Source organism: Nitrospirae bacterium YQR-1, from assembly GCA_039908095.1.
Classification (GTDB): Bacteria; Nitrospirota; Thermodesulfovibrionia; order Thermodesulfovibrionales; family Magnetobacteriaceae; genus Magnetomonas.
The window spans coordinates 1-50,305 of record JAMOBJ010000026.1; the positions used below are offsets into that span (position 1 = coordinate 1).

The 50,305-nt window shown below is 40.0% G+C and carries 33 protein-coding genes and 1 pseudogene; 18 read left to right on the forward strand and 16 right to left on the reverse strand.

Annotation, left to right across the window (positions count from 1 at the left end; all coding sequences use genetic code 11):
* Nucleotides 1–83: 83 nt before the first annotated feature.
* A complete protein-coding gene (locus tag H7844_11805) occupies nucleotides 84–1,853 on the reverse strand; it encodes a trypsin-like serine protease (GenBank protein MEO5357967.1) in 1,770 nt (589 codons plus the stop codon).
* 103 nt (nucleotides 1,854–1,956) lie between these two features.
* On the opposite strand from H7844_11805, the gene H7844_11810 reads away from it, so the two are divergent.
* Both H7844_11810 and asnB read left to right on the forward strand, forming a co-directional pair.
* Nucleotides 1,957–2,142 carry a hypothetical protein gene (locus H7844_11810; protein ID MEO5357968.1) on the forward strand — a complete coding sequence of 62 codons (186 nt, stop codon included), beginning with the start codon at nucleotides 1,957–1,959 and terminating at the stop codon, nucleotides 2,140–2,142.
* 272 nt (nucleotides 2,143–2,414) lie between these two features.
* Nucleotides 2,415–4,322: an asparagine synthase (glutamine-hydrolyzing) gene (asnB, locus tag H7844_11815; protein MEO5357969.1), complete on the forward strand. Its 1,908-nt coding sequence runs from the start codon at nucleotides 2,415–2,417 to the stop codon at nucleotides 4,320–4,322.
* Nucleotides 4,323–4,344: 22 nt separating this feature from the next.
* On the opposite strand, the gene H7844_11820 is transcribed toward asnB, so the two are convergent.
* On the reverse strand, nucleotides 4,345–5,523 hold the full coding sequence (locus H7844_11820) for a CHASE2 domain-containing protein (protein ID MEO5357970.1): 1,179 nt from the start codon (nucleotides 5,521–5,523) through the stop codon (nucleotides 4,345–4,347).
* A 168-nt stretch (nucleotides 5,524–5,691) separates the two neighbouring features.
* Between H7844_11820 and H7844_11825 the strand changes: the two genes are divergently transcribed.
* The 13 genes from H7844_11825 to H7844_11885 all read left to right on the forward strand — a co-directional run bounded on the left by H7844_11825 (nucleotide 5,692) and on the right by H7844_11885 (nucleotide 23,210).
* Nucleotides 5,692–7,341: a site-specific DNA-methyltransferase gene (locus H7844_11825; GenBank protein MEO5357971.1), complete on the forward strand. Its 1,650-nt coding sequence runs from the start codon at nucleotides 5,692–5,694 to the stop codon at nucleotides 7,339–7,341.
* A gap of 15 nt (nucleotides 7,342–7,356) precedes the next feature.
* Nucleotides 7,357–7,962, forward strand: coding sequence for a site-specific DNA-methyltransferase (locus tag H7844_11830; GenBank protein MEO5357972.1), 606 nt, complete (start codon nucleotides 7,357–7,359; stop codon nucleotides 7,960–7,962).
* Nucleotides 7,959–10,106 carry a bi-domain-containing oxidoreductase gene (locus tag H7844_11835; GenBank protein MEO5357973.1) on the forward strand — a complete coding sequence of 716 codons (2,148 nt, stop codon included), beginning with the start codon at nucleotides 7,959–7,961 and terminating at the stop codon, nucleotides 10,104–10,106. Before H7844_11830 ends, H7844_11835 begins: the two co-directional genes overlap by 4 nt.
* A gap of 206 nt (nucleotides 10,107–10,312) precedes the next feature.
* Complete coding sequence (locus tag H7844_11840) at nucleotides 10,313–12,805, forward strand: DUF3536 domain-containing protein (protein MEO5357974.1); 2,493 nt, start codon at nucleotides 10,313–10,315, stop codon at nucleotides 12,803–12,805.
* 122 nt (nucleotides 12,806–12,927) lie between these two features.
* The gene (locus H7844_11845; GenBank protein MEO5357975.1) at nucleotides 12,928–13,335 is read left to right on the forward strand and encodes a response regulator; all 408 of its coding nucleotides are present in this window, start codon (nucleotides 12,928–12,930) and stop codon (nucleotides 13,333–13,335) included.
* Between the two features lie 105 nt (nucleotides 13,336–13,440).
* Nucleotides 13,441–15,273: an SAM-dependent methyltransferase gene (locus H7844_11850; protein MEO5357976.1), complete on the forward strand. Its 1,833-nt coding sequence runs from the start codon at nucleotides 13,441–13,443 to the stop codon at nucleotides 15,271–15,273.
* Nucleotides 15,274–15,280: 7 nt separating this feature from the next.
* Nucleotides 15,281–15,772, forward strand: coding sequence for a restriction endonuclease subunit S (locus H7844_11855; GenBank protein ID MEO5357977.1), 492 nt, complete (start codon nucleotides 15,281–15,283; stop codon nucleotides 15,770–15,772).
* 149 nt (nucleotides 15,773–15,921) lie between these two features.
* Entirely contained in the window at nucleotides 15,922–16,455 is a 534-nt protein-coding gene (locus tag H7844_11860; protein ID MEO5357978.1) for a chemotaxis protein CheW, read from the forward strand.
* Nucleotide 16,456: 1 nt separating this feature from the next.
* Nucleotides 16,457–16,882, forward strand: a complete 426-nt coding sequence (locus tag H7844_11865) for a hypothetical protein (GenBank protein ID MEO5357979.1) — start codon at nucleotides 16,457–16,459, stop codon at nucleotides 16,880–16,882.
* A gap of 2 nt (nucleotides 16,883–16,884) precedes the next feature.
* A complete protein-coding gene (locus H7844_11870) occupies nucleotides 16,885–18,486 on the forward strand; it encodes a methyl-accepting chemotaxis protein (GenBank protein ID MEO5357980.1) in 1,602 nt (533 codons plus the stop codon).
* A 3-nt stretch (nucleotides 18,487–18,489) separates the two neighbouring features.
* Nucleotides 18,490–19,503, forward strand: coding sequence for a chemotaxis-specific protein-glutamate methyltransferase CheB (cheB, locus tag H7844_11875; GenBank protein MEO5357981.1), 1,014 nt, complete (start codon nucleotides 18,490–18,492; stop codon nucleotides 19,501–19,503).
* Between the two features lie 17 nt (nucleotides 19,504–19,520).
* Nucleotides 19,521–21,029, forward strand: coding sequence for a tetratricopeptide repeat protein (locus tag H7844_11880; protein ID MEO5357982.1), 1,509 nt, complete (start codon nucleotides 19,521–19,523; stop codon nucleotides 21,027–21,029).
* A gap of 3 nt (nucleotides 21,030–21,032) precedes the next feature.
* Nucleotides 21,033–23,210 carry a hybrid sensor histidine kinase/response regulator gene (locus H7844_11885; GenBank protein ID MEO5357983.1) on the forward strand — a complete coding sequence of 726 codons (2,178 nt, stop codon included), beginning with the start codon at nucleotides 21,033–21,035 and terminating at the stop codon, nucleotides 23,208–23,210.
* A 166-nt stretch (nucleotides 23,211–23,376) separates the two neighbouring features.
* On the opposite strand, the gene H7844_11890 is transcribed toward H7844_11885, so the two are convergent.
* From H7844_11890 to H7844_11955, 14 genes and pseudogenes are all read right to left on the reverse strand, one after another.
* A complete protein-coding gene (locus H7844_11890) occupies nucleotides 23,377–24,453 on the reverse strand; it encodes a hypothetical protein (protein ID MEO5357984.1) in 1,077 nt (358 codons plus the stop codon).
* Nucleotides 24,454–24,532: 79 nt separating this feature from the next.
* The gene (locus tag H7844_11895) at nucleotides 24,533–24,805 is read right to left on the reverse strand and encodes a hypothetical protein (protein ID MEO5357985.1); all 273 of its coding nucleotides are present in this window, start codon (nucleotides 24,803–24,805) and stop codon (nucleotides 24,533–24,535) included.
* A gap of 226 nt (nucleotides 24,806–25,031) precedes the next feature.
* On the reverse strand, nucleotides 25,032–25,169 hold the full coding sequence (locus H7844_11900; GenBank protein MEO5357986.1) for a hypothetical protein: 138 nt from the start codon (nucleotides 25,167–25,169) through the stop codon (nucleotides 25,032–25,034).
* Nucleotides 25,170–25,238: 69 nt separating this feature from the next.
* Nucleotides 25,239–27,926 (reverse strand): annotated as a pseudogene (locus H7844_11905) (putative virulence factor).
* Between the two features lie 23 nt (nucleotides 27,927–27,949).
* A complete protein-coding gene (locus H7844_11910; protein MEO5357987.1) occupies nucleotides 27,950–28,954 on the reverse strand; it encodes a hypothetical protein in 1,005 nt (334 codons plus the stop codon).
* Nucleotides 28,955–28,969: 15 nt separating this feature from the next.
* Nucleotides 28,970–31,837: a virulence factor SrfB gene (locus H7844_11915; GenBank protein MEO5357988.1), complete on the reverse strand. Its 2,868-nt coding sequence runs from the start codon at nucleotides 31,835–31,837 to the stop codon at nucleotides 28,970–28,972.
* 59 nt (nucleotides 31,838–31,896) lie between these two features.
* Nucleotides 31,897–33,330, reverse strand: a complete 1,434-nt coding sequence (locus H7844_11920; protein ID MEO5357989.1) for a hypothetical protein — start codon at nucleotides 33,328–33,330, stop codon at nucleotides 31,897–31,899.
* A 25-nt stretch (nucleotides 33,331–33,355) separates the two neighbouring features.
* Nucleotides 33,356–35,899 carry a S8 family serine peptidase gene (locus H7844_11925; protein ID MEO5357990.1) on the reverse strand — a complete coding sequence of 848 codons (2,544 nt, stop codon included), beginning with the start codon at nucleotides 35,897–35,899 and terminating at the stop codon, nucleotides 33,356–33,358.
* A 12-nt stretch (nucleotides 35,900–35,911) separates the two neighbouring features.
* Entirely contained in the window at nucleotides 35,912–36,742 is an 831-nt protein-coding gene (locus tag H7844_11930) for a hypothetical protein (GenBank protein MEO5357991.1), read from the reverse strand.
* Nucleotides 36,743–36,774: 32 nt separating this feature from the next.
* Entirely contained in the window at nucleotides 36,775–39,990 is a 3,216-nt protein-coding gene (locus H7844_11935; protein MEO5357992.1) for a tetratricopeptide repeat protein, read from the reverse strand.
* Nucleotides 39,991–40,050: 60 nt separating this feature from the next.
* Entirely contained in the window at nucleotides 40,051–40,899 is an 849-nt protein-coding gene (locus tag H7844_11940) for a hypothetical protein (protein ID MEO5357993.1), read from the reverse strand.
* An 11-nt stretch (nucleotides 40,900–40,910) separates the two neighbouring features.
* A complete protein-coding gene (locus tag H7844_11945) occupies nucleotides 40,911–41,555 on the reverse strand; it encodes a DUF4384 domain-containing protein (protein ID MEO5357994.1) in 645 nt (214 codons plus the stop codon).
* A gap of 61 nt (nucleotides 41,556–41,616) precedes the next feature.
* Nucleotides 41,617–42,318, reverse strand: coding sequence for a hypothetical protein (locus tag H7844_11950; protein MEO5357995.1), 702 nt, complete (start codon nucleotides 42,316–42,318; stop codon nucleotides 41,617–41,619).
* A gap of 645 nt (nucleotides 42,319–42,963) precedes the next feature.
* Complete coding sequence (locus tag H7844_11955; protein MEO5357996.1) at nucleotides 42,964–46,122, reverse strand: hypothetical protein; 3,159 nt, start codon at nucleotides 46,120–46,122, stop codon at nucleotides 42,964–42,966.
* Nucleotides 46,123–46,351: 229 nt separating this feature from the next.
* Here H7844_11955 and H7844_11960 point away from each other — a divergent pair, with 229 nt between their 5' ends.
* The 3 genes from H7844_11960 (at nucleotide 46,352) to serS (ending at nucleotide 50,232) form a co-directional block, all read left to right on the forward strand.
* Nucleotides 46,352–46,765 carry a response regulator gene (locus tag H7844_11960; protein MEO5357997.1) on the forward strand — a complete coding sequence of 138 codons (414 nt, stop codon included), beginning with the start codon at nucleotides 46,352–46,354 and terminating at the stop codon, nucleotides 46,763–46,765.
* A gap of 124 nt (nucleotides 46,766–46,889) precedes the next feature.
* Complete coding sequence (locus tag H7844_11965) at nucleotides 46,890–48,935, forward strand: response regulator (protein MEO5357998.1); 2,046 nt, start codon at nucleotides 46,890–46,892, stop codon at nucleotides 48,933–48,935.
* A 28-nt stretch (nucleotides 48,936–48,963) separates the two neighbouring features.
* Nucleotides 48,964–50,232 (forward strand): serine--tRNA ligase, encoded by a 1,269-nt coding sequence (serS, locus tag H7844_11970; protein ID MEO5357999.1) that lies wholly within the window; start codon nucleotides 48,964–48,966, stop codon nucleotides 50,230–50,232.
* The last annotated feature ends 73 nt before the right edge of the window (nucleotides 50,233–50,305 follow it).

Genomic DNA, 50,305 nt, shown 5'->3' on the forward strand with positions numbered 1-50,305 from the left:
TTGACGTACGAGCATAGTACGCCTGTGTCGCTTTCTCCTTGCCGCCTCGTTACTCTTTTGACTGCTACTTGGTATTATATCTTTTAATTTGGATACAGAGTAATACTCGAACCTGTTTTCCGTAAGCCTGAATTTCCAAATATTCCAGCACCTCCGGTTACAGCATAGACAAAACTGTCGGAGTCAATTATCTTATCTGCTGAGTTGTACAGGTCTATCATGAAAGTGTGCTGACCACTGGTAGTATCAGAAGGTATGTTTAGGGAGCCGGTTAAAGACTTAGTCTGTCCGGAACTTAGTGTGTCTGTGGCCTTAAACGGTGCCCCCTCGTATTCGCCATAAGAATCCAGAATGTAAGATACGGCGGTAATGCTTTGTGATGATGTGGTGTTATTTTTAATTGATACATAAAATGGACCTATTGTGCCCCCCCTTGAAGCCGTGATAGTTGTAGGAGCGGTTAGTGTTTGAGTTATGTTATCAGTTGCAGTTGCAGTTGTGTCAAGATAAGTGGAAAGACCGTTTACATAAGAGTTTGAAAATTTGCCGTAATAATCAAGTTTGAAAAAATCTTTGCACTCGTAGATATCCCCTGCATAGAGCTGCCCAAGTATCTGGCCGGTTGATTTCAACATAAGAGGTGAGCCGGATGAGCCGGACTCTGTAACACCGGAAAACCACAACACAGTCCAGAAATCATCTCTGTAAGAATAGTAGCCGGAATAATCCACTCCCTCGGATATTCTTTCGTAACTGGATTGAGGATAATGAATGCCTATGACGTTTTCAGCTATGTCGTTAGTTGTCCAACCGATATAGTATGTTCCGGAGGGCGGGTTACTCCAAAGCTCAAGGAGTGTAAAATCCGAACCACCATTTTCGTATGATTTACCGGTAATAAAGGTAGAACCGTGTACTTGCGTGGCAGCAGCAAGGTTAGGAATAGTGCCGTTACATGATGTAGTGCGATAACCAAAAAAAGCTGTCAAAGTGTTGGCAACCGTATTAGTGGATATGCAGTGGTTTGCCGTAAGAAACCAGTTTCTCAAGGTAGTAGTGCTGTCTGCTACTAAAGAGCCTGTACAGGCATACCCGGCACCATCCTCTTCAAAATAAATCATAGCGACACTGTTTTTATAGTTGGCGGCTGTGGCAGTTGAACAATTAACATCCACATTACATGAAAGAGCATCATCTTTAACAGGTTGATTTGAACTTCCGTCTGCACTTAACGGGCTTACCACGCCATAGCTGATTTTATCAATAACAAGGTCAGCGGGTGTTGAAGAACCTTTATCAAGCATCTCTATAAACAGATACTCACCGGCAACAACCGGTCCCCAAAACCCTTCAGATTCATTTCTGAAATCCTTTTCAACCGGTCCCTGAGCTGTAGGCTGTCCTTGTACCCCATAAACATACAGTTTTACATCAGAAGGAATTTTTTTGAAATGAGGTCTGACAAAAACCGCCTCCTTGGCATATATCGCCACACGTCTTGATGTAAGGCCGTCTTTCGTTTGCGTTACCCTAAACTTTGTGCTAAACATGCCATCCCCGGCTCCGGGAACTGAAACGTGAACCGATACCTGACGTTTCTTTTCACATTTTTTAGATTTTAACCTGCTGATTTTCTCATACGGCGGGAACACTTCTATTATTTCAGACTCAGACACGGTATTAGTAAAACTAAGTGTGGATATGTATGGATCAGCGGCTTTAGTAACAGTGTCTAAGCGCTTTACCGGCAGCACACTTCTGCCCTGCCCAAAAGCGGCTGTGGAAATAGATATTATTAATGAAACGGCAAACCCTACCCTGCTTATTATGCTTAACCACCCTTTTCTTTCCATTATCATGCCCTCCTTAACTTAAACTCATTCCCGCTCCTATATTTTAACATAGCCCGATGCCAACTTTGTTTTTATATATAACAAAAAAATCTTAGTTTTTCTAATGCGTTTGCCCTGGGATTATTACGGTAAAGAGATATTTTTTAGAGAGAATTTTGGTAAACTAAAAGATATTCTGAAGGATATTAAAGGTAAGTTTATGTTTTCAATAAATGATGTGCCGGAGATTCGGCAGTTATATAAGGACTTCATAATCCATGAGGAGCAAACAACATATACAACACCATGAGCGAATAAAAGGAAAAGGGTAACGGAACTGCTGATAATGAACTACGAGCCAAAGCAATAACCACGAACATTGACACCGTGTGTGCTGCAGGTCATTTAGTCAATAAAATGACCTGTAGCAGTTTTATGAAATTTGTAGTGGTTTTATGCAATTACCGTAGTGACTTTGGCGCAATTTACTTAAGAAAATTAACCATAGATGAACGCAGATAAAAAAAACCTTAAAAAACAATTACTTGTCTGGAGTTTCTTAGCAGAAACCACTATAACCACATGTGCGGGATAGCGGGTTTTTACGGAGATTTTAACCGCAGACTTTTAGATGAAATGTCTGAAGCCATCTCTCATCGCGGCCCTGACGGCTCCGGTGATTACTACAATAAGCGAAACGGCCTTGGCCTCTCTCACAGAAGGCTTTCCATTATAGACTTGTCGGAATCCGGCAGTCAGCCAATGTTTGACGCATCACAAAAAGCGGTTATCACATATAACGGTGAACTCTACAACTACAAGGAGCTGCGGCGGGAGCTTATACAGGAAGGGTTTACCTTTAAGAGCACCTCAGATACCGAGGTTGTTCTTAACATGTACATGTGCTATGGACTTGATATGCTAAAGAGGTTAAACGGAATTTTTGCTTTTGCCATTTGGGATATAAGCAAGAAAATTCTTTTTCTTGCACGGGATCACCTTGGAGTCAAACCCCTTTACTATGCGGCCTCATCAAAGGGTTTTTTATTTGCAAGTGAGCTGAAGGCGCTCACCAGATATGATGGCCTGGATAAAACCCTTAATTTATACGGAGTTCACTATTATCTGTCATTTTTGTGGTCACCATCGCCTAAAACGATGTTAAAAAGTGTAAGTAAGTTGCCCCCGGGCAACGCAATGGTTGTAAAAGATGGCCGGATAGAAACAATGTGGCAGTTCTATGAGCTGCCTTATAATGCGCCTGTTGATAAAATCTCCGTGAATCAGGCAATTGAGAAAGTGTATGATTCAATATCGGCGGCGGTTGAAAGACAAATGGTCTCAGACGTTGAGGTGGGAGCGTTTCTCTCAGGTGGCCTTGATTCAAGTGCAGTGGTCTCGTTTGCTAAAAAACATACTGGCAAACTCAAATGTTTTACAATTGGCTTTAAAGATGCCTCTATGCTTGATGAGGGGTTTTCAGATGATCTTCCATATGCTAAAAAAGCAGCGGAGCATCTGGGAGTTGAGCTTCACACTGTTTATGCAACCCCTGAGATAGCAAATGATTTAACCAAAATGATATACCATCTCGATGAGCCACAGGCCGATATGGCAGCCCTTAATGTGTTGGCGATTTCAAAACTAGCAAGGGACTCCGGCATCAAGGTGCTGCTTTCAGGGGCCGGTGGCGACGACATTTTTACCGGTTACAACAGGCACCTTGCACTCCTTCTGGATACTTTTGCTTTCAACATTCCAAGATGGGGCAGGGGGATAGTGGAAAAATTCTCAGAGGTTATCCCAGACTCTAATCCCGCAGGCAGACGGATTTCAAGGTTTTTGAGATACTTTGGCAAAGACATTAATGAGCGTATTGCCGGGTACTTTTATTGGCCTGAGCCTAAAATGCAGTTTAAACTTTACAGCTCTGAGACGGTTGACGCTCTTAAGGATGCTCATATGTTAAATCCACTATTAGAAGCCGTTACCAAATTACCGGATACTCTTGATCCAATAAATAAGATGCTTTATCTGGACTCAAAGTACTTCTTGTCAGACCACAATCTTAACTATACGGATAAGATGGCAATGGCTGCAGGGGTAGAGGTGCGGGTGCCGCTTATTGATACTGATGTTGTCTCCACAGCTTTTAGTCTTCCTGTAAAGTATAAGCAAAATGGCAGGGTGGGTAAGTGGATTTTTAAGAAAGCAATGGAGCGAGACTTGCCAAAGGAGATAATTTATCGTCCCAAGACCGGATTTGGCGTGCCCCTCAGGAGGTGGTTAAAAAAGGAACTGCGCCTGCTTGTTGATGATGTTCTTAGCCGTGAATCTGTGCAAAAAAGGGGGATTTTTAATCCAAGTGCTGTGGAATTGCTGATTTCTATGGACAGAGCTAATAAACTAGACGGCGCTTACACTATTTTTTCCTTGCTGTGTATTGAACTCTGGTGTAGAATATTCATTGATAAGGCCGAATACTTTTAGTTTTTTCAACATAGCGTTCAGTTTATGTTGAAACCTCTGAAACCACGTCTAATATGTTTATATAAACGATAACCATTAAATGGGCAAGGAGGATGGCAAATAAGAAAGGCGCAAAATACATGTATAGCAAGTAATTATAAAACAACATGTCGGTTACAAGCTTTATCACTATGATGGAAAAAATGGTTACCCCAAAAGCCGGTAATCTCTTTAAAGTCAGCGTTATTAAGGAAATTACGAAAGCCGTTAAAAATGTAAGCACTTTCTGATATTTTTGCTCTATCGGGGTTATGAAATTTCCGTTAAGCAGCATGTCTATGACGTGGGCGTGATTGTAAATACCATGCATTTTTTTTGAGATTGGAGTTGAATGTATATCGCCTAAGGGGTGTGCAGTTGCTGCTATTAGCACTATTTTATCTTTAAAAACTGCCGGCTCCACGTCCTTTACCTTCCAAAAGGGTATCGAGGGGAATTTCCTGTCTGTATAGTTAATAAGTGTATAATAATAGAAAATACTTTTGTAAAAAGAAGGGATAGCTATGTTGCCAAGCTTACAGTATCTTATACCAGGTGAAGAAAAATCGAATTCATGGTCTCCATACGGATTATAAGCCTTGCCTCCAAGATATCTGCTTACCACCTCTATAGGAAACGGCAGGTAGTATTTATCGTTATTAATATCATAATCTACATCAGTAGCAATATCTTCATTATTATAAGAAACATATCCTGTTTTTATATTTGCAAAGGTAACATTGTCGTTGTTTTCATACAGTTTTTCTTTTGTTTCATGGTTAATCTGATTTAACAGAAACATGCCAAATTCATCTTTTTCATAGGCAAGTACGACGTTAGACTTTGCATTTTCAAGTATCTTAATAAGTTTTATATCGTCTTTTAGGTCTCTAATCTTATAGAAAAAAATATCTATACCCAGTACTTTTGGTTTTCCTTCAAGAATCCTTGAAATAACCTCGCCATATAAAGAACGTTTATACGGTAAAAACCCGTGTCGCTCAACAGTTTCGTCATCTATCTCGACAATTAGTATCGGAGTAGAGCTCTTACTTATAGTTGGAAACCGCCTGCCATAAAGGTAATCATCTATAATTGGAAGCTTTTCTCTGATTATAAATGAAATATCAGTTACAAAATATACTATTAGGAAAGATAGCAGAAAAGAATATATATATCTCAAAAAAATTATCATAATCTATTATTATATTACAATAATCTCCTTTTATGAAATCAGTTTTGACACAGTTCAGTTAACAGACCCTGTAGAAGTGTACATTTACCGTGCTGAGGTAATTTGCGGATTGAAAACATTGATGGAAATACGCTAAAATACAGTACCGGAGAGATTGTGAACAGGGCAACAGCTATTAGCGAGATAAGAACAAATACAGAAGATAGCGAATTATTAACTATTAAAGAAGCCAGCGGGTGGGCGACGGAGCATTTAGGTAAAACAGTAACGACCTCAAATATTTCTTACCTTATCCAATATGGACGGATAAAGAAACTTGGGAGTAATGGCTTAACTCAGATTTCCAAGCAAGAATTAGAACGCTACTACAGCTCATATAACGGCAAAAGGGAGCTTTCATGGAAAAATCAACTCGGTGAAGATTTAAACTGGGCTTTATCTTTCGATCAATACAAAGAAGCCGAAACGACAAAACACGTTCACCGTCTGCATCCTTATAAGGGTAAATTTATTCCTCAACTCGTAGAGTATTTTCTTGACAGCCACACAGACCACTTCAAAAAAGAAGTCTATTTCAAAAAGGGCGACATCATTTTGGACCCTTTTGCAGGAAGCGGAACAACCATGGTACAAGCCGGCGAACTTGGGATGCACTCCATAGGAATAGACATTTCTGCATTCAATGCGTTAATCGGTAACGTCAAAGTATTAAAATATGATCTTATTGACCTTCAAAACGAAATTGACAGAATTACCAAGGCATTAAAAGGGTATCTTTCCAACTCACGCACAATTGAGTTTGAAGAAAAACTTTTACAATCACTTTATAAATTTAACAATAAGTATTTTCCTGTGCCAGACTACAAATACCAGTTAAAGCGTGGAGAAATCAATGAAGACATGTATGGTTCTGAGAAGGAAAAAGATTTTTTGCCAACTTTCAATAAACTTGTGGCGGATTACAATATAAAGTTAGGACAAGATAAAGCTGACACATTCCTCAATAAGTGGTATTGTCAGCATATACTGGATGAGGTCGCTTTTGTAATGGGCGAAATCGAAAAAATAACAAATGAAGATACAAAAAATATCATAAGCGTCATATTGAGCAGAACTATTCGTTCCTGCCGGGCAACTACCCATGCAGACCTTGCCACTTTGTACGAACCTGTTACATCAACATATTATTGTGCCAAACATGGGAAGATTTGCAAGCCTATATTGTCGATTATAAAATGGTGGAAAACATACACAAAAGATACCGTTAAACGTCTGTTACAGTTTAACGAATTGAGGACACAGACTTTTCATGTTTGTTTGACCGGAGACAGCAAAACATTAGATATTTTTAAAGAGCTTCGGAGAGTAAATTCTGCTTTTGCCGATTTAGCGGATAAACAAAAAATTAAAGGGATTTTTTCCAGTCCACCATATGTAGGACTAATCAATTACCATGAACAACATGCTTACGCTTATGATTTATTTGGGTTTGAGAGAAAAGATGATTTAGAAATAGGCCCGCTTTATAAAGGGCAGAGTAGCGAAGCAAAGAAAAATTATATTATTGGTATCACAGATGTTCTAAATAATTGTAAGAGGTTTTTAGCAGAAGATTACGACATTTTCCTTGTTGCAAATGATAAGCACAATATATATCCTGTTATTGCTGAAAGAACCGGAATGCGTATTGTAAACCAATATAAACGCCCTGTATTAAACCGGACAGAGAAAGATAAAGGTGCTTATTCAGAAGTCATTTTCCACTTAAAAGGTTGCCGACGAGTTTTAGGATTCTCTTTGAGGTAAGGGCACATATCAATATTGAAGAAATCATTAGATTGTTGCTATAATCCCATAGCTGTGGAAATAGATATTAATAAAAAAAAAATATTAGATATTAATTATAAGCGAATCTGCCAATGTAAACCTACTAATATTAACTGTCTTACAGCTAAAGAATGGCTTAAAAACCAACTTGGCGTGTGGCAATTCACCTATGAAAAGAGAGATGTAAGAAATAAGAGCACACACCCTGCCACATTCCCAATATCGCTTGCTAAAAAAGTCATTGAACTATTTACGCATGAGGGTGAATTAGTTGTTGATCCTTTTGTAGGAAGTGGGACTACACTTGTTGCTGCTATGGACGCTAACAGAAACGCAGTGGGAGTTGACTTGCAATCAAGCTATATAGAGCTTTGCAAAACCCGTCTTTCTAATGAGCATCTTCATAATATGTCAAAGCAGATTCCCATCCAGGACGATGCAAGGAATATCTGTGAATATTTTAAAGAAGAAACCATTTCTCTTATATGGACGTCACCACCCTATGCTAATCTTTTAAATCGCCAAAGGAAAAATAAATCAAGACGAGACAGGAAGAACGAACAACTCGATAAAACTGACCCAGTGTTAACAAAAAAATGAAACAACTAATTCAGGATTTAAGAAACGGAGTTGTCTCTCTGGCTGACTCTCCCATCCCACAGGCCGGCAGGGAGTCTCTTGTTACAGAGACATCGCTAAGTTTAATTTCAACCGGCACGGAGCGAATGCTTTTAGAGTTTGGCAGGGGCTCGATTATTGAAAAAGTAAAAAGCCAGCCTGAAAAGGTTAATCAGGTTATCCGCAAGATAAAGACTGACGGGCTATTGCCGGCACTGGATGCTGTCAGAGCCAAAATGGATGAAGGTATCCTGCCCGGATACTCAAATGTCGGGGAGGTCTATAGCATTGGCCGAAATGTTGAGGGATTTTACCGGGGCGACAGGGTGGTTTCAAACGGCGGCCACGCTGAGTTTGTCTGCGTGCCGAAAAATCTTTGCGCCAAAATTCCTGATAGCGTTTCAGACGAATCAGCGGTGTTTACCGTAGTTGGGGCAATTGCTCTTCAGGGGATACGCCTTCTTAGCCCGACTATTGGTGAGAGTGTTTGCGTAATCGGACTTGGTTTGGTTGGACAGTTGACGCTACAACTGCTTGTTGCCTCAGGCTGCCGTGTTTTTGGAATTGATATAAACGAGGATAAAGTGAAACTTGCCGAGAGTTTTGGAGCGACAGGGTTTACACTCAGAGACAAGGAATCACCGGTAGAGACGGCTTTGGCCTTTAGCCGCGGCATGGGTGTGGACGGGGTAATAGTGGCAGCTTCGACAAAGAGCACTGAACCCATTGACTACGCAGCAGAGATGAGTAAAAAGCGCGGAAAAATCATTTTGACTGGAGTTACAGGGTTAGAGCTTAAACGAAGGCCGTTTTACGATAAGGAGCTGACCTTTCAGGTATCGTGTTCATATGGGCCCGGACGATATGACAGAGGATATGAGGAACTTGGTAATGATTACCCCTTTGGATACGTAAGGTGGACTGTTAAGAGAAATTTCGAGGCAGTATTAGATATGATGGCCGCTGGCAAAATAAACGTCAAACCGTTGATAAGCCATTGTTTTCCTTTTATGGATGCAGTTTCCGCCTATGACCTTCTTATGTCTGAAAGTCCGCTAGGCATAGTTTTGCAATACGATAAAACTACTGCAAAAAGGGATTTTAGTGTTGAGCTTACCGGTAACCCGGTAATTGGTAAATCTGAAAAGCCGGTAATAGGTTATATTGGAGTTGGGAATTTTGCCAAACAGGTGCTGCTTCCAAACCTGAAAAACTCAGGAGCAACCCTTAAAACCATTGCAAGCGCCGGTAGCGGCAGTGTATCCACAGTAGGTAGAAAATTTGGTTTTGCTGTCGCCACATCGGAATATTCCCGGGTTTTTGAGGACACCGATATAAACACGGTCTTTATATCCACCCGCCACGGCAGTCATGCAGAGCTCGTTACAAAGGCATTAAGAGGTGGTAAAAATGTTTTTGTAGAAAAACCCCTTGCATTAAATAAAAATGAGCTGCTGGACGTCATTGACGCCCACTCTAATTCAAACGGGATTTTACTTGTGGGGTTTAACAGGAGATTTTCCATCTTCAGCAAGAAACTCAAGGAGTCGTTACGCTTCAGAGTTGACCCCCTGTGTATCAACATAATGGTAAATGCCGGAGCGATAGATTCCGGCCATTGGGTACATGATAGTGAAAGTGGTGGTGGAAGAATAATCGGAGAGGCCTGCCATTTTATAGATTTAATGCGATATTTTACCGGCTCTGCAATCTCTGAAGTTTACTCCGTAAGCACACACGGCCACAGCGGCGTCGATCAGGATAAAATGAGCATAAGTATAAGATTTGCCGACGGCTCAATCGGCACAATTAATTATTTTTCAAACGGCAACAGAAACTATCCTAAAGAACGCATTGAGGTATTCTTTGAAGGCCGGGTTTTAGTCATTGATAATTTCAAATCCCTGATTTGCTACGGCGGCGGCACTAACCACAAGCAATTCGGTCAGGATAAAGGCCACAGCAGGGAAGTCACGGAATTCCTGCGGGCAATAGAAACAGGCGGCATATCCCCAATTCCCTTCAATGAACTTATTGAAACCACCCTTGCGTCTTTTGCCGCAGTCGAGTCCTCTATAACCGGTATTCCTGTGGTAATAGATGACTTCAGCAAATCACCGAGATGAATATAAAGTAATACCAATTTGCAGTTATACCAAGTTGCAGTCAGAAGTAAACGCAGGCGGCTGGAAACAAGCGACGCATAGTAATAATTAAGTTGTCATAAATATTGCTTTTTTAGCTACCACTTGAGAATTAACCTGCATGGGTTCTATAATAGGTGTTAACATGAAATAAGGAAAAAGCAAATAAAACATAGAAGAGGCATGAGATGGAAAAATATGTTTGTATTCATGGGCACTTTTATCAGCCGCCGCGGGAAAACCCCTGGCTTGGGGAGGTTGAGTTTCAGGACTCCGCCTATCCATACCACGACTGGAACGAGCGTATCACGGCGGAGTGTTACGCCCCAAACACCGCCTCACGGATGCTTGACACCAACAGGAAAATCACCGATATCGTTAATAACTACTCACGGATAAGTTTTAATTTCGGCCCGACCCTCCTGTCATGGATGCAAAGACACCGCCCCGACGTCTATGAGGCCATCCTTGAGGCCGACAGATTAAGCCTCCTGAGATTTTCCGGCCACGGCTCCGCTCTTGCCCAGTGCTACAACCATATGATTATGCCTCTTGCCAACGAAAGAGATAAAATCACACAGGTCGTGTGGGCAATTGAAGATTTCAAGTACCACTTTAACCGGATGCCGGAGGGTATGTGGCTGCCTGAGACCGCAGTGGATCTCGAAACTCTTGAAATTCTCGTTGCTTATGGCATAAAGTTTACAATCCTTGCCCCACGACAAGCCTCAATGATCAAAAAAATTATTTCTGATGAGCCCCTACAGCGTGATGAGGGCTGTCAGGGTGGTGAAGATTCACCGGGGGAATACGATCCGTGGACTGATGTCAGCCACGGCAGAATTGACCCATCCACCGTCTATCTGTGTAACCTGCCGTCAGGCAATACGATAAATCTGTTTTTTTACGACGGCCCCATATCCTCAGACATTGCCTTTTCAGGACTGCTTAACAGCGGTGAAAATTTTGTAGAGCGTCTCATGGGCGCCATCACTGATGAAAGAAAACACCCGCAGCTTATCCACATAGCCACCGACGGTGAAACCTACGGCCACCACCACAGACATGGTGAAATGGCCCTTACCTACTGCCTACATCTATTTGAGCAGGGACAGTACCACGGGGAGGACGTCGTAAAGCTCACCAACTACGGACAATTTATGGAAATCCACCAGCCCATCTATGAAGTTAAAATATATGACAACTCCTCATGGAGCTGTATCCACGGGGTAGGAAGGTGGAAAGAGCACTGCGGCTGTAACTCCGGTATGCAACAGGGCTGGAACCAGCACTGGAGAGCGCCACTGAGACAAGCCCTCGATAACGTCAGAGACAGGCTTGCCGTGGTATTTCAGACAGAGGGTGAAAAGTACTTGAAAGATCCGTGGCAGGCAAGAGACGCTTACGTTGAGTGCCTGTTGGAAAACAACCGGGAGAGACTCGGCAGTTTTATAGACCGTCATGCAATCAGAGATTTAACGGATGAGGAGTGCCGTCTTGTACTTAAACTTATGGAAATGCAAAAAAATGCCTTGTATATGTTTACCAGTTGCGGATGGTTTTTTGATGAAATCTCAGGAATAGAAACCGTGCAGTGCATGGCATATGCCTCACTTGCCATCCAGTACGCCTCAGGGTTTATTGATGGTAACAGCCTTGAGGGTGAGTTTATTAATAAATTAAAGGAAGCCCAAAGCAACGTCTATGGCGCAGGGGAGTACGCATACGAAATGTTTGTTAAACCGCAGATGGTTGATCTGCAAAGGGCAGGCGCACACTTTGCCATCTCTTCAATATTTGAACACTACCCGCCAAAAGTTAAAATTTATAACTATCAGGTGGAAACCCTGTTTTATGATGAAAAACGCTCCGGCAGACTAAGGATTGCCGCCGGCACCCTGAAAATACTATACGAGACCACATGGGATGAGCGGATGTTTCAGTTTTTCGTCTTTCGTGGCGAACACGGTGTGAACTGCTCCCTTGCCGACTATTCAACACATGCCGAGTTCCTGGAAGTTAAAAAAGAAGTGTTTGACTCCTTTGAGAAAGGACGCATTCCATATTCGGTCAGGATTATGCACGAACGGTTTGGAGAGAGCCACTATTCACTGTGGCACTTGTTTAAGGATGAGCAGAGAAAAGTCCTCGATGAAATTCTCTACCGCTCGTATGAAAAAATTGACAGCCTCTACAGGCAGATTTGTGAAAGTAACATTTCTCTTATGAATTTTCACAAGGGGTTGGACATTCCGCTGCCGGAGTCCCTATCCATAGCCCTTGTGTATGTACTGAAGAGAGACCTCGAAAGTGTCCTTGCGGAGAGGTTTCTTGATATAGAAAAACTCAAGGATGCCGTCTCTGAGGTTAAAAGATGGGATGTACACATAGACAAGGAACGGCTTAACCTCTATGCCACCAAACACATCAACTACCTGATGGAGGCTCTTACTACCCAATGGGAATACGCCGATTTGTATGAAAAGATAGCAGGTGTTCTGGAGTCGCTGAGTTCTATAGAAATTGAGCCGGATTTGTGGAGCGCCCAGAACTCATACTTTACCATAGGCAGAGAACACATGGAGAGCATGAGAGAACGGGCGGCATTTGGAGATAAGACGGCTGATAACTGGTTGTCAAACTACAAAAGCTTAGGGTATCACCTCTCTGTAGTGATTTAACATAGGCATATGTTTAGATATAACAGACTGCTTACTTTGCTATGAAGTGTGCATTTTATCAAAAACAGGGAATTATTAAGAAGCGGAACTTATGAACCGATAGAACATAAGAGGAGTATGTTTTGCGAATATTGATAGCAGAAGATGATTTTGTAAGCCGCTCAATGTTACACCGTTTTTTAGAGGATTACGGTGATGTTGACGTTGCTGTTAATGGAGCGGAAGCAGTTAAATTTTTCGTGCTTGCCATGGATGAGAATAACCCCTACGATGTCATCTTCCTTGATGTTATAATGCCTGAAATGGATGGTTTGGAAGCGTTAGGAAAGATTCGGATTAAGGAAAAATCTATGGGAATTGCATCAGACAAAGAAGTCAAAATTATTATGATTACATCATTGGATTTTCTTGCAGGAATACTCGATGCCTACCGCAAGCGTGTTGTAAGGTGCAACGATTATATAACAAAACCTGTTGATCTTCAAGAACTCTCTGAAATACTGGGAAAATACGGATTTTCTAAAGAATAGGTGAAGGCTGCATATTTCAGATAGCAAAATATTAGAGATAGCCTTGACTTTGACTATAAATTCTAAATATAGCATTATTATTTACATTATCCTTGCCGGATTAATATGAATGAACGGAAAACAGAAGAATTAGTTGAAGGACGACTAAGAAAACACGGCTATTATATTTCACATGCTGAAATTGTCGTTGAAAAGCAGCAGAGTGATTCTCCAACAGTTCAAAAACTACTTCGGAATGCTTCAAAGCGAGGACATGGTACGGGCAAACCGGAGTTTATTATACGAGCATCACAGTATTCAGATTTTATTATTATTATAGAATGCAAAGCCGATCCAAAAAAACATATCAGTAAGACTTTAGATAAATATGGCGAATATGCTGTTGATGGTGTTTTGCAGTATGCATCGTATTTATCTAAAGAATTTGATGTCTTAGCTATTGCAGTAAGTGGAGAATCTGAATCTCAATTTATTATTTCTCATTATTTTCATCTAAGAGGAGAACAAAAAGCAATTATTTATGAAGAGGCTACTGATATCGTTTCTTTAGAGGATTATTTTAATGCGTTTATTCACAGTGAGGCAAAAGAAAGACAGGACTATCAATCTTTGCTTGATTATAGCAGACAACTAAACAATATTCTTCAAGCAAAGAAAGTAACAGAGGCTAACAGAGGTTTTTTAATTAGTGGAATTTTAATTGCTCTCCAAAATAGAGCGTTCCAGGAAAGCTATCGGAAGCACAATACATCCAAGCAATTAGCACGAAACTTAACGGATGCTATAACAGGACAATTTGAAATGCCAGATATACACGAGGATAGAAGGGTCTTGCTGTCTCAAGCATTTTCTTTTATTAAGCATTCTCCAGCGTTAATCGATGATAAAGAATTTTTTATCGAACTCATTGCCGGCATTAATGAAAATATCAACTCTTTTTTGCATACACATAAATATTATGACACTATTGGAGAGTTTTATATAGAATTCTTACGTTACGCAAATAATGATAAAGGATTAGGAATTGTCTTGACACCTCGTCATATTGCAGAACTGTTTGCTAATATTGCAGACATAAGCCCACAGAGTGTTGTTTTTGATAATTGTTGCGGAACTGCCGGCTTGCTTATCGCTGCTATGAAGCATATGATTGAAATTGCCGGTCCAGATAAAAAAATTAAAAATCATATTAAAAAATATCAGCTCTATGGCATAGAATATCAACCTCCAATATACGCCCTTGCTGTTTCAAATATGATATTACATGGAGATGGAAAAACTAATATATTTCAGGGAGATTGTTTTAAAGATGATGCTATAAAAATCATGAGTCAAAAGAAACCTACAGTAGGTTTGTTAAATCCTCCATACAAAAATAAATCAGTAAAAACCGACAGAGAAGAACTTGAATATGTTTTAAATAATTTAAACTGTTTACAGCAAGATGGAAAATGTGTTGCTATTGTCCCTATTACGTGTGCAACAGCTCCATCAGGTGACATAGCGGAATGGAAAAAGAAAATATTAAAAAATCATACTTTAGAGGCTGTTATGTCAATGCCGATAGAATTGTTTCACAATTCAAAAACAACAGTTGTTACTTGTATTATGGTGTTTACTGCCGGTCGTCCACATCCAAAGGGTAAGAAAACCTGGTTTGGTTATTGGCGAAACGATGGATTTGTTAAAACAAAACATCGTGGTAGAATAGATGTAAATAGTTCTTGGAATGGAATAATGAATGAATGGTTAAACGCTTTTCGCAATAGAGAAATTATTAAGGGCATGAGTGTAATGGAAGAGGTTAGTTATAGTGACGAATGGTGTGCTGAAGCTTATTTAGAAACAGATTATAATTTACTAAGCATAGATATGTTAAAGAATTCCGTTAAAAAACTTATGCTCACAAAAATAATGTTAAATCAGGATAGGAATTAATATGAACATGAAAACTGAATTAACAGAATTAAATATTTTATTTAGAGTTCAACATGGAAATAAATTTGATTATAATAAAATGGAATTATGTAATTTGAAAGATGGAGGTATATTATTTATTGGCCGTTCCGGTGAAAATAATGGAATTGTAGGTTTTGTGGAAAAAGATGACAATATAGAGCCATATGATGCTGGATTAATAACAGTAGCATTAGGAGGATCTACTCTATCATCTTTTGTACAACCATATCCTTTTTATACAGCACAAAATATTGATGTTTTAGTTCCCATTGTTGAAATGTCTCTCGATATAAAATTATATTATTGCATATGTATTATGCAAAATCGCTTTAGATATAGCACTTTTGGTAGAGAAGCTAATAGAACTCTTAAGAATATTTTAGTTCCAAAATTGGAATCTGTACCACAATGGGTCAATGGTATTACTAAAATCGCTGCAGAGGAATTAAGGCAAAATTTATTAGAATGGAGCATATAAAGCCATCTAATTATATTTTCCATTACTGTTTTTACTATACAATTATCTACCTCCTAAAAAAATTCAAACTGAGACACTACCTAGTTTTCTGTTAATTTGAAGAAACCATCATGTTATTGCTATAATGCCTAACCTACAGAAAAACAATTATGGAAGAATCAGAAACGACATCAAAAAGTGAGGCACTTCTTAGCGAGGCAAAAAAGCTAAGAGAGCGTAAGCAGGTAGTTGATGTTGATGAGAAAACGGTAAAGCTCGTCATTTTTACACTTGAGGGTGAGCTGTTTGCATTTTATGGTGACTTCGTAAAGGAGATACTCCCGCCTGTAAAAATCTTCTTTGTTCCGGGCTGCCCGGACTTTATCGCAGGGGTGATAAACATACGAGGTGATATCGAATCGGTTTTGGACATCAGAGGGTTCCTTGGGCTTACTCCCAGAAGTTACGGCGTTGATGTAATGCTTGAGAAAGCAAATCGCATTGCCATAGGTGACTGTGACGGGTTTAGAAGTGGAATTATCGTTGATTCCGTTATTGATGTGTTGGATGTTGCCGAGCACTCGATAAAACCCTCATCAGCGGCAATCTCCAGCACAATAAAGGACTTTGCCATTGGAGAAACCCTCTGTGGTAATAAAAACGTAATCGTCTTAGATTTTAAAAAAATTCACGGTAACCTCTGAAATGCTCTCAAACGGTTCAGACAATCCGCCAAACTTGACGGAGAGTGATTTTGTAATATTCAGTTCCATCTCCGGCGGTAAGTTTGCCGCCCTTACAGAGGATGTACTTGAGATGCTTTCACTGGAGGCCGGCATCATAGAGCCGGAGGCGATCATATATTTCGATGAAATACTTGGATTAACAGAATCGCAGACTGCCTCAAAGGCATTTGTTGTAAAGACAACAGGAGGTAACAGGGTTTTAGCCGTGAAGGATTTTCTTGAAATTGAAACCATAAGGGCGGATTCTATAAGTCCGCTACCGGCTATTTTAGAAAAACACATAAGATTTAAATCCATATGGGCAGTGGCATTTAAAGCAGATGAGCCGCTGCTGTTGATAGATTTAAAAAAATTGATTTCAGAGATTAAGGAGGTTAGTAACTAATTATGACAATTAAAAAACTCTTATATCTTCTTACTACCTTAAATGTGGTAGTGTTTATAGCTATTGCCTTACAATTTTTTACTCATAGTGCGGATACGAGAGACAGGATTGACAGGTTAATAAATAAAGACCAGGCATTACTCCTGCTCTATAACGATATGTACGCTAACGGCCTTCAGACAGAGCAGGCAACAAGGAACATGATTTTAAACACTGCCGATGACAAGGCAAGGAGTAACTACAAAAAAGCTATGGAAATTTTCTCTGAAGCCCATAAAGATGCAATGGCTTTGGCAGACGGTCAGATGAAAAAAACCCTTGAAGAGATTAAATCTCTGTGGGAAGACAATGAGCGCCTCAGACAGGAGTGTATAAGTCTAGCGGCTCAGAAGAACCTCTCTGGTGCTACAGAGTGCATTGTAGGCAAGGAAACCCCAAAATGGCGTGAAGTCAGACAACGGCTTCTTGACTTAATCGCTACACAAAGAAGCAAGTTTTCAAAGGTGACAGAGGATACTGAGGTTTTCATGTCTAAAACGAGAAGAAATATTCTGTTGGTTATGTTTCTCTCCTTTGTTGTAACATCTGTTTTTACATATTATGTCGGAAGGAATATAAACCGCCCGTTACAAAGCATAATGAAGACCCTCAAAGGTTCTGAGAGCAACCTTGCACTGAGGATCCCAATTGACGGCAGCAACGAAATTTACGAACTGGCCGGAATTTTAAACACCAATATAGATAATCTGAACGAAATCATAAGCACTATTTCCACCGTGGTAAAAAATGTCTCATATTCAGTAAACGAGATATATGAAGCAGTGGAAAAGCAGGCCGCAATAACTACGGAGCAGACTGCCTCCATATCTGAGATAACCTCCACGATGGAGGAGCTCTCGGCATCGAGTACTCAGATAGCTGAGCACTCACAGTCAGTGGCTGAGATAGCGGCAAGCACACTTAGCGATTCACAAGTAGGGTCCGATATTATGGGTAAAACCTCAAAAAACATTGAGGAGGTAAGTGCTGATAACAAACGGGGATTAAGTGAGGTGCTGGACCTTGGGAAAAAATCTAAAGATATAACCAGAGTTATGGAAATAATAAATAATATTGCAGACAACACCAAGTTGATAGCCTTTAATGCCGCTTTGGAGGCCTCCGGCGCAGGTGAGGCCGGTAAACGCTTCGGCGTTGTAGCAGTGGAAATCCGCCGTCTTGCCGATAGTGTTATGGACTCCACGGCGGATATTGAATCAAAAATAACTGAAATCCAGAACTCTGTTAGCCGTTTGGTTATAGCGTCGGAGAAAAGCTCAAGAGCGATTGCAGACGGCCTCAGCTCCTCAGAGGAAACAACAAAGACACTTGCCGAAATTCTTGAGGGGGCTCATGCCACAAGCGACGCCGCAAGGGAAATTTCACTCTCCACTATGCAGCAACGTACCGCTGTGCAGCAGGTTGTTATAGCTCTGCGGGAGATAGAGGAAGGGGCTAAACAGTCTGCCGGCGCTATTAATCACGTTCATGATATTGCTAAAAATCTGTCTGCTTTGTCCGGTAATTTACAGGATATTGTTAAAAAATTTATCCTGAAGGCATAGGGTTTGCTCTCAGGTAATAAAATCAAAGTTCTTATCGTTGACGACAGCTCCTTTGTAAGGAGTTGCATCAGGGATATTCTTTCTGACGACCTGGAGATAGAAGTAATAGCAGAGGCGTCAAACGGCAAGCAGGCTGCTGAGATGGCAGGGGCACTGTCCCCCGACATTATAACAATTGATGTGGAGATGCCTGTCTTGGATGGTGTGCAAGCTATCAGTCAAATTATGGCTGAAAACCCTGTTCCTATACTGGTACTTACCTCACAGACATCTGCTGAGACCGCTTTCCGGTGCATATCAAGAGGTGCCCTTGAGGTAATTACCAAGTCTGATATTACATCAGCACCAGGCTCACTGATTAAGAAAATAAAGACCCTTTCAAGGGTTAAAGTCATAAGCCACATAAGGGGAATAAATAAAACTCCGGCGCAGCCTGTTGCCACCAAAAACAATACTCTTAATAAAATAATAGCTGTCGCCTCCTCTACCGGAGGCCCTAAGGCGCTCTCTGTAATTTTATCCGGGCTGCCGCACAATTTCAATTGCCCTGTCGTCATAGCCCAGCATATGTCTGAGGGCTTCATAGGCGGGCTTATTTCATGGCTTGACTCCATTGTCCAAATGGATATAAAAATTGCTGAAAATAATGAGGTTCTAAAGCCGGAGTATGTGTACTTCTGTCCATCTGAGTACAACATGGAAATAACAGATTTCGGTGTTGTCAAATTAGTTAAAAGAAAACCTGATGAGATATATCATCCATCGTGTGACAAACTGCTTATCTCAGCCGCTCATGTCTATGGGCCGGGTGTTATGGGAGTCATATTAACAGGGATGGGAGATGACGGAGTAGCGGGGATTAAAACTATAAAGGAAAGAGGAGGTATAACGGTAGCCCAGGATAGTGAGACTTCTGTGGTTTATGGAATGAACGGTGAGGCTGTTAAGTTGGGGGTTGTAGATAAGGTACTCCCTGTAACGGAAATATGCAAAGAGATGATGCGGTTCTCAAGATAAAATTACTATAGACTATTATGATGACAACGGAAGACATTGATATACAGAGTTTTCAGAAACTCATACGCCATAGATGTGGTCTAAGCTTTAACGGTACTAGGCTTACGGCTCTGAGAGAAAACATAAATTCTCAGGTAAAAAATCTGGGACTGTTATCGCTTGAGGACTACTACAGCCTTATAACACAGAGTCAGGCTGAATTTGAGCGGCTTTTGAATCTTATTACCATAAATGAAACCTATTTTATGCGGGAATCTGCACACTACAAGGCGCTGACATCAAGGATTCTACCGGAACTCATGGCCGTCAAACCTGCGGGTATAAAGATAAGACTTTTTAGTGCCGGTTGCTCAACCGGTGAGGAGCTGTACTCTATGATAATTGCCGTCTTAGAGTGCTTTGGAACAAAAGCATCGGAGGCCTTTTATTTTGCCGGTGCAGATATAGACAGAGCTGCAATTGAGAAAGCCCGTAGAGCTGTTTATAATAAGATTTCATTCAGGAATTTTCCTGAACCGTTAAAAAGAAAGTACTTCACACATATAGATGAAGATCATTTCAAAGTAAACGAACAGATAACAAGACTCGCACATTTTGAAACCTATAACCTCCTTGATACACCCCTTACAAAGGAGCTTACATCTATGGATGTGATTTTTTATAGAAACGTTTCAATATACTTTGACAAGGAGATCCAAAAAAGGGTTTTTGATAATCTTGCAATGTCGCTTAATGAGGGCGGCTATATTTTTGTCAGCTCCGTTGAGACCTTCGGCCATAATCTTGGCACATTAAGCTTAATCGAAATGGACGGACTTTTTGTGTTTAAAAAGTTATCCGGTACTTTTGACGGCAACATGCTTCATAGTGTTTCACTGATGCTGCGGCCGGTAAAACAGGAATCTTTGCTGAGAAAAAAACAGATTCCCTCTAAAAACACAGGGACAAACAAAAGAAAACCTTCCGCTGAAATTGCTGAAACAGTTCAACACTCCCCTGATACGCTTTTGGAGGAGGCGGGTGATTTAATAAAAGAAAAGAAGTATAAAGAGGCCATAAAAACCCTTGAACTGTTAATAAAAGAGCAGCCGAATTTTAACAGGGCCTCTGTGTTAAAAGGTGTAGCACTTTTTAACCTCAGGCGTATGGATGAGGCCCGGGATGTTTTTCAAAAAACGCTGGATACAGAGAGGTGGTCTGTGGAGTGTTATCTTTTCCTGGGTATGATAGCCCAACATGAAGGACACACTGAAGAGGCACGCCGGCGCTTTAAAGAGGCCGTGTATGCTAACCCCTCAGCATGGATTGCCCACTACTACCTTGCACAACTTTACCATCATGAGGGGCAGCTTCAACCGGCGCAAAGAGAATATCGGGCAGTTACAAGAATCCTAACGGATGAGTTACACCATGGACAAACCGCCAAAAACTTAGGCACAGAGTTATTTACTATTTCCTTTAGAACTGATGATATCTTGCACCTTTGCAGACATAATTTGGAAAAGATTAACAGGTCACTGAAATAAACCATGGCATTTGATAAAACTAAATTTATAAAAATATTTGTAGATGAGGCAAAGGAGCACTTAGCAAAGGCAAGCGAGGGTATTGCAATTTTAGAAAAAGACCCAACAGATGTTGAAAACCTCAATGCCATCTTTCGCATTGCACACACAATAAAGGGCTCAGCACGTATGGTTAAACTTGTACCGATAGCTGATGTAGCCCATAAGCTGGAGGACGTTCTTGAGGCCCTGAGAAGCAATAGGATAGAGGTAACAAGGCAGGTAATATCAGCTCTTTATGCGGGAGTGGATGTGATGTCGGAGCTTGTGGAAAGCGCCGGTCTTGGGGCTGATATAAGCGGCGCAGGCACCTGTGTCTGCCGTGTGCTTGAACAACTGACGGGTATGACTGAGGAGCCGGGAGACTTACAAGAAAAGCCTGAAATAAAGCAGCAGGGGCCGACACCTCAGTTGCCTGTAAAACCCATTGCTGAGATTAAAACCATAGAGACTCTGCGTATAAATGCCGATAAACTCGATACGCTTATAAAACTTATGGGGGAAATTGTAACCCAGCAGATACGGCTAAAGGAAAGAGTATCCGAGGTAAAAGAAGTGGTGCGTTTAAGTAAAAAGCATATCATCAAGCTGGATGCCATGGCCGAGAATTTTCCTGAGCATAAAGGTTTATTCCACAACGCTTCACAAATATACTCCAGACTTAAAAATCTTGCAGCCGGCCTCATTAACGACGGAAACGTACAGGAGCTTCTCAACGAAAGCCTTCAGGAGGTCGCACTCACAATGCGCATGGTGCCGCTTTCCACTGTGTTTGACTCCTTTGGTAAAACCATCAGGGATATGTCCAGAGCTCTCGGAAAAGATGTAAACTTCAAGGTTGAGGGTGGGCAGACCGAGCTGGATAAAAAATTAGTGGAAAAAATAGCCGACCCCCTTATTCATATGATAAGAAACTCCCTGGACCACGGTATCGAGGAGAGCCCTGTACGTAAAGCCGCCGGCAAACCGGAGGTTGGCACGATAGCCCTGAGGGCTTACTATGATTCAGGCAATGTGGTGATAGAGGTAGCGGATGACGGGGCAGGGATAGCGATAGAAAAGCTTAAAAACAAGGCGTTGCAGCGCCGTCTTTTTGATAAAAGCACGCTTAATGCCATGAGTGAAACGCAGGTGTTTGATTTAATTTTCTACCCGGGGCTAAGTACTGCAGCTATAATAACGGACGTCTCCGGCAGAGGGGTGGGCATGGACGTGGTTAAGAAAAACATCGTGGATGAGTTAAAAGGTACAATCTCAGTGGAGAGCAAACCAGGACAGGGAACGAGGTTTATAATAAGAGTTCCTATGACGCTTGCTATAATGGGTTTGATATTGGTGGAGACCTCCGGCATGGTGTTTGCATTGCCTAAGTCCTCTGTGGCGGAGATAGTGAAGGTGCCGGAGGCGGAGCTTGTTAATGTGGTGCACAGTAAAGCCCTGAGGCTCAGGGAGCAATTAATACCGGTTGAACGTCTTAGCGGAATTCTACATCTGCCTGATAGTGATAACAATGGTAAAAAAACAGAGACCCTCATACTGATTGTTTCAATTGCTGATGAGAAGTTCGGCCTTGTCATTGATTCTATAGTGGATGAGGAAAACATGGTGATTAAACCACTTCCGGGGCATATGAGAAATCTGTCTCTGGTTTCAGGGGTGACAGTCTCCGGTAAAAACGAAATAATCAGCCTGTTAAATGTCTCCGGCATTATAAAAGCAGCCCGTGAAGCGGCAGGACGCACTAAAGCCGTCAAATTAGTCCACAAAGATAAAACCACGATTAAAATACTCGTTGTTGATGATTCCATAAACACAAGAGAGATAGAGAAGAGTATTCTTGAGTCTTACGGTTATGAGGTGGATATGGCGGAAGACGGCATTGAGGCTCTTGAAAAAACGGCGCAAAACAAATATGATGTTGTAATTACTGATGTGGAGATGCCACATCTTGATGGTTTTGCCTTAACTCAGAGGCTCAGACAAGATGACAGATACGTGCACACTCCTGTAATAATTGTAACGTCAAGGGAAAAGGAAGAGGACAAACGCCGTGGGATTGCAGCCGGAGCCGATGCTTATATCATCAAGGGTACATTTGAGCAGACAAATCTGCTAAATACAATCAGAAGTCTTGTTGGGTAAATATATAGAATAGTGGGTTAGTTTGAAATTAGAGCCGCGAGTTATACTGAGTTGCAGTCAATCGTCTAACTTCGTTAGCTTCGCCAAAAGCTCTAAAGTACGCCTGCGTCGCTTTCTCCTTGCCGCCTGCGTTTGCTTTTGACTGAAACTCGGTATAATTCGACAGCTAAACGTTAGGGCTTCCGAAATAATTTTTCCAATTCAAAGCATCGGGTAAAAATGAATAGAGATATGCATATAATAAATGTGGGTTTGCACTTGATTTTCCTTTATTTAAGGTTATACATACGGCTTCAAACATCTGCATTTTTGTCATGAATTCTCTAATGAGCGCTTGTTTTTTGTTTTCAATAACTTTTTTAATTACTCCATACTCATTTGTCGTTATCAATAAATCCATAGCTGCTATAAAGCATTGATTTTGCTTAACGTTTGGGTTTTCTATAAATTTTTCAATGTAGATTAATCCATCTTTTTCGATAAACATTTTAAAGGCTGCAATATTTCTTATTATCTCACTATAATCCATACCGTCTGTAACAAATGGGTCTGTTAGTGATTTTATTTTTTCTCTTTCATGGTTATGGTCAACCGGTATTTCAGGTATGAGCTTATAGCACTCAAATAATATTTCATCATATCCCAAACCCTTTAGCATTAATGATATACCACGTTTAATAATATCAAGCTTCTTTCTATATTTATTAACTTCATTAAGTTGCAACTTTTTTGAAAACATTTTTATGTCGTATTCCTTTATGTCATCCATTGAAAATTCTAATAATTTAGAGCAATATTCATCAGCCATCTTATCCAAAATTATATTGAGTGTTGGCTGGCCGTTTACCCTGACATGATGGCATACTGTCACCCAATAGTTAATGATTTCTTTAAACGAGCTTTTAAATAAATTGATTACCGGAAAATCATCGTTTATATCTTTTGCCTCTTCATCTATATTCCTATAATTCTGGTTAAGTGATAAGCTATCACAATCCGGTACTATTATTTTCCCTTGCATGGCAAGCATTTGTATTGATTTCAAAACTTTTCTTTTAATTTTCCAGACTCTTGTTTTATCTGTTTCATTTTCACTATTTTTATATGAAGCCATCAATTCTCTTACTTTGTTGAATCGTACTTTGTTTAGGTTTTTTAATATTATACTCTGAATCTCCTCGGATTCATAAAAAATAACCTGAGAAATTTCAATGTTTGTAAATCTTGGCTTATCGTTTTCCAAAATAGTACGAATTGTCCATGTGTCAAAATACTTAAAGCAATTAAACCCATGTTTTTTTAATGTTTCAAACATTTTTGATTTATTTTTTAACAGTTACATCCAACCGCATTCTGCTGCTGTTAGCACAAACATTACTCAATACCATTGAGCCGTTGTGATAAACATTGACGCACATTGGAGAGCCCCCCGACATTGATATTGAGTAATTACCAGAGCTATCCGCATATGTGTCCTTAAATCCGCTGTGTTCAAAGGCTAATCTGCAGCTGCCACACTTGCTTCCATCCCTGTAAGTTATTTTTCCATAAAAGTCAACCGCCCATGCTTGCATTGCTGATAATACAATAATCATTGCCGTCAAAAACAGTTAGTTTTTTCATCATTCGATCTCCATTTTAAGTATTAAGCAAGCGCAAAGCGCTTTAATCATTGTACTGAACTTTCCTACAAAGGTAATTTTAAGTCATTTTACATGGATTATCGTTACATATCTGTTACAGATTTTCTGAAAGTTTAATGCTATGGTTTATAATTAGAGAGATAATAGCAGTTGAGATAAAACTATGGCGTAGTTTGGTTTATTTTATTTCGTTATAACGCTGCCTGATGACAATGTAACCGGAAAGAAATATCATAAACCCTCCGGTAAGTGTTGCCATATTTATAGGATATGAGAGAAGAACGATACTGTAAAGAACCGATGATACAGGTTCCATGTAACTCAATATTGCGGCCTTTGATGCTTCTGTTTTTCCGAGTCCTCCCCTAAAGCAATTTTGACGCCGTCATTGCAAAATCTTGTTAATATCCTCTAATATTACTCCGAGCTTTCTGTTTGTTTCCTCATTTGGCAGTGGGCCGCCGTTTTTAAATTCAGCGTTGGACTTAAAACATGCCTGGAGCCCCTTAATCCATTGCATAAGAAAAGCATTACCGGGAAAGGCAATGTCCAGCTTAATATCCTGTAACTTCGGAGAGGTTATTTCATATTCTGTAAAGATCGGCTTCTCGGTGCCGTCTGGAAATTTCATAGACGGTCTATCATTGACTGCTACTGTGTCCCAGCCCAAAGTGTTTATAAAGCTGTTAATAGTATGAGTTGAGACGGTTGCTTTGATGTCATAAGTGTTTTCGTGTTTTAAAGCAGCAACAGGTTTGATTCTCTCGGCTATCATATCTGTTAATTTAACCCGGCGTGCACTGCTTAGTAGTTCATTGTACATGAGTTGTAAAATTTCCTTGCTAATCCCTGTATTTTTTGTAAATGTGCCTGAAAGCATAGTGTCTCCAACTTCAGATTCCCACCTCTGCACTACTGTCTCCGCCAGCAGGCAATATTGCGGCTTTGGACCCTCCGTAGTGCAAACAACATTATCCTCCCCCAATATATCGCCGAAGGCATCACTCCATTGGTCTGAAATCTGCTGCAACTCATGATTGCCGGTATTTGAGTAATCAGATACAGCTCTGTCCTTGTCAAACAAGGGGTTCTCTGTGTCATAACAAACTTTCCAGGCAAAATCCTCTTCCATCTGTATTTGCTGGATCAAGTATCCAAAAATGTTCTTTCTTTTCATGCTTTCAATTAGTGCCTTTACAACCATTTTGCTGTGTTTGTCGGCTTCTTCTAATGCCTTCTGTATGTCGCCGCTTTTGTAATGTTGATTTAGCAGACTTAAAACCTCTGTTTTTAAAGATATTAGCTGGTATTTTATCTGGTTTAATTTGATTGAAGGGTCGGCTTTGGGCTGTAGATACTTAATCATGTACTCCAGGCCGGATTTGCAAAGCTCTGTTGCCTCTTTCCAACTTTCCACAGGGCTGTGAAAATGTTTTTTTACATATTCATTTTCCAGATATGCCCTTTCCATAGCTTTCATTCTTTCTATATGCTTTGGAAGTAAGCTGACTTCTTTATTGTCTCTCTTTTCATATATTGATTCAAATCCAGGGTCTCTTAACTAGAAGCAATTTTTAAAGGGACCGTTTGCATCCCACTGTACAGTCCACTTATTTGTTACCGGGGCATCCATTTCATTGCTGAAATTAGAGAAAAGGCGTCCGTTAAACTTAGATGCATGTGTGTCATCGTTCTCACCGGGTTTATATTCTAAGTCCTTATTAAATTTAGTAAAAACCACAAAAAGAGAAGGCGTCTTTCCGGTGCGCTTCTCCGGTGTCTCACCATGAGTGTTTTTTATCCACTTTGCCATTAACTCAGGCAGGGTTTTTACCTCAGGAGGACCGTCGGGAATTGTTAGAAGCAGTGCATTTATGCCATATGTAAAGTTATAACTGTCAAATAAGTAGGCTATTTTGCCACGTAAAAAAACCAGCAGGTCAGTGCGGGGGTCATTGCCGATTGTGTCTGATTCGATTTTCAGTCTTGAGCGGGCGCCGGGAAAATCCAAAACGTCCGCCGTTTCAAGAAACTTACGATCACTGTGTTCAGCCGTTGCTTTAGGTAAAACCAGTGTTATCTCAGCCACTAATGCCGTCAGAGTGCTTCTTGACAAGTCCGCATTGACGCCGTTATCTCCTGTTATTGTTACCGGAGATAAGTGTTCGTCTTTTAAAAGTCCATCTATCAGTTGGACATCTATAATAGTGTTTGGGACCTGCACACCATCTTTGTTTTTTACCTCCCTGGGGATTAGGGCATTTACATCACATGTTGCATTGCAGGCAAAATTAAGCTGTTTCAGGCCGCTTGCAAGCTTATTATATATTATAGTAAAAACAGGGATTTTACCCCATAGTATCTCAAACACTCTGTACCTTTCCTCACTCTTAAGCCGCGGCACTATGTATGCAATTTCATCCCAAAACCCTGTTCTTTTTAAATCGTTTATGATGCCCTCGCTTGGGAACTCATCCTCCAGATACTCTTTTAAATCATAGATGTCATCCTCATCGAGTGAATCTGCCACAGCCTGCCCTGTTTTCTGTCTCAGTTCTTTAAACAGTTCCTGCATCTGCTCTATGTCCAGCATGTTCTTTCTCTTAAGATCATTAAAGTATCCGTTGGCTATTATTTTTACAATATCTGTTTGTGTTAATAATTTCAAAAAAAATCTCCCAGGCGCCATCTCTGCATTTTCCACAATTGTAAATCTTGTTACAAGACCGGTTGATTCCCTGCCGCCGGATGGATTCATTTCTGTGATGAAGTTGAGATTTCTTTCTCCACCTTTGACGGATATTTCCAGTGTGTCACTCTCAGGCAGCCTGACCAGATTTGAAACCAGATAAGACTTCCCGGCCTGGCTTGCTCCAAAGACTGCTATACATGGTCGCGTGCTTGAGGCTCTCATTAAACGCTTTGCCTGTCTTCCATAACTTTTCAACGTATGGAGCGTTGCTAACTGTCCTTCTTCTTTTTTAAGATGATTACCTGCCCAGTCAATAGCATTAGATATTGCCCCTTGTAGTTTTTCAATATCTCTGTATAAGCTGTTATCGTCTTTTGACATATTAAAAATCTCCTTTATAAAATCTACTCTGTAGTTATTTGTGCTAATAAAACTGTTTGTCTTGTGTCTTTTCTGAGAACTAAAAAAGATTTTCCTTCTTTTACCGTTTTGCCGCCCAGCCCTCTGACATCATGAATTTTGGGGTCAACATGTAAAGAGTCCTCTGGTGAAATAAAATCATAATTTTCAAAATATGAAGATAACACACGTCCGATTGCATTCATTATGTTTTTTCTCTCTGTAAAATACATCCCTGAGACTTCATGCAGAAAACTTATACTCCAATGATAAACATTCTCCATTAATTCTTTTTCCGACCCGGCCCCTTTACTGATTATGTCCTGAAACTCCCTTATGCACTTACATAACCTGATTATAAATACTGTTGCCGCTGGATTGTTTGACTCCGACAGCTCAGCCGTTAGTTGCAGCAAATACTCTCCGATTTTGTTTCCGTGCATGCTTATTTGCACAAAATCCCTCAGCGGTACCATTGAATTCAACTGTTTTTGGAGCTTATACTTAAAAACTGCAAGTTCATCGTATTTTTCGTTCAGTGTTTTTTTCCCTTGTTGCTCTGTGATTAACATTTCCTCAAGTTTTTGCCGCTGTGTCACGGAGTTTTTGTATTGTGCTTTTAGCCGGATATAGTTATTTTTTAAATTTTTTTCCGCAGCATCAATGTCATCATATGTGAAATATGTCTTGATCATTTTACTCATCCACTGCTTTACAGTGGCTTTGGTATTTTCTTCGTCAAGGTCTAAGACCGGATTATTTAAAATACCCTTAAAGGGCTGCTCTCCAAATATTTCTAAATTTGCATTGATAATATTTTCTATTGATAAATAAATATCTGTACCCTGTGAGCCGGAATCGCCGGTCTCTGTGTTGTCCTCTGTTTCAATTGTATTTTCTTTTATCGGATCAACGGAGTCTAAGCTCTTAGATAATATAACAGCGGGTTTGACGTCAATACCATCTCTATTAATTTTTCTTTTCAATATTATTTTATCGTTGTCTTCCATGCCGGTATCCTTCCGTTAAAACCTGGAGAGTACAAACGTACCGGTATCAAGCCAGTAGCCGTGTTCGTTGGTTAAAGTTTGCGGCTTTATCGTTATGAAATCACCGGCTACGGTATTACCGTCTTTATCCTCTATTTTCTTTGGATGCGAATATATATCCTCTCTGTCGTTTGGTCTCCTTCCTATTGTTATCTTTAAAGGTAATCTGTTTCTAACATTTCTTGCCATTTCCTGAGTTGTGTAATCTACCTTATAGACAGGCGTTGTTATCCAACTGTCGGAGTTTATTTGTTTCATTCCTAAGAACACCTGTGAGTCAAACTGCAATTCCGCCTCTGTGTCCTCGTCATCTTTAAACAGCAGATTAACTAACGAACCCTTATTGACGTCATATGTGCCTATAAACTGTGCCGTGGAGTTGATCTTTTCTTTGAGGGAATCTGTGTCTAAGCGGAAACCGTCCAGTCTGTTTAGAGAGCCTGACATCAGCGCAATTGAAGCACCAACTGTAACACAAGTTTTAGGGTCGTTTATCACTCCACTTATGTCGGAAAATGGGTACCATTTACCGACCCTGTAATTTCCCATTTGAATTACTCTGTCGGGGGTTACAGGCAAATACTCAAGGATAATCTCTTTTATTACCGGAAGCACAGTCGGCCTGCCTGCAAGGAGTAAAAAATCGCATTTAAACTGAGAAATAACTGAACAAAGGCTGCCTAACATCGCCTGAACTGTTTGGCGGGTGACAAAGTTAATTTCATCACTGTTAAGTGTCCATATTATGTTTTCAAGTTTGAATCCCAAATTGCCGTTTTTTTCAAATGCGTTATTTACGTACTTTATAACGTCTTGATGGGGCATAGGGTAATTTATGAAAAAGGAATCGAAAGTCCGAGTCTCTGAACTCTTCCGCCTGCAGGTATGCTCAATCATTTCATGAGCTATCGGTACTGCCACCTGGTTTGCAAATGCTTTACGCTTTAACCTGTCATCAATCGTCTGCCCCCCAAAGTCCTCACCAAACAGTATATTCATTACATCCGCAGTCTTAGGGCAACCTTGTTGTTCTGCATAGTTTTTTATTGCAGGTAAAACAACTTTTTCTATAATCTTACGGACAATCTCATCTCCGGCAAAGTTAAATCCTTCCCAAAATAAGGGCTCCGGTTTTATCACAGTTGAGGGTGCAGCTGAGTTCATTTGATATGAGCATATCATGACATCTGTAGTGCCGCCGCCTATGTCTATACTTGCTATGGTTACTGACTTTTCATCTTTTATTGAAGAATCCTTACGCTGTCTCCCTCTCAGATCAAAATATAGTTTGGATTCTTTTAAGAATTTCTCACAAATCTCACCATATAAAAACACTAATTGAACACAAGTTGCTTCATCGTAGCCCCATTCTCTTTTCTGCTGTCTCGTGTGGGTATCGTCGGGGTCAGGGATTATAACTGTATCGTCGTCTATCATAGTGTTTCCAAGGTGAATCTTAAGAACCTCAAGAGCATCTTTAGCATAGTTTCTGAAATTTTTTTTGTCTTTATCCATCATGGCTGTCGGTGCCGTTAAAACAATACGCTTGAGCTTTCTCGGTATCTCTTCATTTCCAAGGTGTTTGCGAAAATTGTAACTGTTTATCTGTGATATGGCATGAAGAAAAAGCTCTGTCAGGACAAAAGTCATCATAGAGGCTCTTGAGTACTGTGCCATGCTCAGGCCGTAATTGTTCTTTTTCAGCTCACCGTCTGAGTTAAAAGCCTCCGTTATGCCCCCTCCGATATAATCGTCATCCTCTATGGTGGGCATATTGAATTTCCACGGGGTTTCTCGTTTTTCTTTATCCCACAGGTATCTTTTGGGGCTTGACATTCCGGTGTTTTTTCCTGCTCCAGGGTTTATATTAGCGTGGCGCAGAGCTTCATTGCCTACCCTTATGATAGAGGGCCACTCAAAAGCATCCATCCTGTTTGATAGTTTGGATATAGAGGTTAGTCCAAACTCGGCTGGGATAAACTCAAGATGCATTTCAAACGGGTCGGAATACACCCTGTCGGGAATAGATAAATCCCTGATTTCAAGCCGCCTGCTGTCGGTAAACGATACCGGCTTGCCACGCTCGGTTTGTATGAGTATGCCGCATGATCTTGAGTTTCCTAAATCCAAGACAAGGTCAACCTCCAGAAATGTACCGGCTCCGTACATAATGGCTTTAGGAAGTATATCCAACGATTTCAGAAATCTTAAGAAAACAAGGTACAGCACCATGTGTGACAGCTGGGATGTTTTATTTTTAAAACCTATATTATCTTTCTTTTTATTGAAATAATACAGCAGCCACTCATCAACCCATTGGTAATTTAAAAATGCCAAATGCAATTTCTGATCGTTAGGCACTTCAAAGATACTCCGGGACTCTATATCGGTTAACTCCGGGCACAAATAATCGTCTCCGGTATTTTTATCTATCACTTTAGTATCAAACGCTAATACAAAGTTATAACCAACCTCACCCTCTTTGCCGCTTGAAGTTGAAAACCAAATTCTTGTCCAATTTGTAGGCCCTGCCTGGGAGTCCCCGCCTTGAATATTGCTTCTGTAATATGGAAGGGGAATCCACCGGCCTTCAAAACACTTTAAAGCCTGAGAAGCCTTGACTGTTTCTACCAGGTCTTCCCGGATACTCTCTCCCGTATCAGGATTTTTGTAGCCTCTGCCACTGTCATTAATCTCCGGAAAAACAAGATAGCAAAGATTCCCATCAATGATTTCCGCATATTCCATTGTGGTTCTTAAGTGAGGAGAGTTTTCAGCCAGAGTTGTTTTAAGATCAATAAACTGTATTCCTGAATTGCCTGTTAGTGTTATTATATTTTGCACTTTTACCTCTGCTTTGTTTTATATTATATTGTTAAATCACACTAAAACGTGTGCTATTTCTACCTTTGCACCTCAAATTCCGTGATTGTTACGTTATCTTTTTCTTTAATCAAATTATCTGTGAAATTTTCCCTTTTATTCCCTTTTATTACTGTTACTGTAAAGTCAGTACCTTCCCCGGGGTTTGCCTGCCTGTATTTTTGTACAAAAACTTGATACTTTCCTGGAGGTACATTTTCCGAATCCCAGAAGATATTCTCCTGTGGATTTGTACAAGACGATGTATTACTGCTACTAGGCATGCTGTCATGATCAAGAGTTCCTGTTACACCCTGACATGTACTATTTTTCTGACTAAAGTATATTTCCTGGCCGCATGGGTCTATGACGTGAAGGTCAAGATCATCGCAAGTTTTCCACTCAAGGTGAATCTGAATTATACCGGTTTTCCCATAGGAACCACCCCGGTCAAGGCGTTTTAAGCCCATTTCCACATCGCTGCAACAGTTGATGTATTGCCGCCTCTCCTCATATTCGTTTGCTACCGCTACAACGGAAACTTCCGTACCCTTAGGCATGTTCTTAAGCAGAGCTTCACCTGTTTGATTAGTGGTTACATTGTCTATCTTGTTTTTATAGCCAACAGTTACAACTGCCCCGTGGATGGCTTCTCTTGTGTCGTTATCAACAACCTTTACTTTAAATGACAACAACACCTCCGCTGTGGGTGTTGGCTCGGATGCTTTAACCGGAGGTTTAGGCGTTTTTGTCATTATCGGTTTATGGTTCAGAAGTTTCAGACCTAATAGTAGAATTAATAAAACCGCAGCAAACAGTACAACATAAGGCCATATCTTCCTTCTTTTCGGCGGTTGATTTTCAGAGGTAAACACAGGAGGGACGCTCTCCTCATACACGGGAGGTTCAGGTTCTGTGGCGGCGGTAGCTTCTTTTTCTTCACTTAGCGGTTCTTTATTCACATCAGCGGCAGCGTTAACCCCCTCAAGTATTTTTATAAGTTTAAATTCACCTTTTTTTGTATCCGATAACTTAAATCCCCAGCAAACCAGACATACGGCATTGTTCTTATCAACATAGATATACTCCGGGCCCGGCACTTCTAATGCTAAGGGCAAAAACTCACCCATTTGCCTGAGATTGGCATCCTCGCTTGACTTTAACATATCCGCCAAGGAAAGAATTTTTTCAACATGCTGTGCTAATTGTCTCCTGGCCGTATCCTGTTCTTCTTCAGTAAGTGAGGTTAACGGCACAGCATGTTTTATAGTTTTTGATATCCAAATGGCATCTATCTCACCTTTGAGCGCCTCGCTTGAAACTACCGGCTCGGTAAGAAGCTCGGAGGCTTCAGCGCCGATATACTGATTTATGATTCCCTTAAACTGGCCGTGGAAATGATACACCCCGTGTCCGGCACGCATTAATGGGCGAAGCTTCGCTATCTTTGCCGAATAAACAATATCTGTTACCATCTTATTTAAATTCCACAGATTTCAATCAGTTTTCCCTGTAAAGTGAGAATGAAAATGGTTTATCACCAGCATTTTTAGCTTCACATTGTGCCGACTGGTTGTCTGTTGATTGGCAAATAACATTAACCGGTACATAGAACCTGTTACCTCTGTCACAACGTGCATTTTCAGATTGACTGATTAATAAGTTATTCCCTTCAAAAGAAAGAGAAACGTTGGCAGCACATTTTGTGCCATTCTCTTCTGTTAAATTCAGAGTGCCTGATCCAGTATGTGAAAAGTAATAACGAAGGGCAACGGGTTCTTTGGTAATGGAGCTAATTATGTCGTTACTTGCCCGCCAGTGTCCTTCTGCAAATTTAAAATCGTTTGTCGGAGTTTTTGGGATTATAAGTGTATCATCTTTGACCTTACCCTGTCTGCTGCAGTTATCAAGCTGTTCCCTTAGTTCAGCTATTTCCTTTTTCAACTTTTCTGTTTCCACCCGGCAGTTATCATTAGAGGCCGGCTGTTGGGCTTCTTTTAGTGCAGCGTCCAACTGTATCAGAGGTCCCACGTATTCAGGGTCCGCGGAGTTGCTTAAAGGTTTACCGGTTTTTATCAGAATCTCTCTGATTTGTGCTGTTGTGAGATTTTTATTAACAGACTTTATCAGGGCTACTGCGCCGGCAACTATTGGAGAGGCCATGCTGGTACCGCTCAAAGCGTCATACTTGTTATCTAAAACACTGTTGTAGATTTTAACCCCCGGGGCGCTTATACTGTTTAAATCACCAAAATTACTGAAAGGGGCTTTTACATCGCTTTGGTCTGATGCAGTTACAACTATTGCATCCGGCGACTGCTTTCCAGTATCTACTTTAATTGGCATATTGTCGTTACCTGCGGCGGTAACAATGACAACTCCCTTTTCTGCGGCATACTTATAGATATAATTCATTATATCCATCTCGCCCTGATATGAGGATGTTTGTGAGATTTTAACTGCTGTCTCAATTTTTTGCGCAACTGTGCCGCCCTTAAGAGCATCATCAACAATAGAGCCAAGAGAAATATTTATGACACTTACACCTTTCTTTATGGCATGGTATATGCCGTACTTGATGGCTACAGAACTGATGAGCCCGTTAGACTGAGCAATATTTATGGGCATAAGTTTACAGTTTGGGCAAATGCCGCTTACCCCTGCGCCATTGTCGGCCAGGGCACCTGCAATGCCGCTGACATGAGTACCGTGTGTTTCCGGTTCATTCTTTGCGTTTCGTATCACAGGTATCTCATTGCTTCCTGTGATAAAATCTATGGGATTTGTGATTTTGTCATGAAATTCCGTATGTTTCAAATCAAAACCGGCATCTATGATGGCAATAACAATACCCTGGCTGCCTTTGGTTATATCCCAGGCCTCATATGCTTTGATATCTGCAAATTCCCATGATTTTTCCTGTCCTTCCTTAAAGCCCGGATCATTGGGTTGATATTTGAAGCCCGTTACATAATCATACGTAACGCTTTTTACATCAGGAGATTCCTCCAGCCTTTTTTTCCAGACCTCTCTCTCATCTTGCAGCACCTCCGCCTGAAGTAAATTAAAATCAGGCAACTTTCCTATAAAACGGAAGTTTTTTGCAGGGTATTTTTTCAAGAATTTCTTTGAAAATTCCTCCGGCATAACTCCATCCTTTAACATGACTGTCAACCTGTTGGTTACAATCTTTCTTTTAAACGGATCATTTGCGTCAATTCCCACTTTTGAAGGGTCAGCCGGACGCATTCCAAATTTTATTTCCGGCATACGCAGGAAAAACCACCAGATCAGAAACAAAATCAGAAGCAGCATCAATACTAAACCGCCCCAGAGCAGGTATTTGCGAATTTTTGACTCCTGATATAAAGGCGGCGGCGGCAGCAGAGACGGCTGAGGCTGGGGAGCATAATCAGTTTCTTTATAGCCGGTATTGCTTTCTTTTTCAAAAGCCGGTTTATCATGTGCTGTGGAATCATCGGTGGTTTTCTCGGCGCTTTGCTGCTGCACAGTTTTCTCAAGTTTTAGCGCTGACTCTGAATGAGCCTCCTGCAGGGTTTTAAACAGCTTGAAATCCCTCCTTTGCGGCTCATCGGATTTAAACCCCCAACACACTAAGCATATTTTGCCATTTTCACCTACATACACGTAATCCAGCCCGGGAATCTCCATTGCATGTGGCAATAAATCACCGAGCTTTTTTAAATCATCTCTTTCACTTTCCTTTAAAACATCAGAAAGGTTGTTTAGATTCTCTGTAAGGTTATATAAAACTAGCTTAGCCTCATCCTGCCGCTCTGTTGAAAGAGAGCTTAGTGGTACCGCTTTTTGTATATAATCGGAAAACCACATGGCGTCAACGTCACCCCGCAGTGCCTCTCTGGAGATAACCGGCTCAGTGAAAAGTCCTGCAAGGTCGCTGCCTAAGTATTCCGACAGAACTTCTTTTATCTGAGCATAGTATGAATATACCGGTTGGCCGTATAACAAAACCGGTCTCAGATTTTTAAGTTTTAAGATCAATATCCTTGTTTTTGTTTCCATAGTAGTTTCCCCTTACCTGCCATTGTGCACAGGCGACTTATATTTATCTATCAAGTCTTGGATAGCTTGCTCTTTCTTGCTTAGCCGGCTTGTTGTTGTAGCAGGCGGCGATGGTGACGGAGCCGGCGATGGAGCTTGCGTTGGCACAGGGGTCATAGTCGGCGACGGTGTTAATGTTGGTGAGGGCGATGGAGCGGCTGATGCCGCCGGCGTTGGAGATGGAGCCACAGTCGGCGTTGGTGATGGCACTGGAGTATTCGACCTGAATTTAAAAAAATATACCGCAACGGATATGGCAAGTGTCGCCAAAACCACTGCTGCAATAATTATTATCTTTGTGCTGGAAGGCTTACTCCGGTCAACCGGAGGAATAGGCATCCCGTGCCCAACTTGTTGAGTTTGCTCAACCGGTGGTTTTACCTCAGTCGCTTGTTCTTTGGGCGGCTCAGGCTGTGGCGGTGATTGTGGCTTAGAGGGCTCTTCAACAGGGCTTACCACGGGGGCTGCCATATCATACCACATTTTCTGAAACTGCCATCCCTCAGAAGTTAACCATTTGCCGTCCGGTCTCTCTATTGAGTACTTACCTGCCATTGGAACTTTAGCAGCACCAGCGCCCCCTTTGGAAAGAACAGGCTTTAGTCCTTTAAACCTGCCGAGATATGTGGTTTCCTTATCGCCGGTTTTGATATGGACTGTTAAATCATGAAAATTATTGATTGCTATTTTTGTAACCAGCTCGTTATCTAAGGCAAACATTAAGGGTTGGCCGTCTTCCTGAACCAGCTCAACTATTACCCGTTGGGTTTTACCGCTTTCCTGTGTCCATTTAATTTCTTTCATGTTTCTTATCTTCCTGTTCTGTTATTTCTCTGTTATCTGCCAAATACCGCGCCAACCGCCCAATAGTACGGATGTTTCTCTAATTTAGGTGTCTTAGTATCCTCAAGGTACTTTAATTGTGCCAGCCTGTAAGCCTCGGCAGGCGTCTCCTTGGTGAGATTCTGGAAAAATTCGTTCATTATGTACTGAGTAGGTTTATCTTCAGCAGCCCAAAATGTTCCTAAAGTGTATTTGAAATTTCTCCTCATAAACGTATCAACAAGGCTTATCTGATCAACTCCGGGGCTCCAACCGGCCTTCTCCAACTCCCTGCCAACCTCTTTAGAATTCATAAAACTCTGGATCATTTCCTCATTAGTACCTGGCGGTACAGTTACTGCAGTATGACAAGCCGACAGAACAGCAATTTTTGCATTTGAAAAAACTGACTCCGGCAGCGCTAATATTTCCTGAAGGGTTAATAAACCATTACCGCCGGCTTTTTTCTTTGCGTCATAACTCATAAGCAAAAAGCCGTTTAAAGGACTTTTGGATGTAAGTTCTTTATTAAAAAATGTATATAAATTCTTAAACATAGGATCTTTATTTTTTTCATAAATATAATTAAGAGATACAACTTTTGCATATGGAACACCATGAGTTGCAAAATAAAAAATATCATATCTTTCTTTTGAGACAGATTGTATCCATGCTTGTTTTGTTGCATCATCCTTAAGAAATGTTGTTGGGTTAAGATGTAGTTCTTTCCCATTTTTCACTAGGAAATCCACCTCCTTTTCAGCACCTCCGAGACTAGCAAGCATTAAATCCAGTTCAGTATTATGTGGATTACCAATGGCAAGAATCTTAAGAAAAGATGCAAGTATTGGAGCGCTTTTTCTAGATTCTTTTGCCTTACTTAGAAAAGACAATCTGATATATGAAACACTTTTATTTTTAATTAGAGATACTGGTTCTCCGTTTTTATCAAAACCTGAAACAAGAGCAGAAAATGGAACATAAGAAAGGATTTTGTTTGGCACTATTATTAACTTTTTCTTTGAGGCAATATCCAGCTCAACAGGCTTTACTAAAATATCGTACAAAAAACTTAATGTCTTGTTAAATTCATTGTAATCTTTAATGTTAACTATATATTTCTTGCCACTGAATAAGTATATCTTTTTTGTGATCTCAGTCTGTATCTTATCAGTAAGTTCTTTAGTGCCGATTTTAGAAGATACAGAAGAAATTTTCTCTTTAGTGACACAGACAATATTGAGAGAGTCGTTTAGTGGAAAGTACTCAATCAGAGCCTCATCGGGGTCTAAGGCGGCCTGTATTTCATTTAAGTCAAGTTTGGCGGCGGTATCAAACAGCACGGCGTCGTCTTTGTACTTACTTTTCCATTCGTTTAACTGTTGTGTGAATTTAACATCTGCAGCTTGCTTCTGCTGAGCTACCTGTTTTTTCTCATTTTCAATATTTTGATCTTTTTCAGCTTTTTCCTGAGGTGATTTAGTTTCCTGTTTTTTAGCGTCATCAAGCTGTCTTTGGCGGTTGTCGAGTTTATCCCGCTGAGCGATAGTTTTATTCATATCCTCATGCAATTTGCTTTTATTTGGATCCTCGTAGTGAATATTAGCGGAGTTCATGGCATTTTTCATGACTTCATTTTTATATATTTCAGCATACTCCAGTTGACGCTGAAGATATTCCTGTTTTTTTGTTTTTTCGTATAGCGCTGCGGCAATTTCTATGGCCTCGTTAAAAAGATCTGCCTTGTCTTTCATATAACTGCCAAGCAATGTTGAATCGCCGCCCTGAATTTTCATAACAATGGCTATGGCTTCTTCATAATTCTTAAATGCTTCTTCCTTCTTTCCCTGCATGTTTAATACATAGCCGATGCCGCACAGAGCCGACCAGATAAACTCGTTGGCGCCGATAGGTCTGACCAGAGAAAGCGCCTCATTGTAAGCCTTCAGGGCGGCATCTGTCGCCTCTGCGGTGGAAACCTTTATATATGTAGGTTGTTGTTCTTCAAAAATCAAATCACGGCTTGTACGCCCCGGATCTATGCCTCTTCTTAAAACCGTACCTATCATGTTAAGCGCCTCCGCCATATAGACGGTATTACCAAGTTTGCGATAAATGGTAAGTGCTTTCTGGTAATACTCATAGGCTTTCTGATAGTTCAGATTCTCCGACTCCTCAAGCCTGCCTAACCCCAGGTAACAACCAGCCTCACCCTCGGTAAATTTAACCTGTTGGTATATTGCCAAAGCCTTTTGATAACCCTCACGTGCCTCAGCGTACTTTCCGTCTATACGTTTAACTAAAGCAAAATTGCTCCATGCTATTGCCTCCGACTCCAGGTCCTTTATCTGCTGCGCTATCTTAATTGACTCCTGAAACGAATTTAGAGCTTTGCTGTAGTTGCCGGCACTTTTATAGACTAATCCCTCGTTGTTATAATCTGCGCTTAAGCTGTTTTTAAGGTTGTTTTTCAGCTCAATCTCTATTGCTTTTGAAATTAACTCAAGGGCCTTTTTATATTGCCCCTCATCCCAGTAAATAATACCTAAGTTACTGTAGTTTTCCGCTAACGACTGCGGTTTGTTGAGTTTTTTTGATATGGTTAGTGATTTTTCAATTTGGTCTTTTGCCTCTTTGAAATTTCCAACTTTGGCATTGGAAAGCCCTGCCGCCGTTAATATAAGAGATTGCTTTTGGTTGTCATTTGTGGTAAGCGGCAGAGCATCCTGATATCTCTTAATCGCTTTGGTATATATTTCGCTTCTTCTGTAAGCATCGGCAAGTTCCGACAATACATCTGCCTTTGTTGATGCGTCAAGCTCAGGCATAGCGCTTAAAAGCTCTTCCAGAGATTTTATCCTTAGAGCATAATTACCTGCTTTATAATGAGATGTAGCAATGGCCCTGATTATTTTAACTTTCAACTGTGGCTGTGGGTTTGGGTGAAGACTCAGAGCGGTTTCAAGTTCTCTGAGGGAATTTTCATAATCCTCGATTTTTAAATAAATAAAGCCGATGTTGGATTGATTTCTTTGTGCCTCCGCCATATTGTTGCCTCTTTTAAGCATATCTACCGCCTTCTTAAATTCCGAAATGGCTTTAACGTAGTCCCCTGCGCTGTAATAGTTGTTGGCGTTGTTGACAACATCCTGTAGTGTTTCACTGTTTGCAAAAGATGCTGATAAAATCAAAACAAGTAAACCCGATAAAAATAACTGCCAAGCCCTCATAATCCCCTCCCTGCTAATCTATAACTGGGGATGCGCTGCATCCCCAATTATAAGTTTTATTTACTCAGACAAATTGTTGGCATCCACAGTGAGCGCCTCTGCATTGGCAAGCATTCCTTGTGCAATTGTCAAAAGCGCCTGAACATCTGTTAGTAATTTTGGCGCTGATGTTGCAGCCTTCACAAGCCCAAGCGGGCCGCCGCTTTTGGCATCTTGAACGGTTTGCTGTATCTCAGACAATAATTTTGTTACGCTCTGCACGAAGCTGCTTAAAGACTTTACCAAATCATTTGCTTTTGGAACTACCGTCTTTTTTATTGCCGCTTTATCTTCTTTTGAGAGTTCGTCATTTGCCTTAGCCTCGTCTGCGTACTCTTTTCTTGCTGTTTTTAACTCATCCTGAGCTGCATTCATCTCCTCAAGTTTAGCCTGGTCAATTTCACTTACAAGCACGGCAGCATTTTTTTCTCTGCTCTTTCCTAATGCTTTTGCCTGTTTTGATCTTGTTACACAATTACAAGAGCCCCACATATCGCTATATTTATCCGTCAGAGATTTATACTCTGCTGCAAGGTCAAGCACTTTTTGCGAGGTGCCGCTGCTGACTTTGCCGGATTTGGAGACGTCACTTTTAGCGGTTGTAATAAGAGTGCCATACTGTTTATCATTGCCTCTTATTTTTTTGTCCAGGTCCCTCTCTAATTTCCAGTCACAATTAGGAGCCGTCTTCGGTTTTTTAATTGTTTCATATGAGGTTTTCTCAAGCTCGTAAGAATTACTTCCGGCATCTTGTGCTCTTGCATTTGCCTGACCTGAAAGCTCCTTGCCTGCCGCAATTAAACCTGCCAGTAAAAGTAGCAAACCTATCCAAATAACTGCTTTTTTGTGTCTTCTGTAAAAACTTTTCACTTCCTCCTCCTTTATTTATGTTTTAAGTTGTAGTTAACCACCAAGGGTTGGCTATAATCCGGTGCCGTCTGAGAACTGGTGGAAACCCCTGTGTTGCTGTTGGTGTCCTCTTCAAAGACGAGGTCTCTCGATGTACGCTGGTTTGCGCTTGAATCAGCAGCTGTGGGTGCACCACCACAAACTTCTGTAGGTTTTTCTTTATAAAGATGAAAAAAAATACTTTCCACACCCTGGTTGTCATCAAATTTAAAAGATCCGTTTACAGGAATTGTATATTCCTGATTTCTTTTGATTCTACTATCCATGCCTGTTTTTTCAGTTGGAAACAATATGTTTGGTCTGCCGGAGGAGCCCTGAATTAGCCAACAGGCATAACCATCGATATTTACGCTGTAAATAAACCTTACTTTATCACCAGCTTTAAAATCATAAGTATATGGTACCCGGGTTTTCTTACCGTTACGTTCAAGCTCAATGATGGTTTTAATCGCTAAGTTTACGTTATTCTTGCGTCCACTGCCACCCTTTTTTTGTGTTGTTTGCGCAGGTGGCGGTTCACTCTCTTCAAAGACAAGGTCACGGCTGGCCCCGTGTGTTATTAAAGGGTGAAATATTGTTAACAAACATAAAATAAGTGTTAGGTACAAATATTTCATAGACTACCTCCTTAATCATATCGTTTATTTGCAAAAACCTCCCAAATACCGTTAAATAACACTACTGTTCGTTCATAATCACACCAATTACTTTGTGTTCATTTTGTTTCACCGCCCATTCCTCAATTATTTGATCAACATTTGATTTGTCGTATCCTTTAAAAGATTCAATGATTTTTGTTTTTTCCTCTTCTGAAAAATTGTTCCACTTTTTTAAATAACGGTTTTTAAACTCTTGGTTTTGGTCCCATATAACGTGAATTATTTCATGGGTAAGGTTTAGTGTCATATTACGTTTTTTACCCTCGGCAGCTCCCAAAATATGGTTAATCGAATTGCCCTGTTCAAAATTCCCGGGAGTTTTTATTTTTAAGACGCCGTCTTTTATCAGCCGTTTTACAAAATAAATCTCTTTATCACCAAATACTGTATGTTTTTTGCAAGATGAGTTTAACCACACCACTATTTGCATAGTTGAATAATGAAACCCCTGCGCTCCGTTTCTAAATCTTTCAATCGAAACCGATTTATCAAGGTCTTTGTGAAAAACAGCAATGTTGTAAATCATATCCGCCAAATCTTCCTTTTTATAAAATAAAATCTCATAAGTTGTTTTCCTGTATTGCCATGAGTTAAAAAACAAGTACAATTTTCTTATGTCAAAAGGTTCTCCATATACAAACCCCGGAAGCATAACCCCTCCCGATAACTCACTGCCGGCATCAGTGCTGCCGCTGCCTGCCGATAGTGCCTTGTCATCCATATTGCATACTCCTTCCGTATTGTTATCTGTGCTAGGTAGCAAGCCTCCATGAGATTGCGTAGCACAAAAAAAAACAAAACAAGTGTCAACAGCAAAATGGAAATATCCTTTAGTGAATACATCACTATCAAAAAACCCTTTAGCTATCTCTATAGTTATTAATCAATTATTTACTCAGCCTCCTTAAGTAACTTCAGACTTGCTATCCGATATATGTGTAACCATAAAATAAACAGTTCCTTCAAAGAATGAGATATAAATACCATATAAATGCGCTTTTATGATTCTATACATTTGACTGTTACATATGTGTTACATATTATTTAAAATGCCTATGCAGTTAGCTACAAAGGCAACTTATTTAATATGTCGGGGTTTTTCATAATTATAGTGAAATTCAAAAGTATGTTCATATTGATTTTGTAAGAAGATGTGATTGCCACGGGATTTCATCCCTCGCAATGACGTTATGTGCTTGTTTTTGCAGTATTATTTTATCCGTCATTGCGAGGAGCGATAGCGACGTGGCAATCTTAGTTTTCAGAAATAATGAACGGAATTCTGCACATTACTATACAAGGATGAAAACAGTTTTATAAAATGGTTTAAGGAAAGGTTTTGATCTATAAAGTGTTAACTGTATGATTATGTCTGAGCATTTCTGCGTAATATTTCTTTTAATTGAGACTCCACGATTAAAGCTTTGGTAAGGTCACCAATCTCTCTGTAACAAGTTATCAAATGTTTATAGGATTCGACATAAAAAATATCCTTTTCGATAACCTCTCTGAAACACTGAACAGCTAAATCAAATCTCTTGAAATATTTGAAATATATGCCGGTATTCATACAAAAGCGTACAAACATTTCTTTAATTTCTTTTCTGAAAGGAACAATCCACAGCGCTGGTTTTTCAGAAATTAAAAAATCTCCCTGATATATTTTCTTCATTTTACAAAATAAGTTAAAGACCTCATCTATATTTTTGCTATCCTTGTTTCTCATAACATCTCTGGTTTTATCGTTAATATAATTTAAAGCAGCCACATCCACCCAACATCTACTTAAATCTAAAGACAGTTTTCCATCCTGATAATCAAAAATGTCTTTTTCAATGCTAAATAAATTACGTAACCGGTGGAGGGTTGTTCTAAAAGAAATGTGAGCAGTATCACCGTCGGCATCATGCCAAAGCGTATCCTCTATCGTTTCGTTACTTACATATTTACAGCCGAAAGCTATCAGCGCTTTTAACATATCCAGCGGTTTATGCTGAGGTTTACCTGTAAATTTTATCGGTTTGTTATTTATTTCTATCCGGAATTCCCCTAAGGTATATATTTTTAAAAACCATGGCCAATTTTCAATCTCTATACAGGATTCATCTGCAGAAAAATCAAATTCCCGGGCTATAAGTCTTACATATTCAGGTTCTATTCCCAACTGCAAAGCCTTTTTACATATCGCAAAATTTACATCGTAATTATGAAGAATAAACATTATGCCGTCATCTTTTATCAACGCAATCGCTTTTGAAAAAAATATACTAAAATTCTGATCGTCATTGTTTTTTAACGCTATGAAAGCTTCCATTAGAGAGCATATATAATCACCAATGTTCGTTCCTGCCGCCCTGCCTATAACGGCTATTTTTTCCATTTCTGCTCTTGCCTTATCATAAAATCCATACTCTATATAGATAACAATCAAAGGATATGTGTTATGAATACTCAGCATTGGACTGTTTGCCTGTTCTGTGTATCTGATACAAAGCTGCGCATATTCTAAAGCAGATTCCAAGTGCTTTTTCGTACAGGCAACGATAGCACTGAAATAATTTAAAAATATTTTTCCATATGCCTGATAATTGCCGGAAACGATTCTCATTTTAGTTAAATACTCTTGAGCTTTTGTAGTATTGTTTAAAAACAGCATTCCAAAAACCATTTCTCCATAGGTAGTTAAGTACCATGTATGTATTCCAGTTTTTTCAGATATTTTTAAAGCTTCATTTGCACATTCAATTATTTTGTTCGGATTACACCTGTAAATGTAAAAGACAGACTCCATATCCAAACACATTATTTGGAGCAATGGATTTGTAGATGGATTCATATACAACGGCTTTAAAAAATTTATTATTTCCGATGCTTTGTTTGTTTTGCAATTCCATAATAGATAATACACATAATTATATCCCAAAAGAATTTTTATCTCGGTACTATTAGAAGAATAGATTATATCATTGACTCTTTGAGCTAAATAAGGCATCCTTGAGTTTCCTGGTTGATAGAACAATAAAGCAAAAAACAAACACGCAACCACTCGCTCTTCAATTTCTACGGAAGGATAGCCTTGTTTCGATTCTGTTATTTGGTCAAACTCTTCTATCCAGTATCCCAAAGGTGAGAAGTCATTCCAGTCATAGGCAAATGTCTCAATTATTTTAGTCCAGGTTAAGAATGTTCCTTCCATGTCATTTTGGATTTTGAACATTTTATATGCGTGTTCAAAAAAATTGCGGGCATCTACCGGATTAATATTTACAAAACAAATCCCTTTCCAAAAAAGCAGCCGGGGGTTTGAGTTTATGAAGTTTTCATCCAGACTATCAAGCCATTGAAGGACAACTTTTCCCCTGCCTTGTAAAATAAACTGAGGGGCTTTATTTATAATTAGCTGTGAAAGTTCGTTCCAGTGATTTCCTTCAATAAATAACTCGGCGGCAAGGTCTTCATAACCATATTTTTGTAGTGTTAAGGCCGACTTAAATCTTATATCCTTATATTCATCCAATGGTAAAGTTACTGCTTCTTTTTTTAAAAAATCTATAAACAGATCATGATACTGATAAATAGCTTCATTTTCTATATGTTTTATTACAAAAAAATATTTTCTAATCAGTGTTTTAAATAGTTCTGTCAAATCTTTCCGCCCTGTAATCTCCTTTACCATCTCTAACTTTATTTCCGGGAAAAAGACTGTTTTTAATAGGAGATACTTTATATCAGAGTCACTTTCTTCAAATACTTCTTTTGACAGATAATTGAATATATCTTCTTTTGTATAATTATACAGTGTATTTTCAAATGCTTTATATTGTTTAAAATTCTTTGACAAAAACACAAGACAGACCGCCCAGCCATTTGTAAAATTACAGACAGATTTTATGTCTATATTTTCAGGTAATTTTGAGACGGATTTTTTAATTAATTCAGTTGTTTCGCTCATATTAAACGCAATTTCTTCCCACTCAATTTCTTTTATTGACCCATTAGCATGTAACCTTACATATTCTTCAGGAATTTTTGTTCTGCTGCCTACTATTATTTTTATACCATTTGGTATTATGGAGAAGCCCTCGTTTAATAAAACATGAATATTCTTATTTTTTACTTTTTGAAAATCATCGAATACTAATACTGAATTTTCGTTAAAAGTTCCATACAAAGATTCAAAAAAATTTAAGGTAAATTTGATATGGTCTGTATAATCAGTGGTTAAATAAGGTAGTTTTATTACGCCGTTAGTAAAATTAAAAACGGCTGAAACCAGATAAGAAAAAAAAGTCTCAGGGGTCTCATCCCTTATATCGAAATTATACCAAATGTGCGGTATTTTATAGTATTCAATATAAGATGATATCAGCGTTGTCTTTCCTGACCCTGCCGTCGCTGTAATCCAGATGATTTTTGATTCATCAGCAGCATTTATCCTGTCTAATAACCTTTTACGCATAAGTGCATTTTTTGCTACAGGCTTTTGTATCTTTGAATAAAGATGTATATTGTTTAAATTTTCCATATTAAATTTTATCAGAGTTCAAATTTTCCTATATTATATAACAAATAATACAAATACTGTAAAGCATCAAAATAAACAATATTAAATTGCAGGGCTATACCTTAATTCCACTAAAAAGTGGTCTTGACAAAGGGGTCCACTATAGAGGCATTAAATTATTTTTTTAAACTGACCCACTAATGTTTTTTTGTTGCAATGGATAAAAATATAGGATTTTTGTTACAATGTTATGTCATATAAAGTAGCTTATCAAAAAGTTTGGCAACAGGAGAGCGGGATGGCCGGCAAGCGGGTATTGTTGGTAGATGACGAGGAGTTGGTGAGAGAGATGGTGGCTTATTTTTTGTCGGAAGGTGACTTTGAGATTGTTACGGCGGAAAGTGCTAAATATGCGTTAGACATTATAGATAAAGGTAATTTTTTCGATATCGTTGTTTCGGATATGAATATGCCCATAATGACCGGCCTTGAATTTGCTCAGGAAATAAAAAATAGGGATATGAACTTGCCGTTTATTCTTCTAAGCGGTACTCCTGTGGATTTAAGTGAGGATAAACGACAGGAATTAGGAATTATAGCATGTCTTTTAAAAGACAGCAATCTTGACTCTCAGATTGTAAGTGCTCTTAATGAGTATATTTAGCAATTATGAGTGTAACTACTGAAAATGGAAACATGGTTGGGTTGCCGCTTGCAGGAGGCAATGCAGTCCTTTATCAGCATAATAAACATCAATATAGAATAGTACTAACCTATGGATATATAGGATGAAAGATAAAGTAGAGAGTTTCAGAGAAGCGTTTATTTCTAAACTGCCTGAGAAAATCGAAACAATAAAAAAATCGTGGGAAAGAGGCTTAAGCATAAGGTGGGAAAAGGAGGCGGTCAGGGAAATGCACAGATTGCTTCACAGCTTAACCGGAGTCTTCTCTATTTTGGATTTTAAGGAACTTAAAAATAAATCAACCTATTTAGAATCTCTGCTTAAGACTTTAATTGAAAAAGACTATGAGCCTCAGCCACAAGTTAAACTGGAGCTGGAAAGGGGACTTAAGGGTATCCTTGAAGCCGGTGACACAGCAGTAGCAGCCTCTCAGTACCCGCAACCACACAGTAGTATTGCAGCCACTGCTTATGAAATATTACCAAAGCCGGTTGTAGCGTCGTCTTTATTGTCAAAAAAGCCGGTAAATAAAAATTTAATTTTTTTGATAACTGAAAAAAATACTGATAATCTGTCATCAATGCTTGATATGGCAGGGTTTACCGTGGAGATGTTTAACAAAGTTACAGAGATCACTTTAAATGAATATCTACCTCTTTCAATCATAATAGATACGGCGTTTCCCTACTCTGAAATGCAGGGATACGAATATCTGAATGTTATAAGAGAAGAAATTTTTCCTGAAGTGCCTGTGATTTTCATCTCAGATACTGATGAAATCAATTCACGTCTTCAGGTAGCTCGCTTAGGCGGCCTTGCCCTTTACAAGCGCCCTGTTAACTTCAAGTCACTTACAGACCGTCTTAGAGAAATGGCCTCAGTTACCAGTATTGAACCATACCGGATACTTATAGTGGATGATGAGGAGGATGTAGCCAAATACTACGCTTCTATTCTTAAATATGCCGGGATGGAAACCACGGCAGTCACTAATTCCTTTGATGTACTTAAGGAACTTGCCGCCTTTAACCCTGACCTTATCCTTATGGATATGTACATGCCGGGATGTACCGGTTTGGAGCTTGCCGTAGTAATCAGGCAAATTGAGGACTACATGAGTATCCCTATTGTGTTTTTATCCGGTGAAACTAATGTGGATGCACAACTGTGGGCAATGAGTACAGGGGCTGACGATTTTATCACAAAGAACATACAAACAGAGCATCTTATCTCATCAGTAACAATACGAGCTGAAAGAATGCGCATGTTGCGTTCTATAAACCGGCTCAGAGACTATAATCAGACTCTTGAGTTCATGGTCGAGGAAAGGACAAAGGAACTTGTCACAACCTGTAAGACACTCAGGGAGAAATCCTCTGAGCTTGAGGAGCTAAACAGGCATCTTGAGGAGAGGGTAAAGCTGGAGACGGAAAAACGACTGGAGAGTGAGCAGTTACTGGTTCATCGCTCAAGGCTTGCCGATATGGGCGAGATGCTCAATGCTATAGCCCACCAGTGGAAACAACCGCTTAATAATCTTTTTCTCTTGATTCAGGATTTGGATTTTGCTTTCAATAACAACGAAATAGACAAAGAGTATGTAGATAAAGTAATCTCAGAGGGCACAAACCAAATAACTTTTATGATTGATACGGTTGAGGATTTCAAAAATTTCCTTAAACCTGATAAACTGAAGGCTGACTTTAGCGTAAAGGGTGCAATTGATAGTATCCTTAAGCTCATGGATAAGAAGTTTGTTATGGAAAACGTTGAGATTGTTGTTGAAGGAGATGACAATATTATGGTTTTTGGTTACTCTAATGAATTCAAACAGGTAATTTTAAATCTTCTTCAAAATTCACTGGACGCTTTCGACAAGATATGTATCACAACTAAAAGGAAAATACTAATCACAATAGTAAAGAAAGAGACAAAGGCGGTTATTTCGATACAGGATAACGCCGGAGGCATCCCTCCTGAGATAAAAGACAGCGTATTTGACTCTTACTTTACAACTAAGAAAGAGGGTACAGGCATTGGGCTATACATGTCTAAGGTCATAATAGAGCGTGGTATGGATGGTAAGATGTATGTTGAAAATGTTGCCGCCGGCGCAAACTTTATAATAGAGCTGCCTGCTGTAACTTAAAAAAAACACTAAGGAGTTTCATAACTGTATGCTTGATATAAGGCACATAAGGGAAAATCCCGAAAAGGTTATTCGATCGCTGAAAAAGCGCAATTCCGATATAGACCTCAGTGAGCTGCTTGCTCTGGAGCAGCGCCGAAAAACACTTCAGCTGGAAGTTGAGGAACTACGAAACCGGAGAAATGTGGTATCCGATGAAATAGGCAAACTAAAAAAGCAAAAACAAAATGCAGACGCCCTTGTTAGTGAAATGAAAGAAGTCTCAGAGCGTATAAAGACTCTGGATGAGGAGATTGGCGGGATTGAAAACACAATTTCCGGTACTATGCTCCTTATACCAAATATCCCACATGAGAGTGTTCCAGTGGGGAAGGATGAGACTGAAAACATTGAAATCAAGAAGTGGGGAGAGCCTTCAACATTTGACTTTAAACCCCTTAACCACTGGGACATAGGCAAAGCGCTGGATATAATAGACTTTGAGCGGGCGGCAAAGATAGCAGGCGCCAGGTTTGCACTAATGAAAGGCATGGGGGCGAAACTTGAGAGATCTCTTATGAATTTCATGTTAAACCATAACGTCAAAAGAGGCTACACGGAAATATTCCCGCCTATTTTAGTAAACCGGGAAAGCATGACGGCAACCGGACAACTACCAAAATTTGCAGAGGAGTTGTTTCGAACTGCCGAACCTGAATTCTACCTGATACCCACAGCCGAGGTGCCGGTTACAAACATTCACAGGGATGAGATACTCAGAGATGAGGAGCTGCCGATTCGCTATACGGCCTATACGCCGTGCTTCAGGGCGGAGGCCGGTTCTCATGGCAAAGACACGCGCGGGCTCATTCGTCAGCATCAGTTTAACAAAGTCGAGCTAGTCATGTTTACCAAACCGGAGGACTCCTATCATTATCACGAGGTACTTACCGCTGATGCCGAAAGTATTCTGGAAGCTCTCGGGCTTCCCTACCGGAGGGTGCTGCTATGTACCGGAGATATGGGGTTTTCCTCGGCAAAGACATATGATCTTGAGGTGTGGCTTCCCGGGCAAAACCGCTACAGGGAGATTTCATCGTGCTCCAACTTTGAGGATTTTCAAAGCAGACGGGCCGCCGTCAGATTTAAAAGACCCGACAAAAAGGGTACTGAGTTAGTACACACGTTAAACGGCTCCGGGCTTGCCATAGGACGCACTTTGTGTGCTATACTGGAAAATTATCAACAAAAAGACGGAAGCGTTGTCATACCGAAGGCTCTGCACCACTACATGGGCACAGAGATTATAACATATTGAGCTGTCCGATATGTACCAATAACATTCGTATGACACAGTAAAAACCACCCTCTAAATCTCCCATGAGGGAGAC

Excerpts from the sequence above, each read along its gene's own strand:
- H7844_11805 (MEO5357967.1), bottom strand. The coding sequence starts at position 1,853 with ATGGAAAGAAAAGGGTGGTTAAGCATAATAAGCAGGGTAGGGTTTGCC.
- H7844_11810 (MEO5357968.1), top strand. The coding sequence starts at position 1,957 with ATGCGTTTGCCCTGGGATTATTACGGTAAAGAGATATTTTTTAGAGAG.
- asnB (MEO5357969.1), top strand. The coding sequence starts at position 2,415 with ATGTGCGGGATAGCGGGTTTTTACGGAGATTTTAACCGCAGACTTTTA.
- H7844_11835 (MEO5357973.1), top strand. The coding sequence starts at position 7,959 with ATGAAACAACTAATTCAGGATTTAAGAAACGGAGTTGTCTCTCTGGCT.
- H7844_11840 (MEO5357974.1), top strand. The coding sequence starts at position 10,313 with ATGGAAAAATATGTTTGTATTCATGGGCACTTTTATCAGCCGCCGCGG.
- H7844_11850 (MEO5357976.1), top strand. The coding sequence starts at position 13,441 with ATGAATGAACGGAAAACAGAAGAATTAGTTGAAGGACGACTAAGAAAA.
- H7844_11855 (MEO5357977.1), top strand. The coding sequence starts at position 15,281 with ATGAAAACTGAATTAACAGAATTAAATATTTTATTTAGAGTTCAACAT.
- H7844_11860 (MEO5357978.1), top strand. The coding sequence starts at position 15,922 with ATGGAAGAATCAGAAACGACATCAAAAAGTGAGGCACTTCTTAGCGAG.
- H7844_11865 (MEO5357979.1), top strand. The coding sequence starts at position 16,457 with ATGCTCTCAAACGGTTCAGACAATCCGCCAAACTTGACGGAGAGTGAT.
- H7844_11870 (MEO5357980.1), top strand. The coding sequence starts at position 16,885 with ATGACAATTAAAAAACTCTTATATCTTCTTACTACCTTAAATGTGGTA.
- H7844_11880 (MEO5357982.1), top strand. The coding sequence starts at position 19,521 with ATGATGACAACGGAAGACATTGATATACAGAGTTTTCAGAAACTCATA.
- H7844_11885 (MEO5357983.1), top strand. The coding sequence starts at position 21,033 with ATGGCATTTGATAAAACTAAATTTATAAAAATATTTGTAGATGAGGCA.
- H7844_11895 (MEO5357985.1), bottom strand. The coding sequence starts at position 24,805 with ATGATTATTGTATTATCAGCAATGCAAGCATGGGCGGTTGACTTTTAT.
- H7844_11900 (MEO5357986.1), bottom strand. The coding sequence starts at position 25,169 with ATGGAACCTGTATCATCGGTTCTTTACAGTATCGTTCTTCTCTCATAT.
- H7844_11910 (MEO5357987.1), bottom strand. The coding sequence starts at position 28,954 with ATGGAAGACAACGATAAAATAATATTGAAAAGAAAAATTAATAGAGAT.
- H7844_11920 (MEO5357989.1), bottom strand. The coding sequence starts at position 33,330 with ATGGTAACAGATATTGTTTATTCGGCAAAGATAGCGAAGCTTCGCCCA.
- H7844_11925 (MEO5357990.1), bottom strand. The coding sequence starts at position 35,899 with ATGGAAACAAAAACAAGGATATTGATCTTAAAACTTAAAAATCTGAGA.
- H7844_11930 (MEO5357991.1), bottom strand. The coding sequence starts at position 36,742 with ATGAAAGAAATTAAATGGACACAGGAAAGCGGTAAAACCCAACGGGTA.
- H7844_11935 (MEO5357992.1), bottom strand. The coding sequence starts at position 39,990 with ATGAGGGCTTGGCAGTTATTTTTATCGGGTTTACTTGTTTTGATTTTA.
- H7844_11945 (MEO5357994.1), bottom strand. The coding sequence starts at position 41,555 with ATGAAATATTTGTACCTAACACTTATTTTATGTTTGTTAACAATATTT.
- H7844_11950 (MEO5357995.1), bottom strand. The coding sequence starts at position 42,318 with ATGGATGACAAGGCACTATCGGCAGGCAGCGGCAGCACTGATGCCGGC.
- H7844_11955 (MEO5357996.1), bottom strand. The coding sequence starts at position 46,122 with ATGGAAAATTTAAACAATATACATCTTTATTCAAAGATACAAAAGCCT.
- H7844_11960 (MEO5357997.1), top strand. The coding sequence starts at position 46,352 with ATGTCATATAAAGTAGCTTATCAAAAAGTTTGGCAACAGGAGAGCGGG.
- H7844_11965 (MEO5357998.1), top strand. The coding sequence starts at position 46,890 with ATGAAAGATAAAGTAGAGAGTTTCAGAGAAGCGTTTATTTCTAAACTG.
- serS (MEO5357999.1), top strand. The coding sequence starts at position 48,964 with ATGCTTGATATAAGGCACATAAGGGAAAATCCCGAAAAGGTTATTCGA.